Below are 56073 nucleotides of genomic sequence, written 5' to 3' on the forward strand. Positions count from 1 at the left end.
GTTTCGGTTGCCGAAGATGTCTTCTCTTGTGATCGGAAACGAAAATAAGGAGATATCCACGGCGGAGTTGGTTAAGTTCATTTTCCGGATCAGGACTTAAAAGCAGAAGTTATGGCTTGCTCCCCGATCTTTATTCCGTAACTTCCCCCCTGTTTTTTCATCCTCCCTATGCGTTCGGGGAGCGACATTTCTATTTTGCCTTTTCTGGCTTTCTTGTCGATTTTCATAACGTCGATTATTTTCCCGACGCTTACATCGCTAGGAGGTTCTGTAGGAAGCCCTGCCCTCTTAAAGAGGCCGGTGAGCCTTTGCTGCTCTTGCGCGCTCCAACCCGTTTTACCTAGAGCGATTTTTCCCTCAATTACCATTCCTGCCGAGATTGCCTCTCCATGGGAGATTGTATAGTCGGAGAGCTGCTCGATTGCGTGGCCTACGGTGTGTCCGAAATTCAGGATTTTCCGCAGGTTCTGTTCTTTTTCATCCTTTTCGACCACTTCTGCCTTGATCCTGCAGCTTTCCTCTATTACCTCAAGCAGTGCCGCGTCGTCAAACTCGTAGATCTTTTCGATGTTCTCTTCTAGGTAACAGAAAAGATTCTCGCTTTTTATTACGCCGTACTTTATTATCTCGGCCAGTCCTTCTGCGAGCTGATTCGGCCCGAGGGTTTTAAGGGTGTCTGTGTCAACGTACACGCGCCACGGCTGATAAAAGGCACCGATGAGGTTTTTCCCGTGAGGGGTGTCTACGGCGGTTTTTCCTCCAACCGAGCTATCAACGCAGGCGACCAGACTGGTGGGAACCTGAACGCAGGGAACCCCTCTCATGTAAGTGGCGGCCACGAATCCCGCAATGTCCCCCACTACTCCTCCGCCGAGTGCTATGACCGAAGAATCCCTGCCGAATCCCGATTCGAGCATCCTGTCTTCTATGAAGGACTTGATTTTCCTGGTCTTGCTCTGTTCCCCCGCCGGAAAAGCAATCATTCTGACTTCCGAGAGTGCCTCCTCAAGGTCTTGGAGAAGGTTCCCTCCGTAGAGCTCTGCCACGTTTGAATCGGTTACCAAGGCGTGGGAATGAGCTATTTTGGCCTCGGCTAGATCACTGGCAATCCGGCCCAGAAGATTCTGGCCGATCAGGATTTCATAGGAATTGTCTTCGTTCGAACTGACTGCGACTTTTATTCTTTTCAATTTTTACCCCGGCATTTTAAGCAGGGACCAGACTGGATGCGGAGAAAGCGCTTCAGCCCCCTTGAGCCCCGTGAGTTCTACAAGGAAAAGGTATCCCGCGACGCTCCCGCCCAGCTCTTCCACTAGGCGTCCGGTGCCTTGTGCAGTTCCCCCCGTGGCTAGAAGATCGTCAACGATTACTACCCTGCTTTGCCCGTTTATAGAGTCTTTGTGAATTTCCAAGACATCCTCTCCATATTCAAGGTCATATGAAACGCTTGCAGTTGTGCTTGGCAGCTTGCCCGGTTTTCTAACCAGGATCAGCCCTTTTCCAAGCTTATAGGATAGGGCGGAGGCGAAGATGAAACCCCGGCTCTCGGGTGCGACCAAAGAGGTTATCTCCTTGCCCGTGAGCATTTCCGCCATCATGTTCACAGACTTTTGAAAAGCTTCGGCGTTTTTTACGAGCGTGGTTATGTCATAAAAAAGTATCCCCTTGCTCGGAAAGTCAGGAACGCGTCTTATATGGTTTTCGATTTCTTCAAGTGACATTTTTCTTTCCATCTGGATGTCTGTGAGACTTTCATCCGGCTTTTTTCCCCTGAGACGATAACTCAAAGGCCGCTTGAACTGCTTCTTGGGGGGTTTTACACCTGATAATTCTCTTAGAGACATCCCAGGTGTCAAGCCCGATGACGGGAATTCCGGACTTAAGCGCGAACGATATTTCCGACAGGGTGCCGAAACTGCCTCCGACGGCGATTATCGAATGGCTCGACTTCGCCACTATCACGTTTCTTGCTTCTCCCATTCCCGTGACTATGGGTATGTCGATGAACCTGTTGGCCGAGGAAGCCTCCGGACCGGGTAGAATCCCGATTGTTGTGCCCCCGGCTGATTTCGCTCCCCGGCACGCGGCTTCCATAACTCCCCCCATCCCGCCGCAGAGCAGAAAACATTTTTTTCTGGCAATCAGAACTCCGACCTCTTCCGAAGCCCTTTTCTCTTCCTCGGTTGCGTTCGCGGCTCCGATTACTCCTATTATCGTTTCCATTTAAGTGTCAGTGCATTGCGTTTAACAAGCTTGTATAAAACGGTTAGAATCACAAGTCCCAAAGTATACCACGGGTTTGGCGATTTATATCAAAGGAAAAGCTTATGTATTACGTGAGAATCTGGCTGACGCTTGTTTTTTCGGTTTGCTTTTTACTTCCTTTCTCTGCTGAGGGAAGCCAGATGAATCTAAGGATTCCTCACGGTTTTGAATTCGGGATTTCAAGAGAAGACGCTCTTAATCTGGTTGAGTTTTCAGAACTCAAGATTGTATCCGACCGCAAATATTCAAATGATCTCTGGAGAGTCGTTCTGGGCGGTTCTGTCGCTGGGGTTACTCTTGATCCTCCGCCGGGCCATGAAACCCGACTTGAATTTTATAAAGACAAGCTAATGTCAAGCTCCATTTTATTCAGTTTTGAGGATGAGAACCGTTTTGCATCCGCAAAGAACGAACTCATAGATGACCTTAAAGGTGCTCTCGGCGACACTTTTAAGCGGGAGAAGATGTTCTCTTACGAGGTGCTGTCATGGGATATTTCGGACACGGTCATACTCGCGAGCCTTAACTCTCAGAAAAAAACGATAGAAATTGAATACGTTCATAAACCTATCCTGCAGAAAAAAACGGCAAAGGACCTGCACCGCAAACGCAGGGAAATTCCAGGAGACCCTGCCAAGGAGATGTTTATTGATGGCAACTTTTCAGCGCGGGAAAAGCGCTAGTCAGTGAAAAAGCGGTCTGTCCTTCAGGTTTTGTGGCGTGCCGCGAACTATTGACCGCTTATGGGAGCCCGAGAGCACGCTCGTGGTAGCGCGGTGCGAAAAAGCGAAGCGGTTTTTTCTTGTTTTTCCCTTTACGAGGGTCTTCCGTAAAGATTCAGCAGCGTCCCTATGTGAAAAGCCAACGCTACGTATATGCCGCACAGAAAAAGCTTCTGATAGCCGGCGAGGTACTTATCTACCAGGAATATAAGCGAGATTAGAAGCAAAAACCACCCTACCGTTTCCAAAATTAGATGAACAAGCCTCTGCACCGACACTTCAGGACTCCCGCTGGCTCTTGACCTGAAAGTCTCCGGCAACTGCATAAAAACTAGGGAGAAGAAAGTTCCCAGTATATATGTCCCGGCGAAGAATCCGAAGAGAACAAACAGCAAAAGCAGTAAAAGTTCCATGGCTTAGTGACCTCGGGGAAAATAATATCATATTACCGCGTTATGTATAAGCGGTCTTGTCCTTTCTCTCTGTCTTCGAATTACTGACTTCTGGGCGGTGTGCTCGCGGCAATTCCGGCGACGGTTTATGGGTCTTAGGTCGTGGAAAGTGTGATTCTGTGTAAATCTGGTTATTATTTCCGCCCAACTATAAGGACCCGCATCTCTTTCCAGCCCTGTCGAGATTTTTTCAGTATCCCCTTGTTAAAATTGGTGCGCCCTTGTTAACATTAATGGAAATGGATCGTACCATATCTTCTTTTTCTGACCACAGATGCTTTCCGTGTGAATTTCCCTGCGTGCCTAGGCACTTTGTTTTTTTTCTTTCAGGGCTTCTTTTTCTTCTTGCGTTTTTCTCCCTGCCCCAGGGAGTTATAGCCCAGGAATCGGAGAGAGACGAAACGGTATTTATTTCCGGAATCAAGATAAAGGGGCTAAAGGATATAAAAGTCGAGAAGATAAAGGATGCTATGATTACACCTTTTCCCTCGAGAAAATTCTGGAAAGATCCCCCCGAATTCAACGAGCAATTTCTTGAGGACGATATAAAAAGAATAGAACAGGTTCTAAGGGAACATGGCTATTACGGCTCGACCGTAACCCATACCCTGGATTTCCGGGATGGAGACCGAAAGGTTGATATAGAAATAACCGTGGACCAGGGAGACCCAGTAATAGTGAAGACTCTGAGCGTAATGGTTCTCGGGGACGAACCGGACGATTACGTCTCCGATGTCGCCAAGGTGATCCTTCTTGAGGAGGGGAAACCCTTTTCGCAGATAAACTACCAGAAATCAAAAGTTCTTATCACGGAACTGTTTTCCGAAGGGGGCTATCCTTTGGCGGATGTAAAATCCGAAGCGATTGTAAGCCTGAGGAGCAGAGAGGTTAATGTTGAATTTATCATTGATCCGGGTCGGGAATATTATTTCGGCGACGTGATATTCAAGGGGAATTCCAATATTGCCACCAGACTTCTTGAGCGTGAGATAGAGCATGAAAAAGGAGATCTGTTTTCCCTCTCGAGAACCCAGAAATCACGGGCGAATATTTTTGAAACGGGACTTTTTAATTCCGTCATAGTGGATACTGATTACGACGAGGAGAAACTTGAGGTTCAGACGACATACAGCGTCACGGAGAGGAAACTCGGAACGATAAAGTTCGGTGTGGGGTATGCTACGGAGGACAATCTGAGGGCGCAGCTGTCCTGGAACCAGAGGAATTTTCTCAACGGCGGAAAGACCCTCCAGGTTACTTCCAGTTATTCATCCCTGACGCGCGGTTTGATGGCTGAACTCGATAAGCCTCACCTGATCGGCAAAAATTCCAGCCTCGCTTTTCTGCTTGATGTGAGAAGAGATGATTTTCCGGGTTACGAAGGCTTGAGTTTCGATTTTAACAGCACCGCGTCCAAGGAATTTTTTGACCATCTTACGGTTTTCAGCTCCATAAACGTTGTATATGCGGATATAGAGTCTCAGGTGCTGAGAACACCGATTGAAAGTGCCCGTGACAGCGTGTTCATAACGCTTCTTGATCTGGGAGTTGAGTATGATCTGACTGACAGCCTCATAAATCCTACCAGGGGAATGCGGCTGTTTTTGTTCATGGAGAAGCCACTTCAGATTATCAGTTCCAACCGTACCGATTACCTGAAATTCCTTGCCGAGTTGAGGTATTACAAAAATGTTTCCGGAATAGTTCTGGGGAAAAGGCTTACGATTGGAAACATAAGCACGATCGGGGATACCGAAATGTTTGACGTGCCGATTTTCAAGAGGTTTTTCGCCGGGGGCAGCGCGAGCATGAGGGGTTACTCATTTCAGCATCTGAGTCCTCTTAATCCGGACCGGGATCCTCTTGGGGGCAACTCCATGGTCGTGGGCAACGCCGAAATCCGCTTCGGGCTTTTTAGTAGGCTCGGGGGGGTGATTTTCTTCGATTACGGAAATGTTTATTCGGATAGCTTCGGTTTCAGTGCTTTTGACCTAAAGTACGCGGCCGGCGCGGGATTGAGGTACAATACGATAATCGGGCCGATCAGAGCGGATTTCGGCTACCTTCTAAACCCCGACGGAGAGGAGAGGAACGAAAGGTTCAAGATTTTTATAAGCATAGGGCAGGCTTTTTAGCAATCTAACCGTGGAAGTCCTGAAAAAGTTTTCTCACGCCCCTTGCTGCCTGAGTTATTCTGTTCTCGTTTTCAACAAGTGCGAGCCTTACGAAGCCTTCTCCGTAGTTTCCGAAACCCACTCCCGGGGAAACGGCGACTTTTGATTTTTCTATGAGCAGTTTCGAGAATTCAAGCGACCCCATTTCTGCGAACTCCTCAGGTATCTGCGCCCATACGAACATCGTTGCCTTCGGTTTCGGGATTTCCCATCCGGCCCTTGCGAATGACTCGATCAATTTGTCTCTTCTTGACCTGTAGGTTTCCCTTATACTGTCTACATACTCCTGGGGTCCGTTAAGAGCCGTGATCGCGGCTATCTGTATCGGCTGGAATATTCCGTAGTCAAGATAGCTTTTTATCCTTTTGAGCGCCGAGACGATTTCCGGGTTCCCCACCATGAAACCGACCCGCCAGCCGGGCATGTTGTAGGTTTTGGAGAGGGAGTAGAACTCTACCGCGATGTCTTTGGCCCCCTTTACCTGCATTATGCTCGGGGCCTTGTACCCGTCGTAACACAGCTCCGAGTAGGCAAGGTCATGTATCACCGTAAGACCCGTTTCTCGCGCCAGGTCACAGACTTTCTCGAAGAAATCAAGATCCATGACTTGTGTGGTCGGATTGTTGGGGAAGGAAAGAATGAGCACCTTGGGTTTCGGCCACACTTGCTTTATCGCCTTTTCTATAGAGAGTATCAGGTCTTCTTTCTCCCCCATCGGACAACTGTGGGTGTCTCCCCTCGCTATTATTACAGAGTAGGTGTGTATGGGATAGGTGGGATCGGGAACTATCGCCATATCTCCCGGGGATAGTATTGAAAGCATCAGATGGGATATGCCTTCCTTTGAACCTATGGTAACGACGGCTTCTGAATCCGGATCAAGGTCAACGTCGTACTTTCTTTTGTACCAGTCGGTTATGGCCAGACGAAGCTTGGGCAGTCCGGCGGAAGTGGAGTACCTGTGGTTTCTGGGCTCCCTAACCGCTTCGCGGAGCTTCTCCACTATATGGTCTGGCGTGGCCTGATCGGGGTTTCCCATACCGAGGTCAATTATATCTTCCCCTCTGGCGCGCGCCTGGTGCTTGAGTTCGTTGACTACGCCGAGCACATAAGGGGGAAGTCGGTTTATGAGGGAGAAATTATATTGCGGCCGGTCCATAGGTGTCTGCCTGTTTTTTGCTGGCAGTATTTTATTATAACCGCTTATAATCTCAAGATTGCGGCTGGTGGAACGGGTATTTCCAGCATGTCAGTGTCTTCTAGAGAATCCGTTATGGTAAAATAAAATCTTATGATCTGGATCAGATTTGCTGTTTTGCTAGCGTTTTTTGCGGTCGGTTGCTCTTTTTCTTCAGGTCTCCCGAGGTGGGAAAGCCGGGATTTTCATCGGCCAAAGTCGACGGATACCATACAGTACGGCAAGGCTTCCTGGTATGGGGACAAGGAACATGGCAAGAGGTCCGCAAGTGGCGAGGTATTCAACAGAAATGCCTACACTGCGGCGCACAAGGAGCTTCCTTTTGGTACCGTCGTACGTGTTACCAATCGCGAGAATGGCAGGCAGGTAAAGGTCAGGATAAATGACAGGGGTCCTTACATAGGGGACAGGGTGATAGATCTCTCATACGCGGCCGCGAAGTCCATCGGACTTATCAGAAGTGGTGTTGCGGAGGTAAAAATAGAGGTATTGTCGACGCCCTCTGAAAGGTCAGAAAGTCTTTTCGTCTCTCTCTACACAGTCCAGGCCGGCTCTTTTCGAAGCAAGGCGGGGGCTAATGAACTCAAAAGAAAGCTCTCGCGTGTCACGGACGAGGAGGTGAGAGTGGAATCTTTTGCCTTTGAGGGGGATACTTATTACAGGGTGAGGGTGGGCAGATTCAAGAAAAGGAAAGACGCCGAGACGCTTCGCGTAGTTTTGAGAAAGCGGGGATACTCAGCCAGAATATATGTTGAGTGATTCCCCGCGGTTTCGAAAAAGAGATAGAGTCGAATGATGAAGAAGCTGAGAACAACTGATTTTCGCAAAATGAAAGAGAGTGGCGAGAAAATCGCCATGATAACGGCGTATGACGCTACAGTCGCCGCGATAGTGGATGCGGCGGGAGTTGACGTGGTCTTGGTCGGGGATTCTCTCGGCAACGTGGTTCAGGGTCTTGAAGATACGCTTTCCGTTACGCTTGATGAGATGATTTATCACACGAAAATTGTTTCAAGGGGTGTGGCGCGGGCACATTTGTGCTCGGATATGCCCTTTCTTTCCTATCAGAAATCCCCCGAAGATGCCATAGAGAGCGCCGGAAGGCTTTTAAAAGAAGGACAAGCGGAGTCAGTCAAGCTCGAGATTAACGAGGAGTACGTTGATACCGTGTATCGCATCCAGAAGGCCGGGATTCCCGTTGTTGCCCATATAGGGCTTTGTCCCCAGTCCGTTCACGTAATGGGTGGTTACAAAGTGCAGGGATGTCTTTCGGGTGAACGCGAGGAGCTTTTGAATCTTGCCAAGTCCTGTGAGCAGGCAGGCGCTTTCATGATAGTTATTGAAAGCGTTCTGTCGGCAGTGGCCGGAGACATCACCGAGAGTCTTGAGATACCGACTGTCGGAATAGGTTCTGGGGCGGATTGCGATGGACAGGTGCTTGTTGTAAACGACATGATAGGACTCACGCCGGAGCCGCTTCCCAAGTTCGTCAAAAAATACGCGGAGGTCGCGGAGACAATCTCCGATTCGACGAAGAAATACGTGGAAGACGTAAAAAAGGGAACGTTCCCCTCGCAGGAGCACTCTTATGGATAGCGCAGAGTCGCTTTCCGTGCTTAACCGCCCTTACGAGATGAAGGAGGTTTCCGATGCCTGCAAGAAAGCACGTAAAAAACTAGGCTTTGTTCCCACTATGGGAGCTCTGCACCAAGGGCATATCAGTCTCATTGAGAAGGCGGTGGAAAGAGCGGATGTGACGGTCGCAAGTATTTTCGTCAATCCCACGCAGTTCGGACCCGGTGAGGACTTCGACCGTTATGAAAGGGACTATGAAGGCGATATAAAGAAACTTGAGCATTGTGGCGTAGACTACCTGTTTTATCCGGATGTAAGCGATATTTACCCCGGCGGCTTTGAAACCACGGTTTCAGTGGGAAATCTCGGGAATTGTCTCTGTGGTCCTTTCAGGCCGGGGCATTTTGACGGGGTGGCAACGGTTGTACTTAAGCTTTTTAACGTTGTCCGCCCGGATTTTGCGGTGTTCGGAAGAAAGGATTACCAGCAGCTTAAGATCATCCAGAAAATGGTGCGGGATTTCGATATGGACATTGAAATAGTGGAAATGCCTATAATACGAGAACCGGATGGACTTGCGATGAGTTCAAGAAACGCTTATCTGAGTGCTGAACAGAGAATCAGGGCGGCTGCGGTAAACAAAGCCCTGCGCGAGGTCGGGGAGAAATTCAAAAGCGGTTGCGATGATTGCAGAATTCTGCTTAGCGAGGCGAATCGGGTATTGCGCATGGCACAAATTAATGATATTGATTATATTGAGATAAGAGACCCAGAAACCCTTGAGCTCCGGCACAGAGTTGTGGAAGGCGATCTGGTGGCCTTAGCCGTTAGGGTGGGCGATACTAGGCTTATCGATAATACTGTGCTTTAAGAGGTTGGTAATGCAAAGAGTACTCCTGAAATCCAAGATACACAGAGTTACGGTTACCGATGCCGAACTAGATTACGAGGGGAGTCTTACGCTTGATAGGAATCTCATGGACGCGGCGGATCTGTTTCCCTATGAAGAGGTTCACATTTTCAATTTGACCAATGGTCACCGTTTTTCGACTTACGTGATTGAAGGCCTAAGAGGTTCAAACACGGTCTGTGTAAACGGTGCGGCTGCACATCTTGCGAGGAAAGGCGACTGCCTTATAATAGCGGATTTTGCAATCTATGATGAAGAACAGAGCAAGACACACAGACCCAAGCTTATATACGTGGATGAGATGAACAATATAATCAGCATAAAATCCGGGATTAACGGTCTAAAACTTGCGACCGACGGGTAACTCTCCCGTATTCCGGGCAGAATCCACGTAAGACTTTGCCGATTGAGAGCGTGTTTGACATACCTAGCTCCTGTAGTTACATTAGGATTCCAGAGGGTGTTGGAGAAGTGAAGCGTTGTGCTTAGTGCTTTTCACTGAGCCTATGGTTTGCACTTCGCGATTCTACCGGCGTATGGCCGTCTATTTAAGAAATCTGATTTATGAAAGCTATAATACTCGCAGCGGGAAGGGGAACTAGGCTATATCCCTACACTCACGACAAGCCCAAATGTCTTCTTGATATTGGGAACATATCCATACTTGAGCACCAGATAAACCTTATAAGGGACTGCGGCATAAACGAAGTCGTTATTGTCGTGGGTTTCGGTTTCGAGAGAGTGGAGGATTTCCTGAGAAGCTACGACGGCTTGGGAATGAGGATCAACACTCTTTACAATCCTTTTTACCAGTCCACAAACAGTCTTGTGTCTCTGTGGATAGCCAGAAGCGAATTTGATGAAGATCTGGTGGTCATGAACGGAGACGACGTCTACGAGATAGGGGTTTTGGACAAGGCGCTTTCGGTAAGGGATGAGAAGATCTGTCTTCCCATAAAAAAGAGGCCTCGCTACGAGAGGGAAGACATGAAGGTGGTTGTCGACGACAGCAGGATCACAAAGATCAGCAAGGAAATATCAAACGGTGAAGCTTCGGCCGAGTCGGTCGGCATAAGAGTATTCAGGGATACGGGGGTTGAGCTGCTGAAAAGAGCGGTTGAAGAGGAAATGAGGAATCCCGGAGCTGAGGGGAAATGGTATATATCCTCGATACACAGGCTTATAAGCAAGGGATATAAGATCAAGCCCTTGGATATCGGCGAGCTTTACTGGATGGACGTTGACTGTCCAATGGATCTTTTCAGGGCGAGGAAGCAGGCTGACAATTTCTTGAAGAAGGAATACCGCGTGCCAAGTCTTCTGAGGGTTGTTGACTCCTCTGAATAATCTGCCATGAAAAACGCTATCGTACTTTGTTCTGGCACGGGAACAAATGGTGAGGATCTGTCCGAATTTCCGAGTGAATCGATAGCGCAAGTCCCCCAACTCAAAAGAATCATAATAAATTGCCAGCGTGTCGGGGTCGAGCAGTTTCATATCATTACCGACAACGCGGGTTTTCTGAAAAACCTTCTTATAGATGATCCGAGGATTACATCGGACATAAACTGGGTCTTGCCCGGAGAGTCCGTGTCGATAGATTCGGAGAGAGTACTTGTTCTAGAATCTTCCCTTGTTGTTACGAATGCAGCTTCTCTTGAGAAATTCGTTCGTGATTCGGTTGACTGTCGAGAAGACGAGATTTCCGTCCTGGTTAACAAGGGTGCTGATCCTGTTATCGGTATGGACAGGGAAACAGGTTACGTAAATAGGTATTTCGGAGGAGGGAGTGGTGTTTTAGGCGCTTTTTCCATAAATTCCACGGAAGTTACCACAGTTCTTTCGGCCACCGGGCTTGATACCTGGCTTGACGAAGAGGCTAAACGGCACCGCATGAGAATCTTCGGCGGCGACAGTGGATATTGGTACCGTCTTTCTGATACGGCAGAATCTCGAAAAGAAGCGGAAAGAATCATCTTTTCTCACGTAGGTAAAACGGCTACGGGATGGATAGCCAGAAATATAAACGGCAGGATGTCTCTTCCCCTGAGCAAGCTTCTGATAAGAACGTCTCTTACACCTAACGCGGTAAGCGTTCTGATTAACCTGATCGGGGTGCTCTGCGGCCCGTTTTATGCTCTTGGCCATCCGGTGCTCGGAGCTCTTTTCATGCAGGTGGCAACCGTTTTGGACAGATGTGACGGGGAAGTTGCGAGAATAAAGCTTATGGAGACCAAGAAGGGACAGTGGGTTGATACGATAAGTGACCAGTTCACCGTGCTTTCTTTTCTGATCGGAGTTCCTGTTGGGTATTACCTTCAGACCGGAAGCACCGTTGCGGTCGTGCTCGGAAGCTACAACGTCATCGTTTTCATCCTGTTTCTGATATGGTCGTTTTACTTTTTGATAAAGTACACGAATTCCGGCAGTCTGGTTGCCTACTTTGAAGTTGACAAGCACATTGATCCCGAGGAACTCTCCTTCCTGAGAAAGCTGATTGCCCGAATGCGTCCCTTGGGGAGGAGGAATTATTATTCGGCCATATTAGTCCTCATAGCGATAATCGGAGGAAACTCCCTCGTTCTTTTCGCTACATCTTTTACACTGACTCTCTTTTTGCTGCATCAGCTTGAAGATGTTGTAAGGATTTTCCGTCTTGGAAAACCCGAAGAGGTTTTTCATGAAGAAACGGAACAGAGTTAATCCAGAAGCAATACAGTCCGGTTCCCAACTGGGGTAAGAGCATGCTTTTTGCTCTGTTTCTGCGCTGTGATAATTATTTGGGATTTCTGTGGAATTTTATAAGACAGAAAGAGAGAAGAGACAGGACGCTCGCCCAAGAAATGAACATGAAGAGTGCAGAAGCAAAATCCATTATTTTTCCCTCCTACCGGCAATATAAACCATAGCTGACAGAAAGACAAACAACCCTACAATATAAAGCCTAGCGAACCAGATGTTCCAGCTGCTCGCTCCGATTATTGAAGGCAGGCTGGTGTATCCCCACCAGCATATGAGAATCAGAAGGAAAAACGGCGTCAGGTATTTCAGAATGTAGTAAAAAACACGTGGAGCTTTTATGAATCCGCCAGAATTTATCTCATTCCAGGCCTTCTCGGATCCGAATACCCACATGAACATCACTATTTCGATGAATCCGAATACGACAAGCATTATAGTGCCGGCCCAGAAATCCCATTCATCAAGAACCTGACTTATCAGTATCACGGGCAGTACGCTTACTATTATTATCAGCATGGTGTATACGACCGCCCTTTCTCTTGAGATGCTGAATTCATCCTGGAGGAAAGTTACTACTGGATAAGCTATAGCTACGGACGAAGTCATGCCGGCGAAAAACAGGAGAAAGAACCACAAAAATCCGAAAATTCTCCCCACTTCAACGCCTCCCAGGCTTCCCGAAATGCTGGCGAACACGGCGGGGAGGCTTACGAATCCCAAGCTGAAAGCGCCTGACTGCGCTACTGTGACCACGCTTGCTACTCCGAAAAACGCTACCGCCGCCGGAATGGCTATCGAGCCCCCAAGAACTATCTCCGCCGTTTCGTTGAGGGTTGCAGAAGTCAGACCGCTTAGCGTTACATCATCGTCGATCTTTATGTAAGACGCGTACGCCACTATCGCCCCGAAAGCCAGACTCAGCGTGAAAAAGATTTGCCCGGCCGCCGCTATCCATACCTTCGGGTTTTTAAGAGCTTCGAAGTCCGGATTCCAGAGAAAATTAAGGCCTTCGATCGCCGTTCCGTAATCAGTTTTAAGCGTCAGAGTTTTTACTACTAGTATTATCGCCAGAACAAACAGCAGGGGAAGGGCGTACTTGACGAATATCTCTATGCCTCCAGATATTCCTTTTAGCATGATGTAGAAGTTTGCGGCGATTGTGATTACAAAAGCTGTAATAGCCATTTTGGAAGGGGAAAGAAGGACTCCGTCTCCCGCACCGAGATAGTTGGCAAGAAAACTGCTGTAAGGCTTTACATACTCCGCAGCGTTTGAAACCGACCCAGGGTCAAGACTGGGATTACTTCCCAAGAGAAAGTGCAGGGCGTATCCCAAAGTCCAGGACTCGATGTAAACATAGTAGATTGTTACAACAAGGGGTATCCAGAGTCCTATAACGCCAAGGATTCTGGAAACGGGACTTTTCCAGAAGAGATTGAAGATCGCGGGAGTTGTTCCGTGCCCGCGGGACCCTCCGTACCTTCCCATTCCCCATTCCATCCACATGATGGGGATCCCTATCATGATAAATGCTATGAAATAGGGGATCATAAAAGCGCCGCCACCGTTTTCCGCGGCCTGCGTGGGAAATCTGAGGAAGTTGCCAAGACCTATGGCGTTGCCTGCCATGGCTAAAATCAGACCAGTCTTGGTTGCCCAAGCGTCCCTGCTGTTAGGGTTCTTTTTCATTTCGGAAGGGCTAGAATCAAAAAAGCTATATTATCACCAAGGCGGAGGATATGGCAAGATAAAAAGCTTTAAGTGTTGAAACTAGTAGTATTGACAAAACGAATAATGATTTTATCTTAATTCTCCCTAGAAAATCTGAACTTCAATCACGAGAGGAGTCAGCGTGCCCAGAGTAAAGAAGAAACAAACCGAAAAACCCCCTGCGAAAAAAAGTTCTTCTGCAGCGACCGCCACAAAGGCCAAGTCGAGGAGAACCAATCCCAAGAAGTATACCAAGAGGTTTCTTGCTCAGATGACGGCGATGCTCAAGGAGATGAGAGAGGAACTGCTTGAAGACGTGACCAGGTCAATGAGAGAGGAATCGGACCACCTGCGTTTCAACGTAGGAGATTTCTACGACCATGCATCAGAAGACAGGCAGAGAGAGCTTGCCCTTACGCTCTCAAACAGGGAACGCAGCAAGCTACATCAGATAGATGATGCTCTAAAGAGAATTGAAAACGGTGAATACGGCTTCTGCGAGGTTACCGGGGAAAAGATAGGGGAAGAGAGACTAATTGCCATGCCCTTTACGAAACTGAGCGTCGAGGCTCAGGAGGAAATCGAAAGGGGAGATTACTGATTTTCCCTTTTAAGCCTGCCGAGAGATTTAGTGTAGGGTTTTTTGAACAGACCGACTTCAGTTATTAGGCATTCAATATTGTCGGCTGGTGTAATATCAAACGCGGGATTGATCGCGTTTACTTCGGCGCTTATCCGTTTTCCGTCTATGTGTGTTACCTCTTCGGGGTTTCTTTGCTCGATTATAATATCCTCTCCGCTTGAACATTCGTTATCTATTGTTGAAGTGGGAGCTGCCACGTAGAAAGGGATCCCGTGATGCTTCGCCAGGATTGACAGGGAATATGTCCCTATCTTGTTTGCCGTATCTCCGTTTGAAGCTACTCTGTCGGCTCCGACCACGACCGAATCAACAACCCCCTTGCTCATCAGATGTCCGGCCATGCTGTCGGTTATCAAACGGACCGGAATGCCGTCCCGCTCAAGCTCCCAAGTGGTAAGTCTTGCTCCCTGAAGAACCGGTCTTGTCTCTGATGATATTACGCTTATGTTCTTGCCTTGGCGAAAGGCCGATCTTATTACCCCTAGAGCTGTTCCGTAACCTGCGGTGGCAAGTCCTCCGGCATTGCAGTGCGTCAGGACAACAGAGTTGTCTTTTATGAGTTCCGATCCGTTCTCCCCGATCTGCATGCATGTCCTGAGGTCTTCTTCCTGTATGTTAATTGCTTCAGTTATAAGAAGCTCCTTGATTTTTTCCACTTTCTGGCCCCTGCATTCTGAGATCAATCTGTTCATCCTGCCGATGGCCCAGAACAGATTTACGGCTGTCGGTCGCGTCAGGGCCAGATGCTCCGATATGGTTTTCATGCGCTCCGCGAATTCTTCGTAAGAAGAATCGTTGCTGACGCTCGTGGCCCCGAGAGCCATTCCCATGGCGGCTGCTATCCCTATAGCCGGAGCCCCCCTGATAACCAGATCTCTGATGCATTCTGCCACCTCTTCAAACTTTGCGCATTCAACATAGGCTTCCTCACCGGGAAGCTTTCTCTGGTCAATCATTAAAACCCTGTTGTTTCTCCACTCTATCGTTTTAAAGGAGTTCATTTCTTTGGCTTCCTCGTTCTCTTTAGACTGAAGAGAAGTCCTGCCCACCCACTCTCGACCTTCTCACTAACCATATCATACCCCGAGTTTCTGTATATCCCGGCTATCTCCTGTTTATCGCTTGCCTGTATTCCGGACACTATAAGGTACCCCATGGGGAAAAGCCTCTCTTTTAAACTGTTTTTCATTGAGATGAGGGTATCTCTGGAAGTGTTGGAAACAATCACGTCGAATTTCTTTAGCGTACAGTATGCAGAACCACACCAGACTTTTACCCTGTCGGAAGTTCCGTTTGCAGCGGAATTCGAGATGGTCTCTCTTGCGGCCTTGAAATCTATGTCTGCGCAAAACGAAACACCCGCCCCCAGTTTAATTGAGCAGATTCCCAGAATACCGCTTCCGCAGCCGACATCAAAAACGGAACATCCGGGGTGTTCCCCAATGATTTCATCCAGATAACTTATGCATATCCTAGTTGTTTCGTGGTGTCCGGTGCCAAAGGCGTTTCCTGGATTTATTTCAACTACCTCGGTTCCTTGCTCCGCCTGGTAGTGTTTTTCCCAAGGAGGTTTGATGACTATCCGGCGACTTGCCCTTACAGGTTTCAAGTAGGATTTCCATCCTTCCCAGTCTGCCTGTTTGATGTATCGAGTGGTGAACCGTACGGCCTCGGCGTTTTCGTCAAGCAGCGCCAAGAACTCTTTTACCGTCGTTATGACTCCCGCGATATCCGTTTTTTCCTCAAAATACGCATGAATTAGCAGTTTCCCGTGTTCTCCTTGCTCCTCGCTTACGGCTCCGGCCTCAAGACCCAAAAGCAGATCCGAAACAGATGCGGCCATCTCCTTGGGCAACTCGATCGTAAGTCTCTTCATTCTCGACATGGCAGATAATTAATTATATTCGGTGCGCCTAGTCAAATTTACAAAGAAAGCACGGGTATATATAATATTTGCCATGAAGGCAGAAACTAGGGAGACCGTAAGAACCATCCTGATTCAGAAGATGTCCGATATATTGGGCATTGCCTACAATACTGTTGATAGGATGAGCAAGGGATCCAACTCTTTCCCCGATCCCCTTGACAGGGCTCTGTCCGAGTCGAACAGAGTTCTTGAACTGAGGGAAAGGGACAGGGAGAGAAAGCTGCTTCGGAAAATACGCGACGCCCTTGCAAGGCTTGAAAACGGTTCCTATGGAATCTGCGAGGTGTGTGAAGAGGAGATCTCGGAGCAGAGACTGATCGCAAGGCCGGAGACTACTCTTTGCATAGAGTGCAAGGAAGAGCAGGAAGATATTGAAAAGAAGTTCGGCTAGCTGTTAATTCTCAAGAATCATAGTTCCGCTGAGCAGGTTTAGCATAGACTCCTTGGTTATTTTCCACCGCCCCAAGACCTTCGACAAGTTAATAACCTCTTTGGCTTTATACGTCATCGAATAGCCATCTATCTTCACGTCAATTGAAGACAGTATCATCACCCTTGCGTTTGTTCCGTTGATATATATGTATCTTTCGGGCTCACTGAATGATACCTTGTCAATGACGGATACGTGATCCCTGAATCTGTTCACAAGTTTCTGCTTGTCAATTACCTCTTCTCCAGAGGTTATCCTGTAATCTTCGTGTATGCACTCCGAATAAATTTCGGGGTCTTTTAGTTCGAAGGCACTGGTCCTCTTGTCAAGAAGCATATTTATCTTGTCTTCATCAGAAGACCCGCAGGACGCGAGAAAGATAACCGCGACCAGATATGCAAGCAGCTTGTATGTTCTGATCATGTCTGTTTTATCGTTTGGTCGAACCGACGCGCACAGTCGGAGAATTTATCGTGCCGTTGAGTTCATGAGCTGGATTGTTTGTCCCCAGCCACGGGGAAAGATTTTTCCAGTCACTAGGATGACTGCTCGGATAACTTTTCTTGAGTCTCTAAGAGAAGCTCTCTGGCTTTTTCTGTATATTCGGTGTCGGAGTAATTTTCCAGAACGTTTTTATATCTTTGCGCCGCGGCCTCGTAGTTTTTTTTCCTCTGGTAGAACTTCCCTATGTAGATTTCTCTTTCCGCGAGTAATTTTCTGGATTTCTCGATCTTTTCATGCGTTTGCTCAGCGTATGGGGAGTCGGGGTAGGTTTTATTGAGCAAAGTGAACCACTTTATCGCATTAAGCGGCTTCGAGTGATTTCTGTCCTTTCCCGATTTCATTTTATAGTAGGAGAGTCCGAGTCGATACATCGCGTAATCAAGTTCTTCGTGACCTGGATGGTTGGTTATGAAATTTTCGTATTCTTCGGCGGCTAGGGTGTATTCCTTTTTTTTGAAATAGACATCACCGCTTCTCAGTTCGGCTAGTGCGGCGTACTTTGTATAAGGGTAGCGGATCTGTATTTCTTTCAGTATGTCGAATACTTTGTCGTAATTTGTTCCGCCGAATATCCAGGGAAAACCACTTTCCTTGTTAAGTTCTTCGACCACTTCGTTGTTAAGTTGCTCCGCTGTTCCTTCGTAGATTGCTTTCTTTCCCCCGCAGGAAACCACAAGGAGCAAAGCAACGATAACTAGTAATCTTGCCGGGTTTTTCATGACTCAATATTGTTTGGGAAATTGTTTCTGTGTCAACACACCTTCAAGTGAGCATCTTCGGGAGCGTTTCTCACACTCAATAAAAAGAATTCCCTTGGTTTTCAAATAAAAGTTCTCCGCAGGTCAGGTGATTTTCTGTCCCGGTTCAAGGGCAACTACCGTCAGAGAATCCATGTCCTTGGTCAGCGTTTTCAATTCATCCGGGGTTCCCACGAGAAGCGGAAAGGTTTCGTAGTGCATAGGAACGACCCATTTCACGTTGAGCAGTCTGCATGCGTACGATGCTTCAAGCGGGGACATCGTGAAGAGATCTCCGATGGGAAGCATTGCCAGTTCCGGTTTGTATATTTCCGATATAAGTTTCATGTCACCGAAAATGTTGGTATCTCCGGCGTGGTATATTGCGTAATCATTTTCAAATTTTATTACGTAACCTACAGGTTCCCCGCCGTAAATAACCGTTCCGTCTTCCTCTTTAATGCTGCTGCTGTGCTGAGCGTGGGTCACTGTGAACCTTATCCCGTCTATAACAACGTTGCCTCCCTTGTTGCACGGCATGCAGTTCTCAACCCCCTTTGAGCTCAGCCAGTCGCAGATTTCCCAGTTAGCCACAACCTTGGAGTTGTATTTCCTGTAAAGGGGAATCACGTCGCTTATATGGTCAAAATGCCCGTGCGAGACTGTTATAATGTCAATGTGGCCGACTTCACGGAGTTGCTCCGGGCACGAGGGATTTCCTTGGATCCACGGATCAAGCATCACCGTTTTGCCACCGGGTGATTTTACCAAGAAAGTGGAATGTCCAAAGTAGGTTATTTCTATTCCGTTATTCAGTATTTCCATTACGCGCTCCCCTCATCAATGTTTTTTCGGGCTTATCTATCCGGTTATTAAACCCGAAAAGAACCTTTTGTGCAAAGTTGCAAACTGTTTGAAAATATCGGCTGTGAGTGTACATTAGACACCTGACTTTTTGTTTCTTCAGGTTCTTGCGGAGCGTGTGTTCTAAATGCTGGATCCCAAATTAATTGAGCGAAATATCGATCTTGTGGGCGAAAAACTCGCTACCAGAGGGTTTGACACCGATCTTTCGGAATTTGCCGTACTGAATTCCCGTAGAAAAGAGATAATACAGAAGGTCGAGGCCCTTGAACACCGGAGAAACGAGGGTTCAAAGAAGGTAGGCACTCTTAAGAGATCGGGGGATGAAGACGAGCTTTCGAGACTTCTTCCGGAACTCAAGGCCCTCTCCGAAGAGATAAAGGATCTCAATGAGAAGAAAACCGAGGCGGAGATGCTTCTCAGGGAATTTCTCCTGAACGTTCCCAACATGCCCGACTCCTCGGTTCCCGAAGGGCCCGACGACACGGCGAACGTTGAGATAAGAAAGTGGGGAGAACCCCGGGATTTTGACTTTGAGGTAAAAGATCACGTGTTGCTTGGGGACGAGCTTGACATACTGGACCTTCCGAGGGCTACGAAGATCGCGGGCGCGCGATTTGCGCTTTACAAGAATGCAGGCGCGCGGCTTGAGAGGGCACTTATAAATTTCATGCTAGATGTTCATACCAAGCAGCACGGGTACACAGAAGTTCTCACTCCCTTCGTAGCCAACACCGAGAGTCTTACGGGGACGGGAAATCTTCCCAAGTTCGAAGAAGATCTTTTCAAACTGAGCGATACGGATTATTACATGGTTCCCACTGCCGAGGTTCCGGTTACAAACATTCACCGCGACGAAATAATTCCCGCAGAGATGCTTCCGATTAAATACGTGGCCTACACTCCGTGCTTCAGGAAGGAAGCGGGTTCCTACGGAAAAGACGTGCACGGAATAATAAGGCAGCACCAGTTCAACAAGGTGGAACTTGTGCGTTTTGCTAACCCGGAGAACTCATACGAGGAGCTTGAGACGCTGACCGCCGATGCCGCTAAGATTCTCGAGCTTCTCGGTATTCCTTACAGGGTCGTTGTTCTTTGCACAGGGGACATGGGATTTTCTTCGGCCAAGACTTATGATCTTGAAGTGTGGGTGCCGAGCGAAGGCAGATACAGGGAAATATCATCCTGCAGCAATTTTGAGGCGTTTCAGGCAAGGCGGGCTAACATAAGGTACAGGAAATCAAAGGGATCCAAGCCGTCCTATCTTCATACCCTTAATGGTTCTGGTGTGGCCGTGGGCAGGGCTCTTCTGGCGATTCTTGAGAATTTTCAGACCGAAGAAGGAACCGTAGAAATTCCCGAGGTGCTGGTTCCCTACATGGATGGCATCAAGGTTATAAGCCGGTAATCCGTGCGGTTCTCAGATTTCCAATATTTCCTTTTCTTTCTTTTCAAGCAGGGCGTTTAACCTGCTTATCCTCTCGTCAGTGAGTTCCTGTATTTCGGAGAGGGCTTTTTTTGTTTCGTCTTCTGGAAGGTTGTCTGTCTTTCCGGCCTTCTTTATCAGGTTATTTGCATCTTTTCTTATCTGTCTTATGGAGACCCTGTGTTCTTCGGCAACTTTGCCCGTGTGTTTGACAAGTTCCTTCCTTCTTTCCTCGGTCAGGGGAGGTATAACAAGTCTGATAGTGTTCCCGTCAACCGACGGGTTTATTCCGAGTTCTGATTGCGCGATCGCTTTCTGTATTTCCTCGACCGCGCCCGGGTCCCATGCCTGTATGAGTATGGTTGAGCTATCGGGCACCGACACATTGGCGAGTTGGTTAATTGGAGTCTGGGCGCCGAAATAGGAAACTCTCATCGTATCGACAAGAGCCGCCGACGCTCTGCCGGTTCTTATTCTGGAGAGTTCCTGCTCGAAAACGCTTACAGTCTTGTCCATTCTGTCTTCGGCGTCAATACAAAGTTCTTCAACGGACAGCTCTTCACTCATTGTTCCGTACCGCTCCTTACAATAGTACCTACTTTCTCTCCGCGTATAACTTTCTCTATGCTGCCTTTTTCAAAAAGATCGAAAACCACTATGGGGATATTTCCCTCCATGCAAAGAGAGATTGAGGTCGCGTCCATTACTTTCAGCCCTTTCTTAAGGATTTCCATGTAAGTGAGTTCGGAGAACTTAGAAGCATCCTTGTTTTTAACCGGGTCCTCGTCATAAATGCCGTCGACTTTGGTTGCCTTCATTATGATATCCGCTCCCATCTGAAGAGCCCTCAGGGTTGCCGCCGTGTCGGTCGTGAAAAACGGATTGCCGGTACCTGAGGCGAATATGACTATCCTTCCCTTCTCAAGATGACGTATGGCCCTTCTTTTGATAAAGGGTTCGGCGACCTGCTTTATTTCAAGTGCGGTTTGTATGCGGGTCGGAAGACCCTTTCGCTCGAGAAAATCCTGCAGAGCAAGCGCGTTTATCACAGTCGCCAGCATCCCCATATAGTCGGCCGTGGAACGGTCCATGCCCTTTGAAGAGCTGGAAACACCCCTGAAGATGTTTCCTCCGCCTATGACTATGGCCGTTTCCACTCCAAGGGAGTAGATGCTTTTTATTTCTTCGGAGACGTATTCAATTACTTCGGAATTGATACCGAATTGGCCGGGACCCTGAAGAGCTTCTCCGCTGAGTTTGAGAAGGACTCTTTTATATTTCGGGATGATTTTTTCAGAGGATCCCATTGTCCGGTTTTTTCATTCGCCCAGTTGGTATCTTACGAACCTTTTTACAACTATGTTTTCGCCGATTTTTGCTATCAGATTGTTTACGAGGTCTACGATTTTTATTTTAGGATCTCTTATATATGGCTGCTCAAGAAGACATATTTCCTCGAAAAACTTGTTTATTCTTCCCGCAACCATTTTTTCTGCTATATTCTCGGGTTTTCCCGATTCCATAGCTTCCGCCTTGAGGATCCGCTTTTCATTTTCTATTTCTTCTTCTGAAACTTCTTCCTTTCTTACGTAGACCGGATTGTTTGCCGCTATCTGCATAGCGACTTCCCTGCAGAGATTCTGAAATTCATCGTTTCTGGCCACAAAATCCGTTTCACAGTTAACCTCGAGCATTACGCCGATCTTGCCGCCTGCGTGAACGTATGAGGAAATAATTCCCTGATCGGTTTTTCTGGTAGTTTTTTTAGATGCTTTCGCAACGCCTTTTATTCTCAGGATCTCAGTCGCTTTTTCGAAATTCCCCTCGGTTTCCACAAGCGCGTTCTTACAGTCAAGAAAAGGAGCACCCGTCTTTTCTCTCAAATCCTTTACCATTGCTGCTTTGATCTCAGCCATTTCTAGTCCTCTTTTTTATCTTCTGTATTCTCTGACATTTCCTTCTGCGCCTGGGCGTTTTCACTTTCGGAAGATTCCGAAATCGCTACCGAAACGAAATCTTCCCCCTCATCATCAGATTCGGCTTCCTTGAAAACGAACACTTTCCTTTCTACCACTACGCCCTCAAGACTGTCTTTTTCTACCTGTTCAACCTCCCCACTGACCAGTTTTTCCTGATATATGTGATTTCCCTCGATACAGGCATCCGCTATTTTTGAAGTGAACAGCTTTATCGCCCTTATGGCGTCATCATTGCTTGGAATCGGATAATCCGCGTTCGCGGGATCGCAGTTCGTATCAACGATCGCTATGACCGGTATCGACAGATTTCTCGCTTCTTTTATGGCTATATGTTCTTTTTTGGTGTCTACGACGAAAATAGCGTCGGGAACCTGCTTCATGCCCACTATTCCGCCCAGAAGTCCCTCTAGCTTTACTATCTCTCTTCTCAGGTTTTTCGCTTCTTTTTTCGGAAGCAGCTCCATCTGTCCATCTTCTTCAAGCCTTTTTAGTTCCAGCAGATAATCAACCCTTGAGCGTATCGTGTTGAAATTTGTAAGGGTTCCGCCCAGCCAACGCGTGTTTATGTAAGGCATGTTGCACCGGAGCGATTCTTCCTCGATTATTCCCCGGGCCTGTTTCTTGGTTCCCACCAACAAAACGGTTCCTCCGTCCGCCGCCGTGTCTTTCACGTAGTTAAACGCTCTGTTAAAGAGGGTGACGGTCTGCTGAAGGTCGATTATGTGAATGCCGTTTCTTGCTCCGAAGATAAAGGATTTCATTTTCGGATTCCAGTGGCTTTTCTGATGTCCGAAATGTACCCCCGCTTCGAGCAGGCTTTTCATGCTGAGTTTTTCGCTAACTGCGGCTTCTTCTGTCATTAAATATCCTCCGAATTCCTTTTGCAAATCAGGTTTTAATACCAGAAAAACGATTATTAATCAAGTTGTTGGGTATGATAATGTTCCATATCAACAATGCCGGAAGCTTGAAGAAGACAAGATGAAATACCTTGTAATAGCAAATCCCGAGGCGGGCACAAAAACGCTTGACACAACGCTTGAACAGGTCCGTAGCGCTTTTGAAGCAAGAGAAATTATCCATGAAGTGAGACTTACCCAATTCCCAGGGCACGCCGCGAAGATTGCCGCAGAAGGGCTCAGTGAAGGATTTACCCACATGATTTCTCTTGGAGGGGACGGTACGTCAAGCGAGATCGTAAGTTCAATCCGCGATACCGAAACTGTTTTCGGAATTATTCCAGGAGGCAGTGGAAACGATTTCCCGAAGGCCGCCGGCATTCCGCTTGATACGCAAGCGGCTGTAGACAATATTTTTTCGGGCCGGCCGAGAAAAGCCGATGTGGCCTTTGTTGACGAAAAATGTTTTATAAACGGTTTTGGGGTCGGGATGGACGGTGCCGTGGCGCACGATTTCGGGGAGCTTGGCCTCAGGCGTCTTGGTTCTTTCGGCTACATTGTTGGAGCGGTAATTGAGGCGTTCCGGTTTCAGGGGTTTGTCTCCAAAGTGGATGGGGAAGTTGGTACGGCGTCCGCGACAGGCAGAAAACTGCTTCTTTTCGGAGCCTCGAACGGTCCTTTTCAGGGTGGGAAATTCAATCTGGCCCCCGGGGCCGACATATTCGACGGGCATCTCGATATCCATATAATAAGTGACATGCATCCGATTGGAAGGCTTTTTAAGATACAGAAGGTGCTTGAGGGCCGTCACGAGGGACTTCGGGAGGTCAGCATTGTGAGAGTGAAGCAACTAAGGTTCGAAACCTTTACGGATCTTCCGGCGCACATGGACGGGGAGATATTCACTCTTCGTTCCGGAAAGCACTCTATACGGATTGGAGAGCAGAGAGTAAACATTATAGTTCCCGCGTAGTACGGACAGCCCGGGGGTTGTTTACGTGACACGCAAGAGTAGCGTTAATGAAGAAGGCAAGAAGCATTCTGGCGATAATTCTTTTTTCCTTGTTTACTGCATTCTGGGGCTGTGTAGGAATTGTGGTATCGCTTTTGGCCAACAGGCATCTTATAAAATGCTCAGTGCGGCCTTGGGGAAAAACGGTTCTCTGGGCCTGCGGAGTGCGGCTTGACGTAGAGGGGACTGAAAACCTCCCGGATGGCCCCTCCATGGTGATGTTCAACCACCAGAGTTCCCTCGACATACCTGTTTTCTCCGCGGTGCTGCCTTTCGAATGGAAGGCCGTTATGAAGAATGAGGTTGCCTCGATTCCTTTTGTCGGCTGGGTATGCACTCTGAGCGGACATTATTTTGTCGCTAGGGACGGTTCGGTCGGAGATACGAACAGAGTCCGGGAAATCGTAAGGAAAATAAGGAAGGGGCCTTCGGTGATTATAGCCCCCGAGGGCACGAGAAGCGAGGACGGAACTTTGCTTCCTTTTAAGCAGGGCGGTTTTCTTATGGCCTCGCTTTCAAGGGTGCCGGTCGTGCCGATGATCATATGGGGAGGCAAGGATGTAAGAAAAAAGGGTTCCTACGAACTTAATACCGACAGGAATATTGTAGTTAGAATCCTTCCCCCTATAGATACAGCAAGCTTTCCAAAGGGAAAAGAAGGTGGCGAAAAACTTGAGAGTGTTGTTCGGGAAGGGATGCTTCGCGAGATTGAAAAAATCCGTAGCAAGCGTTAAACTCTAGGTTGTCCGGACTGGTTGGAACTTTCGTTTGCTCTGTTTTGTTTGCCCCTGTACCTGTATTCTGATACGGGTTGTGTGAGGTTGTCTTTTTTATGAACGGTTATCAGGGAATTGCAGACTTGGATCTGCATACCATAGCGGCGCTTGCCGGAATGCCGAAGATAAAGAATCTGGTAAATCCCAAGAATCCGGCTGAGATGTCGGAGCGGGTCACGGTGACCTTCAAGCCGCTTCCGAAGAATTACCGGCAGACCGAGATAAGCGCGTACAGGGAAAGACTCAGAAACTCGCTACTCAGTAACGGGGTGAACGTTATTTCCTGGGAAGACGCAACAACCGAGGACAGCTCTTACGGAATGTTCTCGAAGCTTATGGGACTTAGGTCCGTTAAGCGGAAGGTGAATGCCGTAATAGACGTTAAAAAGAAGCTGTCTCCGATCAGATGGTTTCTGAGCAAGATAGCGGAGAATATCTACAGACTTGCCAGAAAAGACAGCCTTTCCGTCAGCAGCATACTCAAAATGAGTGGCTGGGCAGACGATTTCACGGTGGGCTATCTTCAGGATCCTTACAACACTCAAGTTATAACGATAATGTCTCTTGACCCTGAGTTTGAGAACGAGGATACGGCCTATGATGAAAAGATTTCCATAGGGCTGAAAAACCTGATAGCCAACATGTCGGAGATCGTGATAGGGGTTTCACACAGCAAGTTCGGGATAACGAACATGAATCTGTCCGATTCCATCTACGCCCACAATCAGCTTGATGATTTCGTGCTCTATTCGCTTATTCCGAAGATATACGCTCCGATAAAACCGCCCATCCTGACGCGTTTTGCCGTAAGCGAGTACGACCCGCAGGAATTTGAATACGCAAGGAAACTGTCTGCTCTTGGGGCTGATCTCAAAAGTACCGATCTTTTTCCCGCAGGATCAAAATTTGTGGACGCGATAAAGCGCCTATCGCACAGGGACGTGGCGAACAAGATACTTGACGGAAGAACCGGAGTTTCATACGGCTTCATAGCGCTTGCCGAACCTCCCGGATACGTTGGGGACAAATACATTGACGAGGATATGTGGAATTCCCTGCAGGAAATTCCAAATTACAACCCTGACGAGGTAAGGGCAGCTTCAAATGACAGGTGGTATGTTAAGACCATTCCTGGTGACAGGACCGTATATCAGCAGGTTCCAGACATATGGATTGTCACCTCAAGGTCAGGATGTGATAAGACAAACCTGAATCCGGATTCAGACATAGTCAGAATCGGCCTTGTAAAGGGGAAACTTCATCTTGAGATACCGAGAGGAGTCGATCTGGGAAGAAAGGACATAAGACCGTCTTTTGACACTTACGTAATACTCGCCCAGGCGCTTTCCTCCGCTCTTTACGCCCCTTCTCTTATCGAGAAGGAAATGTCGATTCTACATTTCCACGGCTATCCTGATCCATGCTGGTTTGGTGTGAGCGAACACCACGCCGGAGCCCAGAACCCCTCTCTTCCCTGCGGCACCGTGGAAGCTGCTCTTCTTAACTATTCTGCGGTTTACGAGACCGCGACCAAAAATGGCAGCGACATAAAGCTTCTATGTCTCGTTGAATCGGATCATGGAGTTAACGTTCTCGGGCCCGACAGAGAATATCTTGTGCAAAGGCTTCATGCGGGTTCAAGCGAGGGTCGTATCCTCCTTGGTGGGAAATATCTTCCCATGCTTAAGCAGCAAAGCGTCGCATCACAGTAGTTTTCAGCGCAAATGAATGAAATAAGTCCCGAACAAAGTTCGATAGGGTGGATAGGAACGGGGATCATGGGTGCGCCCATGTGCGGACATCTTGTTCGTGCCGGATACCGCGTTTTTGTTTTCAATAGAACTAGGGAAAAGGCTAGGGAACTGCTGAGTGAAGGTGCCATCTGGTGCGACTCTCCCGCCGAGGTTGTCCGCCAAGCCGACGTTATCTTTACCATTGTCGGTTATCCGGATGACGTAAGAGAAGTATATTTCGGTAGCGAGGGTCTTCTGATTGAGCCCGGGCCCGGTCGCGTCTTCGTCGATATGACCACGACCGAACCGACTCTTGCAAGAAAGATATACGAAAAGGCGTCTGGCTTCGGCAGCGCTTCCTTGGACGCCCCGGTCTCCGGGGGAGATGTGGGTGCCGTAAAGGGAGAACTTTCAATAATGGTCGGGGGAGACGAGGAAGTCTTTGGTTCGGTAAAGCCGCTTCTGGATCTTCTAGGAAAAAACATCGTGTACCAGGGGAAAGCGGGTTCCGGTCAGCACGCGAAGATGTGCAACCAGATCACGGTAGCGGGAGTAATGATAGGGATATGCGAGAACTTGATGTACTGTCAGAGGGCAGGGCTGGATCCTCATACAATGCTTCGCTCCGTAGGGAGTGGCGCGGCATCAAGCTGGCTTCTGAACAATCTTGGCCCTAGGATAATGGACGGGGATTTCGACCCGGGCTTTTTCGTCGAGCACTTCATAAAGGACATGGAGATTGCTCTTGGCGAATCGCAGCGTATGGGAATTGATCTTCCTGGGCTTGCCCTTGTTAAATCCCTTTATGAAAGGGCAAGTGCCCTTGGGCACGGAAGGCTTGGAACGCAGGCGCTTTTACTCGCGCTTGATGATCTCTGCGGAGATGAAAACCGCAACTGAAGGAGGTTTCAAATGAGTTCTGATAGCTTCAAGGCAATGGTTGTAAGCAGAACCGAAGATGGAGAATTTACGAGGAAAGTCGCAACCAGACAAATTGACAGCCTGCCCGACGGGGAAGTGCTGTTAAACGTAAAATATTCATCCCTGAACTATAAGGATGCGCTTTCTGCCATAGGAAACAGGGGTGTTACGAAAAATTACCCTCACACTCCAGGTGTTGACGCCGCTGGCGTGGTTGAAGATTCGAAGAGCGGGGAATTTGAGCCCGGAGATAAGGTAATAGTGCATGGCTACGATCTGGGAATGGATACCTCCGGGGGATTCGGACAATACGTGAGGGTTCCGGCCGAATGGGTAGTTAACCTGCCTGAGGGACTCGATCTCAAAGAGTCAATGATGTACGGAACCGCGGGTTTTACCGCGGCGCAATCCGTGCTGAGGATTGTTGAAGGCGGAGTAGGACCGGAGGACGGAAAGATTCTCGTAACCGGGGCGACGGGAGGGGTCGGCAGCATGGCCGTTGCTATTCTGGGAAAAGCCGGCTACAGCGTGACGGCTTCCACTGGAAAACCCGAACAGGGACGGTTTCTGGCGGACCTGGGAGCGGAGGAAGTCATCGGGAGAGAGGATTTGACCGATCCTTCGGGCAGATTGTTGCTTAAGGGACAGTGGGCCGGGGCGGTTGATACCGTGGGCGGAGAAATGCTTGCCACCGCTATTAAGTCCACGAGACAGAGAGGCGTTGTAACCACATGCGGCAACGTTGCTTCCCATGAGCTCAATATAAACGTTTATCCGTTTATATTGAGGGGGATTACGCTCGTGGGCATAGATTCGGCGAGCTGCCCGATGAAAAGAAGAAGACTCGTATGGGAAAAGATGTCAGGCGAGTGGAAGCTTGATATTCTTGAGCGGATGTGCAGGACTGTTTCCCTTGAGGATCTCGACCCCGAGATAGACGTTATACTGAAAGGCGGTCAGGTTGGGAGAGTTGTAGTTGATCTTTCCTGAAAAAAACATGTACTTTAAGCACAGAAATGTTTTCATGGTTAAAATTTTTAGGAGGATGACGATGAGCAGGATATTTCTTTTGTCTTTCATAGCTGTGGCGGTGTCGTGGAACGTGGCTTTTGCCGAAAAGCATTTTTCCGAGTCTCCTCCTGGTGCCAAGGTGTATATAATTTCCCCGAAAGACGGTCAGGTTGTCAGTAAGACCTTTACGGTGAGGTTCGGACTGGTAAATATGGGAGTTGCTCCGGCCGGAGTCAAGCTTCCAAATACTGGGCACCACCATCTGTTGATCGATCTTGATAATCTTCCTGACATGGAAAAACCTCTTGCTTTTAGTGAAAACGTAATGCACTTCGGAGGTGGGCAGACGGAAACAGAGATAACCCTTGCTCCCGGGAAACATACCCTGCGTTTGCTGCTAGGCAATTATTTGCACATACCACATAAACCTCCCGTGCTTTCAGAGAAAATAACTGTTACAGTGAAAGATCAGTGAAGCGCGTCTGGTTTATCTGTATAATCTGATTTTTGCCGGAGGGCTGGCAGAACGGCTATTGCACCGGTCTTGAAAACCGGCGTCCGAAAGGACTTGGGGGTTCGAATCCCTCGCCCTCCGCAACAATTTATGGAAACCATGTTTCTCTGTCTTCGTAGACAAGAAACCTAGTATCGCAAAACCCATCCTAGTATCCGGGTGTTTGCTGAGTGACAGTATGCTTGGAAAGTTTTTCGTGGTCTCTACCCCGATAGGAAATCTTGAAGACATAACTTTGCGGGCTGTGAACATTCTTAAAGATTGTGACGTTATAGCGTGCGAGGATACGAGAAATACAAAAAAACTTCTGGCCCGCTACGGGATTAAGACCTCGCTCACAAGTTATCATGAACATAACGAAGTTGAAAAGTCCCCCAAGCTGCTTGAAAAACTCAAAGAGGGTAAAAACGTGGCGCTTGTCTCGGATGCCGGAACTCCTTCGGTTTCCGACCCGGGTTGGAGGCTTGTGAATCTCTCAATTGAAAACAATATAGAGGTAATTCCCATACCCGGTCCTTCGGCTGTTCTCTCTGCGCTTGTTGTTTCGGGACTTCCCACAGACAGTTTTCTTTTTCTCGGGTTTTTTCCAAGAACCGCTAGCAAAAAGAAAGAGCTTCTAAAGGATATAAAGCACTACCCCTATACCTTAGTTTTCTATGAGTCTGCCAGAAGGCTCTCGGGCACCTTGAGCGTTCTGCTGGAAGTCCTTGGCGAGAGGAATATATGCGTCGCAAGAGAAATGACAAAACTCTATGAAGAGGCTATTCGGGGATCAGTTTCTGAAGTGATTTCCATTCTCTCGGATAGGGGGTCTATCAAAGGAGAAGTGACAGTTGTTCTGGAGGGCAGAAGGGAAGGGCAGAAGGAAATCTCAAAGGAAGAAATGCAAAAGACTCTGCGTGCGATGAAAGAGCGCGGGGTTGCTCTCAGCGACGCTGTCCGCACGGTCTGCGAATCCTCCGGGGAATCAAAAAACAGCGTATACAGAATGGCCCTGGCAATCTGGAGATAGCAAGCTACTTTTGTTTTGAGCGCTTATCAGCTATTGAGCCGCTTACCTTTACCTGTTTTTCCATTTTTGATTTTTTCCCCACGGCCTCGGCCTGAATATTCGACTTACATGACTCGCATATAAAGTCAGGAGATGGCTTGCCGCACACAGTGCACTTTTTCTCTTTAGTCATAACCCGTCCTCCTGTTTCGGGAAAAGAGTTCTATATTTCGATAATAACATGTTTTTCCGCCGACGTGTATGCCGAGCTGCGATTATCCAAGTGGGGAGACTTCTTTTTCGTACCATTTCGTGCTCTGCTCGTAGGCGTACGCGGCATTGAGCACCGTCTGCTCGTCAAACGGTTTTCCCATTATCTGAAGTCCTATCGGAAGCCTCTCGGAGCTGAATCCGCAGGGAATCGATATTCCCGGCAGTCCCGCTATATTGCAGGGGATGGTGAGTATGTCGGACAGATACATTTTCAGTGGGTCGTCTGTTTTCTCACCGATTCTGAAGGCGGTTTCAGGAGAAGTGGCGCTCGCTATGACGTCAACTTTTTCCCACGCATCCTCGAAATCCCTTATTATGAGGGTTCTTGCCTTCTGTGCTTTTAGGTAATAGGCATCGTAATAGCCCGTGGAAAGGGCGTAGGTTCCAAGCATTATCCTTCTTTTCACCTCATCTCCGAATCCTTCTGAGCGACTTCTGAAAAAAAGATCTCTGAGGGTCTCTGCTTCTTCGCAACGGTAGGTGTATCTTACCCCGTCGTATCTGGCGAGATTCGAGCTTGCCTCCGAGGGGGCTATTATATAGTAGGTTGAGACCGCGTACCGGGAGTGAGGAAGTGAAATCTCCACGATTTGTGCTCCTAGTGTCTCAAGTTCGGCAATAGCTTCTCGCACGGATTTTTCCACCTCGGGGTCCATGCCCGAAACGAAGTATTCCTTCGGTATGCCTACCCGGAGCCCCTTTATGTCTGTGCTGAGCGCGTCTGCGTAATTGGCAGCCGGGAGATTTACGGATGTTGAGTCCAGAGGGTCATGGCCCGCTATGGAAGAAAGAATTACGGCTGCGTCCTCCACCGTTTTCGTAAGCGGTCCCGCTTGGTCAAGGGAAGAGGCAAAAGCGATCATGCCGAAACGGCTTACCCTTCCATAAGTGGGCTTCATTCCTACTACTCCGCAAAGCGAACCGGGCTGCCTTATGGAGCCTCCGGTGTCCGTTCCTACTGACGCGACACACAGGTTTGCCGCCGTCGCGGCAGCGCTGCCCCCGCTTGATCCTCCTGGGACCCTTTCGGTATCCCAAGGGTTTTTTACCGGTCCGAAGTGGGATGTTTCGTTTGAAGATCCCATGGCGAATTCGTCCATGTTGTTCTTTCCGAGTATTACCGAACCGCTTGCCGTGAGTTTTTCGGCCACGGTGGAATTATAGGGGGAGACAAAATCCCGCAGCATCTTCGACCCGCAGGTAGTCCGCGAGTCTTTTGTCACGAAGATATCCTTAAGCGCTATGGGAACTCCATGGAGAGGGCCTAGGTAATTTCCTTTGGATATTTCTTTTTCGGCCTTTCGTGCAGTCTCGACGGCTGCTTCTTCCCAGACGGTTATGTATGAGTTTATTTTCCCGTCATGGGTGGATATGCGCTTTAGGAAAAGTTCAGTGAGTTCTACCGGGGAAGCTTCTCTTTTTTCTATCAGCGCCGCTGTCTCTTTTATGGTTCTTGGAAGGGACATCGGGCTAGCTCTGATCCTCTATGACTTTGGGAACCGTGAAAAAACCGTCCTCTTTACTTGGTGCGTTACTAAGGGCTTCTTCGGTTGTTATGGTCTGATTCACCCGGTCTTTTCGAAAAGGGATTGAGAGTTCGAGCACGTGCGATGTGGGTTCGACGTTTTCCGTGTCGAGTTCGGCAAGATCTTCTATGTGGACGAGGATATCTCCAAGCTGGCGTGTGAATTTCGAGAGCGTCTCTTCATCGAATTCTAGCCTTGCGAGTTCGGCTGTGGTTAGCACGTCCTTTTTTGATATCTTCATGTTTGAAATCCTTATGCGGGCCTTTCTCTCGGAGTCGTTTTTAACTGTTCGCGGGAGGCCTGCAGATAATGTCCTCCGCAAAGTCGACTATCTGCGATTCAAGCTTTACCCCGCTGAAAAAATTTATTTCCTGAACGCATGTAGGGCTCGTGGTGTTGACTTCGGTCAGATACCCTCCGACTATGTCGATTCCAACTAGGTAAAGCCGGTCCTCCATGAGTTTTTGTCGAAGACCGTCGCATATTTCCAGGTCTCTTTTCGTAAGCGTGGTTTTTTCGGGATGTCCTCCGGAGTGAAAATTGCTTCTGAATTCTCCCTTCGCGGCTACCCTCATCACGGCTCCTATGGGCTGGCCGTTTAGAATTATAACCCTTTTATCTCCTTCGGAGACCTCCCTTATAAATTTCTGGGCCATCACGTAGGTCTGCCCGAAATCCGTTATGCTCTCGAGTATCACGTTGAGGTTAGGGTCCTCGGTCCTTACGAGGAAAATTCCTTCCCCGCCGTAACCGTCAAGCGGTTTTACCACCATTTCGTTGCCTGTCTGGGAAAGAAACTCCCTGAGCTTTTTGATGTCTTTTGAAACCAGTGTCGGGGGTATATAATCGGCGAAATTGAGGCTGTACATTTTCTCGTTCGATTCCCTTATTCCGGCCGGATGGTTGATCACGCACGTTGCGGATTCGTCAACCCTGCTGAGTATGTAGGTTGAGTAGATGTAGTCCATGTTGAAAGGGGGGTCTTTCCTCATCCATACAACGTCGAAGTCGTCAAGCGGAGAAGTTTCCGTGGAACCCTTAGCGTAGTAATCGCTTTTCCTCTCAAGGCGAAGTTCTGTTGAATCCGCCCATGCCCTCGAGTCCTTGACGAAAAGATTTTGAATCTCGCAGTAGCGGATATCATGCCCTCTCGCTTGGCATTCGAGCATTATGACGAAGGTGGTGTCCTTATTTATGTTTATGGACTCGATCGGGTCCATTACGAAAAGCATTTTCGACATGCTGATACTCTATACAAAATAGTATTGGCGGACAACATCCCGGCGAGGAGAGAAGTGGCTCAGACGGCCTTGAAAAATCCAGTTATCCGAAAAATGACAACAGCTCTGCGGAAGTCTCTTGGGGTTTTTCCTCTGGGAGAAAATGGCCGCAGTCAAGCGGTTTCCCTGAAACGTTGAGCGCTTTTTTTCTCCATACTTCAAGCACATCGTAGGTTCTGTGAATGAACCCCTTTTTTCCCCAGAGAGCGAGAAGCGGACACGTTATTTTAGCGTCCGAGTCTTCTTCGTCGTGAGCAATATCTATGGAGGCCGCGGCCCTGTAGTCTTCGCAACTCGCGTGGACAGCGCGCGGGTCGCTGAAACAACGTACGTACTCTTTCACGGCCTCGGGATGGAACTTAGCTCCGGGGGCGCTCCAGCGTCTGAGTTTTTCAAGAAGATAGTATTCCGGGTCCGCCCCTATCATTTTCTCTGGGAGTCCGTCGGGCTGGATAAGGAAAAACCAGTGATAGTAACCCGTGGCAAAATGGCGGTCGGCGGTTTCAAACATGTGGTGGGTAGGAGCTATATCCATGACGCAGGCCTTCCGGACCTTCTCAGGGTGATCAAGGCACATGCGGTGAAGTACCCTTGCTCCCCTGTCGTGTCCAGCGACGTAGAATTCACGAAATCCTAAATCTTTCATCACGGAGACCATGTCCGCTGCCATGGCTCTTTTCGAATAATTTGAATGATCTTCTTTCCCGGTAGGCTTGGAGCTGTCTCCATAACCCCGAAGATCGGGACACACCACCAGAAAGTTCGAGGCGAGCATACCTGCTACCTCGTGCCACATGATGTGGGTCTGCGGGTAGCCATGGAGGAGAAGTAGAGGTTCTCCTTTTCCTCCACAAACAGTGTTTATCTCGATTCCATTAATCTGGATTCTGCGTTTTTTAAAATCCTCACCGAACATGTCTTCAGATATTTTAATTGAATCGAAGGGTTATTCACAGTAAACGGACAGGTAGTATCTGTTATGTGAAATAAGGGAAACTCCCACATATATTCTGGTGCTATGAGTTCTACGGGCGACTTGATAAAAGACCTTGACGTGCTTTATTCTGCGGAACCTCCGTCCATTAAGGAAGCTTTTCGTATTCAGAAAGAGCTTTCACAGAGGGTTGTACGAACCGCTAAGGCGAAGCGTATTAGCACGATTGCCGGCGCCGATATCGCTATCTGCGTTAGGGAGAAAAAGCTTGTCTGCGGAATAATTCTTTTTTCCTATCCCGAACTTGAAGAGATCGAGAGGGTGTGGACTGTGTCGGATGAGGTGTTCCCTTATGTCCCGGGGCTTCTTGGTTTCAGGGAAGCTCCTTGTGTCATAAAGACCTTCGGTAAGCTTCGAGAGCGCTGTGACATGATTATGATAGATGGACACGGCCTTGCTCATCCAAGAGGTTTTGGCCTTGCTTGTCACGTAGGGGTTCTGCTAGATATTCCGGCAGTTGGTGTCGCTAAAAAATGTCTTTACGGAACTTTTGTGGAACCGGGACTCAAAAAAGGTGAAAAGGCGTTAATAAGGGGGAAGAACCGCAATATCGTCGGCGTCGCTTTGAGAACTAGGGATAGAGTGAAGCCGGTTTTCGTATCTGTTGGGAACAGAACCGACCTTGATACGGCTGTTATGATTGCTCTTGAGTGCTCCCGGGGCCTTAGGATTCCCGAGCCTACCAGACTTGCCGATAAATACGTCGCTTCGCTAAAGAGACAAGCTCGTGGGTAAATATCTGTCTCAACACCTTCGACGTTTAGGAAGAGAAATTCTCCATCATCCTGATGAAGTTTCCGAAAAGATAGGAGGAGTCATGCGGTCCGGGCGAGGCTTCGGGGTGATACTGGACGCAGGATAGGGGATATTCCTTGTGCTCTAGTCCCTCGACGGTCTGATCGTTCAGATTTATATGGGAGATAGCGACGTTACTTTCAAGCGAATCGGGATCCACTGCGAAGCCGTGATTCTGCGAAGTTATTTCCACCTTTCCCGTTGCAAGATTTTTAACCGGCTGGTTTCCTCCGCGGTGCCCGAATTTAAGCTTGAAAGTTTTTCCTCCGAGCGCGAGACTCAGGATTTGATGTCCCAGACAGATTCCGAAAATAGGTTTTTTCCCGATGAGTTTTCTTACGTTTTTGGAAGCGTATTTGACCGCGGCCGGGTCCCCGGGCCCGTTTGAGAGAAAAATTCCGTCGGGGTCAAAAGCCAGTATGTCCTTAGGATCTGTTTTCGACGGAAAAACCATCGTATCGCATCCAAGATCGTAAAGCTCCCTGAGGATGTTCCTCTTTATTCCGAAGTCATAGACGGCGACCCTGAATCTTTTGGAGGGTTCGGGGTCACTGTTCCTGCCGTAGCGCCACTTTCCCGTCCCTTCCTTCCATGCGTAAGGCTGCGCACAGCTTACTTCCGTCACCAAGTCGCGCCCGACTATTCCCGGCGATGATTCGACTCTTTCGATCAGAGCTTCCGGGCTTGTTTCAGCCGTTGAGATAATTCCCTTGATCGCTCCTCCGATCCGTATGATCCTTGTAAGTTCCCTTGTGTCGATTCCCTGTATGCCGGGTATTCCATGTCTTGATAGGAAGTCGCCTAGGCTTTCCTTTGATCTCCAATTGCTTGGATGATCCCAGTATTCTTTCACGACAAAACCGCTTAGGTGGGGCTTTTCTGATTCGAAATCTTCGGGGTTGATTCCGTAGTTACCTATCTCAGGATAGGTCATTACAATAATCTGACCGTTGTAAGAAGGATCCGTGAGTATTTCCTGGTAACCCGTTAAGGAAGTATTGAAAACAACTTCACCGGCTGCCTCTCCATGGGCTCCGAAGCTTGTGCCTTCAAATACTTTGCCGCCTTCAAGTGCGAGGTAAGCTTTTTTCATTATTCCGGGGGTTAAAATATATACGCCTGTGGTAATGTCAAATGCTTTATTCCCACGGAAGCCGACACGACGGGTTGAGAAATACCCTAGGGATGAAACAGGTTTATTCCAATTAGCAGATTCTGTTGTATTATTTGTGGTCTGAAAAAGCTTTTACGGCGGAAATCTCGCTACGGACCAAAGCTCGGAGAATACAGATATGAACTGGGATCTAACTTCTTATTTCCCCGAATTTCAGGGGCCAGAGTATAAAGAATTCAAAGAAAATCTTTCCGCCGGCATAAAAAGTCTTGACGAGAAGGCCTCGGCTTCTGATCCTCTTTGCGGCGAAAACCTCGAGTTCTGGAAAGATGTTTTTCTGGAAACAGAAGGCTTTATAAGTAGATATTCCCATATACGTTCTTACGTAGGGTGTCTCAGCGCTTCGGATTCTAACCGGGAGGACTACCTGCGCGAGGAGGCGGCCATCTCGCTTCTCGGCTCCGATCTCGAGAAGCTTGAAGTTCAGTTGCAAAGAGCGCTTCGGGACGCCGACGAAGACCTGATTTCAGAATTTACTTTTCTTCCGGATATAGAGTCGGCTTCCTACTACGTAAGGCGCGTCTGGCGAAATTCCCGGTTCACCATGTCTGCTCCCAAGGAAATTCTGGCCTCGGAACTGGGAGTCGACGGGATAAGCGCCTGGGGCCGGATCTACGATACCGTCTCTTCCAAGATGACGTTTGAGATGGTCTATCCAGACGGGACAAAGAAAAGGCTTCCCATGTCCCAGAGAAGGTCGCTCATGGAGAGTCCTCATAGGGAGATACGCAAAGCCGCTTTTTCCGGCGGCAACGCGGCCTGGGAAAGTCTTGAAGACGTGGCTGCCGCGGCCATAAACGCCATATCGGGAACCAGGCATACGCTTTACAGGCACAGGGAGATTGATCATTTTCTTAACGTGGCGCTTTTTGACGCCGCAGTCTCGAAACAGACTCTGGATTCAATGATGGAGGCTATTCGGGACACAGTCGAGCTTCCAAGAAGCATACTGAGACTCAAGGCCGAGACAATGGGGCTTGACGGGGTATCGTGGTACGATCTGGGGGCTCCTATCGATCTGGGGAAGACCGGCGGGGTTGAGTGGAGCGGGGCGAAATCAATGGTTTCTGATTCCTTTTCCGCGGCTTATCCGCGCCTTGGCGATTTTTTTGACCACGTATGCCGGAGTGAATGGATAGACTGGGAAGTAAGGGATGGGAAAAGGCCAGGGGGTTTCTGCACGGGTTCTCTTCTCACCGGAGAGTCAAGGATATTCATGACCTACAACGCCGGTGTGGGCGACATACTTACCCTAGCTCACGAGGCGGGTCACGCATTTCATTCTCACGTAATGAGAGACCTTCGTTCCTACGCTCAGTTCTACCCCATGACGCTTGCCGAAACCGCCTCGACTTTCGGGGAAATGCTGCTTGCAGAAGGACTGCTGCGCGATCCTTCGACGAGCGTTGAGGACAAGGTGCTTGTGAGGGACACGGAAGTAAATCACGGGGCCATATATCTACTCGACATCCCGGTCAGGTATGAGTTTGAAAGAAAGCTCTACGAGCGGCGTGCCGCGGGGGAACTGACCGTAAGCGAGCTAAAAGAACTTATGACCGAGACTCAGAAGGAAATTTTCGGGGACGTGCTCTTGGAATGCGATCCGTTTTTCTGGGCCTCGAAACTTCATTTCTACATAACGGGAGTCAGTTTCTATAATTTCCCCTACACCTTCGGCTACCTTTTGAGCAGGGCTCTTTTCGAAAAATTCAGGCAGTACGGAGAGGAATTTATTCCCGTCTACGAAGAGTTTCTCAGGCTCACGGGCTCGGATGACGCCGAGGGAGCCGTTAAGAGGTCCATTGGGGATGATATAACGAGCAAAGATTTCTGGAAAGAGGCGATCCTCACCCTTTCGCGGCCGCTTGAGGAGCTAAAAGGGCTTCTGCCCTCGGTCACTACATAAGGTTTCCAATGACTCTTTCCACGGGAGACATTGATTTAATCAGTATGTCGACCACTATGCCGAGCATTATTAGAAGCATGTAGATGATTGAAGCCGAGAATGCCTTTCCATAGCCGCGGTTGGCGAAAACGCTTCTTACTACCAGATAATTGAAATATATTCCCGCCATTGCCGCGAAAGCCGCAAAATAGACCGTGTTTGTTCCCGTAAGCCAGAGTATGAAAGTCAGGGGTATGAGGGAGAGGGAGTAGATAAGTATCAGCATGTTCGTGTACTTTGTGCCCAGGGCCACTGGAAGAACGTTTATTCCGGCTCTTTCGTAATCCTTTCTGTATTTCTGTGCGAGCACCCAGAAGTGGGGAGGTTGCCAGAGCATCATGAATATGAATACGATTATCGCGTCAAGTTGCGGGACGGGTTTTATCGCGGTGTAACCTATGAGCACTGGGAGGGCGCCCGGTATTCCCCCGAGGACGGTACCGAAAGGGGAGGTCCTTTTGAGAAAAAGGGTGTAGATTAGCGTATAGCTAAGAATCGCCAGGAGAATAAGAGCCGCGTTTACGTAGTTAAAGTAGGAAATCGATACGGTAAGGGCCACGACCATCATAAGTATCGAGATTGCCCATGCATTCCGGTCTCCGAGGGTTCTCAGAGCTTCCACCCTTTTGTTAAGGCGGGTCATCTGCCTGTCGATTTTCTTGTCGAGCAGGTTGTTCAGAATCGCCGCTCCCCCGGCGCTGAGAAGAAGCGAGGCGACACACAGAAAAACCACCTGCCCGGAAGGGAAGGCGCGATTGGCTATCACCATCCCGGCAAGGCCCGTGAACGCCACGCTCATGATTATTCCGGGCTTTGAGAGAATAACGGCGGAAACCGCCATGGTTCCCACAGATTTTTTCTCCGTTTCCTCCATATCTAGAAAGCTCCTTTGGTGACACTGTTTTTACTTATATACCTGAACCAGGTTAGGAGGCAGAGAGAAAGTATGAGAAGACCGATTGCGAGATGAACGGCGGTGACGTAAAAGACAAGCTTTGAGGTTACGACCAGAATTCCGAGTCCGATCTGCAGAAAAAGCAGGGCAACGGCCCATGACATGTTTTTTCGGGCTTCCTTAAGTCTTTCGGATTTTCTTGAGATAAACATTACGCCGATAAATAACACCGTAAGAAGGTAGGCGACTGTCCTGTGCGAGAAATGTGCCAGCACCTTGCCCGAAAGTTCAGGTGGAATCCAGTAGCCTAGGCAAGTGGGAAAATCAGGGCACGCGAGCCCCGCCTCCAGATGTCTTACGTATGCCCCCAGAGAGGCCTGGATGAATACAAGCACAAAAAGCGCGAAAAAAAGTCCGGCTGGACCCGAAAAATGGAAATCAGGTTTCCGCCTGACGCCGTCAAAGTACACCATGTAGAGGGTAATCGAAAATATTATTATGGCGTTTGTGAAATGAATCGTCGTCAGATTCACGGGAAGCTTGGCGAGAACTACGATTCCCCCGAGCACTATCTGAAACAGAAGAAGCAGAACTACCAGCAGCGGAAGTATTCTGTAATTTTTTTTGTACGCGCGGAACCTTCTGTAACACAGGATGAAAAGTACTATGGACGTTATGCCGCCTATTACTCGGTGGGAAAACTCGACGTATATGTCCCACCTGAAAGGCGGAATAATCTCCCCGTGGCAGAGCGGCCAGTCGGGACAGGCGAGTCCGGCCTTGAGTCCCGATACCGCGTTTCCCCAGATAAGAAGTATGAACAGAAGGGCTAGAGCGGTCTTTGCAAGCATGCCTGTTTTTTATTGCTACTTTATTACCGGCACCCTTGTAAAGGTTTCCATTATGGTGAAACCGATGAGGAGAAAAAGCAGAAAAAGAGGATAAAGAGCGTATATCCACGTGAGCTTGTCTTCGAATTTAAGATGCATGAAATAAAGGGCGACGATTGATGCCTTTATTGAAGCTATAAACATGGCGACGACGATGTTGAGGTCGCCGAAATCGAACTTTGCGACGTATACCGTAACCGCCGTTAGGACAAACAGTGCGAGACATACTGCGGCGTATACCCGCAGACCAGTATGATGTTCCTCAGTGTGGTTGTGTGTGCTCATTTTCTTTCTCCGTTTACCCGATTAAGTACAATAGCGGAAACAGGTATATCCAGATCAGGTCGACTAGGTGCCAATAAAGCCCTCCGACCTCAACCGGGGTATATCTGTTTCCTTCTTTAAATCTTCCCTGCCAGGCCATTATTATCAGGGCGAAAATTATTCCCATTCCGATAAACACGTGAAGCATGTGAAGCCCGGTCATCATGAAGTAAAGGGCGTAAAATATGTTCGTATCGGGGAATATATGATGGTGGAACTTCGCGGTGTACTCAAAATACTTGTTTACCCCGAAGATCGCTCCGCATACGAAGGTTACAGAAAGCAGTATTATCAGCCACTTCCTGTTTCTTTTCTGCGAGGCCGACACCGCCAGAGCCATCGTGAAACTGCTGAATATGAGCACAATGGTGTTCACGGCGCCCAGAGTCACGTCCAGTTTTTTGTGCGAGTCGTAAAAGAGATCCGGGTACTTTGCCCTGAAAAGCGCGTATGCAGCGAAGAGTCCCCCGAAAAGGAGAATTTCCGTTCCGAGGAAAAGCCACATCCCGAATTTCGCCGCGTTGTGTGTTACGGTCTCCCCGAGTCCGTGTCCGTGCGCGTGGCTTTCGGCGTGTTCTACTGTGCTGCTCATTTTTTGCGTTAGCCTCCGATCTATTTTTTCCCGTAAGCGTAAGTCCAGTCAGTTACAGTCGGTATTTCGACAAAGTTCTCATGAGATGGGGGAGAAGGAACCTGCCACTCAAGAGAGAGAGACCCGTAAGGGTTTGACGATTCCGGCAGTTGTCCTTTTTTCCAGAACGGCAAGAGCAGGTTCACGGTCATTATTATAATTCCGAGCCCGAGTATCCACGATCCGTAGGTCGAAAGGGAATGATAGGATATGTACTCGGCGGGGTAGGTCGCGTATCTTCTGGGCATTCCCTGAAAACCCATGAAGAACTGCGGGAAAAACGTTACGTTGAATCCTACGAAAATCAGGAACCATGCGATTTTCGCGATCAGTTCGTTAAATACCTTTCCGAACCATTTCTGGTACCAGAAGTGAAGGGCCCCGAAAAATCCCATCACCGTCCCTCCTATCATCACGTAGTGCATGTGAGCTACTATGAAGTACGTGTCGTGCAGGTGCACGTCGACGGCTAGGGCTCCCAGATAGACTCCGGTCAGCCCGCCGACCGTGAAAAGCACTATGAAGGACAGCGCGTATAACATGGATGAATGAAAGTCTATTGATCCCTTGTACAGAGTTGCGGTCCAGTTAAACACCTTTACGGCCGTGGGGATGGCGACAAGCATGGTCAGAAATGAGAAAATCGCCGCCGCCGTTTCCGATATGCCGCTTACGAACATGTGATGCAGCCAGACGAAAAAGCTTATTATGGCTATCGCGAAGCTTGAGTACGCGATAGCCTTGTATCCGAAAATGGGTTTCCTTGCGAAAACTGGAATTATCTCCGAGATGATTCCGAAGGCCGGGATAACCATTATATAGACAGCTGGATGGGAGTAGAACCAGAAAAAGTTCTGGAAAAGTATTGGGTCCCCTCCCTTGGCCGGATCGAAAAAGCCTATGTCAAATACCCTCTCCGCTATAAGCAGAAGAAGCGTGATTCCCACAACCGGTGTCGCTAGCAGCTGCAGTATGGCGGTCGCGTAGGATGCCCATATGAAAAGCGGGAGCCTGGACCAGGTCATTCCAGGTGCCCGCAGCTTGTGTATGGTCACTATGAAGTTCATTCCGGTGAGAATCGATGAGAACCCGAGCACAAAGACCCCGAGAGTTATTAGTATTACCTTGGTGCCCGTCTGAATGCTGTAGGGAGTGTAGAACGTCCAGCCCGTGTCAGCCGGCTGCAGAAGCGCGCCGAGCAGTATTGCGGTTCCGACAAGATATATCCAGAAACTCAGCAGGTTGATTCTTGGAAACGCCACGTCTCTTGCCCCGATCATAAGCGGTATCAGGAAATTACCAAAGCTTGCTGCTATCCCTGGAACAATGAAAAAGAAAACCATCAAGGAACCATGGAGCGTGAACGCTACGTTGTACTCCGTCGGGGTTCTGAAAAAGTCAAGCTCGGGAGTCATAAGCTCGTATCTCATCCCAAGAGCCGCCAGACCGGCAACCATGAAGAAAAACGAGATCGTGACGAGATAGAGGATCCCGATACGCTTGTGATCCGTTGTCAAAATCCACGACTTTAGACCTTTCTGGGCTAAAAACGGTATATGCTGGGTTTGTGTCATGGCTCCGTTTGCCATCTTTTTCTCCTTGATATTTCTACTTCAACGTTTTTATATACTCGATAAGAGCGGTTACTTCTTCCTCAGACAGTATACCCTTGAATGAAGGCATCGTTGGTGCGTAGCCTTTTACCATCTTTGCCTGAGGTTCGTAAATTGACTCCCTTAGATAATTTTCGTCCACAAGGACCGAGGAACCATCCTCAAGATCCTCTGTTTTCCCGTAAAGGTTCTTGAAAGTAGGCCCTATAACCTCTTTGCCGTCGATGCTGTGGCAGGCGAGACACCCTCTCTGGGAATACAGGTCCTTTCCTCTCTCCGCCGGGGATACGCTGATTGCCGCCACGGCGGCTCCGTCTTCAAGTTCGTCTCCTTTTTCCCATCTTGTGAATGCTTCCGGACTCAGGACGGTTACTTTGGCAAGCATTTGCGAGTGACCGGAACCGCAGTATTCGGCGCACAGAAGGTCAAAGGTTCCGACCTTGGTCGGGGTGAACCAGAGCTGCTGGTAACTGCCCGGGAGAATATCCTGTTTAACGCGGAACTGCGGAACGAAAAAGCTGTGAATGACATCATCTGACCTCATTATGAGCCTGACCGGCTTGTTCTGCTGTACGAACAGTTCGTTAAGCGATTTCTTGCCGGTGAAATACTCAAATTCCCAAAGCCACTGTTTTGCCACGACGTTAACTTCGATTGCTTCTGGGGGAGGGTTGCGAAGTTCCTTGAAAGCTATCCATCCCCACGCGAAGATGACCATGAGCAGTATGGTCGGGATTATCGTCCAGATGGTTTCGATGACCGGGTTGTGAGTTATGTAGGCGGTTTCCTGGTCCTCGCTTTTTCTCCTGTACTTGATTGAAAAACCTACGAGTACCGCCGAGATCAGTATGAAGAAAAATAACGATACAATCGTTACGAACAGGGTTATGTTATCAACGCTTGCGGCGAGATTAGAAGCCGATTCCGGTATCCAGGTGGACATTTATGATTTACAACCTCCGCAAATAGTTAATGGATTTTCTTCTCTCTTCTCCACATCAAGCAGAGAAACGTTACGAGAACCGCGAGAGTTACCATCCCTCCCGCCTTGACTACGTTGAGGGCCGCGAGTGCGTATCTTTTTCCGACCGGGTCAAACTGATAACAGAACATAAGTACCTTGTTAAGCAGCTCCGAGGAACCTATCTTTCCTTCCGAAGCTTCTATTAGCGATAACTTGAAGTTACGGGGATCATACTGAACTCCGTAGAGGTATCGCGAAATTACCCCCTCCGGCGTGAGTATCACTATTCCCGAAGGATGAGCGAACTCTTCTCCATCTTTTTTGAAGCGGAATCCCACTGAGTCGGTGAGCCTCAGTATGTTTTCCTCCGTCGCCGTGAAAAAGTGCCAGTCTCCGGCCTCCTGCGCCCCGTCTGCAAGTGCTTTTCTGTATCTTGCAGCCTTTGCGCCTATAACCTCGGGGGATTCCTCGGGATCAAAACTCATGGTCACTACTGTGTAATCCTTGCCAGGTCTGAAGGAATCCATCTGGTTTATGACTTCCAGGACTCCGTCTGTCCCAAGAAGGCAGAGCCTTGGGCATGTGAAGTAGGCAAGACTCAGAACCACTGGTTTTTCCTGTCCGAAAAAAGAGGAAATGCTCACTGTCTTTCCGTTTTCTCCGTGAAATTCCGTGTCAAGATCGATGGAGGATGCAAGTTTCTCGTCAAAACCTATTTCCTCTACGTCATTTACGTTCGAAAGTGCGTGAATGTCTGATGTGAATGGAATCGGAAGAGCACTTGAGATACACATAACAGTGAGAAAAATGAAGAACCTCCACATGAAAGGAGCTGTTTTTTGGTTGTTTTTTATAAAATGAAATATGTTTGAGGACGTAGGATAGAACAGTTTTTTCCCTTTCTCTCGTCTCAAATCGGCGTAGATTGTATCTGATGTTAACTCTCTGTCAAGAATCTGATTTCATTACGGCTTGTCTGGATTTCAGACCCTGTTTATTTCTTTCTAAGACAAAGAACTATGCCGATTCCGATAAAGGCCGTCAGGGTTGACGAACCTCCGTAACTGATGAAAAAAAGAGGAGTCCCGATGATGGGCATAAGTCCCGTGACCATAGCTATGTTTATCACGGCGTGCCAGAAAAGCATCGCCGCGACTCCGAGGCATGCGATCGTCGCAAAGCGGTCTTCTGAGGATGTTGCAATGTTGAGAATGAAAAGGATTATCGAGAAATACAAAAGAAGGATAAACACAGAACCCCGGAATCCCCACTCCTCGGCAATTACCGAGAATGCGAAATCTGTATGATGCGCGGGAAGAAAATTCAAGTTGGACTGCGAACCGAGAGAAAAACCTTTTCCGAAACCCATGCCGGAGCCTATCGCAATCTGGGACTGGATCGAGTTGTAGCTTATTCCGAAAGGGTCAGAGGACGTATCCAGGAAGGAATATATCCTTTCCTTCTGGTAGTCCTCGACCAGAAGATGCCAGAGCGGCACAACGGATACCAATGCTATGATTATTATTCTCAGCAGGGCTCTTCTGCTGATTCCCAGAAGAAGAATAATGCTTGAACCTGTAAGAAGTATGGTGATCGCGGTTCCCATGTCCGGCTGAGCGATGACCGCCGCGGTAGGGAGAAACAGAAAAGCTATAGGTTTAGCGAGATCCGTCAGGCCGTAATTTTCCTTTGCGGCCACCTGGTTTGCGTAGTAATTGGCGAGCACCATTATTATCCCGATTTTAATGAATTCGGAGGGCTGAATGGAGATCGGGCCTATCTGGAACCAACTTCTTGATCCCGACACCGTTTTCCCGAATACGAAAATCAGCGCCAGCAGCCCAAGGAAAAGCAGGTAAAAGGTAAGCGAGTGCCTTTCAAGCGTTAGAGGTTTTAGCCGGCTTATGATTGCCATGGCCACCAGCCCGGCCAGAACCCATATGAGTTGTTTCTTGAATGCGCCCAGACCGTCTAGTTGAGAGATGCTGTATAGATTGACCAGTCCCGCCGCGCACAACAGGAGAATCAGCCCCAATATCCAGGAGGATCTACTCAGATTTGGCAATTCGGTTCTCATTTCGTTCCTTCTTAAGTTTGAAATAGGTTTCAATGATCTTTCTTGCTATCGGGGCCGCTGCCACACTTCCGCTGCCCCCGTTTTCGACCAAAACGGTTACTGATATCTCCGCCGAGTCTGATGGTGCGTAAGAGGTGAACCAGGCATGGTCCATGAACCGTTTTTCAGTTGATTCAACTTGCGCCGAAACGACCTGTGCCGTCCCGGTTTTGCCTGAGATAGGTGATATTTTTGATCTTGCGTAAAATCCCGTGCCCCGTTGGGCGTGTACGGCGTCGTATAGCGCTTTTTTCAGAAAAGCCACTGACTTTTTGTCAAGTTTTTGTACCGTTCCGGTTATCCGCGGAGGTGTTTTTTTGTCTGTTTTTCTTATTTTCGGTTTGACTATGGTGCCTCCGTTTGCTATTGCGGTAGTCATCATATTTATCTGAAGAGGAGTGGTTGTTACGTATCCCTGACCTATGGCCAGCATTGCAGTTTCGCCCGGATACCATGGTTCTTTTAAGTGTTTTCTTTTCCATGCCTTGGACGGACTCACTCCGTGTTTTTCGGGAAGCTCTATTCCGGTTTCCTCTCCCAATCCGAACCTTTTCAGGTACGGGTAGAGCCCGTCTACTCCAAGCTTCATGGAAAGTTCATAGAAGTATACGTCGCATGATTCAACAATCGCCGAGAGAAGATTCATATGGCCGTGACCTTCCTCGCGCCAGCAGTTAAAGCGTTTTCCGCTTATTAAGCGATAGCCCGGGCAATATACGGACGACTCGGGGTCCACCGTTTTTTCCTCCAGCAATGCGAAGGCCGTGATTATTTTGAGTACTGACCCAGGTGGATAGGTTCCCTCGGTTGAGCGGTTAAGAAGGGAGAAGGATTCTTTTTTCTTTCTTTTTTTGCGTTTCTCTCCCGAAATCCCTTTTGAGATATGCTCAGGGCGATAAGACGGACGACTTACCATTACCAGGATTTCCCCGTTTTTTACGTCCATTGCGACTATTGCTCCTTTCTCCTTCCCCAAGGCGTCGTTAGCGACTTTTTGCAATTGCGCGTCGATTGTGAGGTGCAAATCTTTTCCCTCGACCATTTCCTTGTTCTTCCGGGACGGCAACAATGCGGAGAGAGAATCGGAGATTACCTTTCCGTGTGCGTTGACCATGAGGTATTTAAGACCGTTTGTTCCTCTCAGTTCGTCGTCAAAGACTTTTTCCACGCCCGTTTTTCCGACTTGGGTTCCCGCCTTGATCCGACGGTCAGCTTTTACTTCATGCGGATCGGCGATCCCTGTGTATCCAAGGAGCACGGCGGCGGCTTCTCCGTGCGGATAGAATCTCTTGTGCCCCAATTCAAGGAATATGCCTTCTAACGCTTCTTTGTTCTTCTCAACTAGAAGGAGCTCTTCCCTGCTTATGTCCTTGGCGATTGTAACGGGGTAGAAACTTCTCATGCCCGCTATTTTTCGAAGTTTCTTAAGAAGCTCTTTCTCTGGAATGTTTATTATCCCCGAGAGCTTTTCCGCGAGACTCTCGACATCGGTTATTTCTTTCGGAAAGACACGTATGTTAAAAGACGGTTTGTTGTAGAGAATTTTCTCCCCGTTTCTGTCAAAAATGCGCCCCCTGGGAGCGGGGAGTTCAAGTACTCTCAGGATGTTTCTCTCCGAAAAACTCCTGTATTCCTCACCCTTATATATCTGGAGGTAAAACAGTCTTGCCGAGAAGACAACGAAAAACAGCACGCATAAAGAAAATGCTATAGCGAGTCTACGCTTTAGTAGTTCCATCCAATTTTCTCAGAAGCATTATCATCGGAACACCGACTACTGTGTTAATGATAGCCTGATAGAGAGCTAGCTCAAGACTGAGAAACGCTGCCTGTCCACTATCTTGCTTGAACAGAAGCAATACTAGGAACAGCAGGTGCATAAGCAGGGTTCCCGTAAAAAACGCCAGAGACAGAAGAAATGGATGGTTGCGGTCGTAATTGATATTGTGCAGGCCCACCCGCAGCAGGAGAAACACGGCGAATCTTGTGATTGTATGAAGTCCCCAGGTTCCGGCCGAAAAAATATCCATTAGAAACCCGTTTAGCGTGGCAAGCGTGAACGGATAGGGTATTTCAGTTCTGACTGCCAGGCAGATTATGATTATCAGGTTAAGATCAGGGGTGAACTTGCCCAGAGAAGTTGTGGGAACGACTGATGTTTGGATGATGATTAATAGGAAGGATAAAAACAGGTAGAGAAAAAAAGAGAAGTTTATCCTCATTAATATTCCAACTGGGTCCAGTTGGCGGAGAGCTAGTTAAGATGTATGAGCACCTCTTCAACCCTGCTCACATCGATTTCCGGTTTTATTATGGCCCTTTGAAGCCCTCTGTCCGACTCAACTTTTGTTACGGTTCCTATAACAATATTTTTCGGGAAAACATTGTCTTTTCCGGATGATATTACCTTGTCTCCGGCTATAACATCATCCTCTTGTTCAAGGTACTTCATAACGTAATGGTTTCCCGCTCCAGTCACTATGCCCCGTGCGCGACTCCTCTGCACGATCGCGTCAGCGACGCTTGAGGGATTTGTCATCAGCATTACCATAGAGGTTTTTTCATTCACCGAGTGTATGGTTCCGATAGCCCTAACGTTGGTCAGCACCGGAGCTCCCTTCTTTATTCCAGAAGACGACCCTTTGTCTATTATAAGGAATCCGGGGCCTACGACTGAGGGGCTACCCCCTATGACCCTTGCTCCCAGCATCTTCCCCTTGTGAGAGTTTTTATAATTAAGGAGGCTTCTCAATCTTTCGTTCTCAAGCCTTATTTCCGTTAGCATCAGGTTCTGGGTTTCCATTTCCTGAAGCTGTGCTTTGAGGCGGGAATTTTCAACGCTTGTATCGACAAGGTCAATATAATGGTCCCAGTAGTATCTTACTCCATCCTTTATATGGTTTGCGAAAGCACCGGAACTGTGGTTAACGCTGAGCATTAACTTGGTAGTGTAGCTGGTCTCCCTCTTTGTCAGATCAAAAACAACGGGTAGAAGATGGATTGACGCAATTATGAGGATAAAGGATAGAAATAGCTGATTCTTGGTAAAAAACTTCCTCATTAAGCTCCCTTCCGGTCGGGAATACTTAACCTTGATCTCTGGCAACGGGCAAAACCGTTGTCCACGCTATAACAAAAGCTGTTGCAAGGAGTTACGAAACACAAAAACCTTTTGGGCGAACACTTTAACACAAAACAGTCCAAGTTTCAAACAAAACTTAAAGTCACGGGTTAAAAAACGACTGGGATTCCTTGGAATTCCCCCGCCGTTCATATTATATAGCGACGGAATTGAGAAGTTCTATATCTTCAAGAGCTTTCCCGGAACCCATAACCACGCAATCAAGAGGCTGTTCAGCCCTTCTTATTTTGATACCGGTTTTTTGCTCTATACGATTGCGCAGTCCTTTGAGCAGCGAACCGCCTCCGGCAAGCATTATTCCCGAGTCAAAAACATCGGCGGACAGCTCCGGCGGAGTTCTCTCCAGAGTTTGCATGATTGCGTCAACTATCTGGTTTATAGTATCTTCCACGGCCTCTTCAATTTCCTGCATGTCAATGGATAACATTGAGGGAACTCCGGAAATATTGTTTCTTCCGGTCACCTTCATTTGCGTCTTTCTGGTACTGTTTATTTCCGGTCTTATTTCCGGTAATGAGGAGAATTTTTTCTTAACTTCTTCTGCCGTCCTGTATCCAATGATTATGTTGTGATTTCTTTTCATCCACTGCTGTATGGCCTCATCCATCTTGTCTCCGCCAATTTTGATCGATCTGCTTACAACTATCCCGGACAGGGCGATAATGGCTATTCCAGTGGTACCGCCTCCTATGTCAACCACCATGTTTCCAGAAGGTCTGTGTACTTCTATCCCGGCACCTATGGCGGCGCACATTGTTTCCTCGATTAGATATACTTTCCTCGCTCCTGCAGCCTCGGCCGATTCTCTTACGGCCTTTTTCTCTACTTCGGTAATCTCAAGAGGAACCGATATTACTACTCTCGGGCGCACTAAGTTTCTTTTATTGCCGTTTGATTTCTTTATGAAGTACTCGATCATTCTCTGGGCGGCATCAAAGTCGGCAATAACCCCGTCGCGAAGCGGCCTTATGGCCCTGATTGACCCTGGAGTTCTTCCGACCATCTCCCTGGCCTGCTGGCCTACCGCAATGAGTTTTGATCTTTGTCCCGGAATATCCTGAACGGCTACCACAGAGGGTTCGTTGGACACTACCCCCTCGCCTTTGAGGTATACGAGGGTGTTTGCAGTTCCAAGGTCAATAGCGAGATCATTTGAAAAATATTCCAGAAACCTGTCCAGTATCATTTTTGGTAATTACCCCTTCTTTTTCAGTTAAAACAGAACTAAACCCGAAAACACTCACCGCGCGCATCTGCAAGGCAGACGAGGCGACGACAAAACATCAATTCATCTTTCAACTATAGCATTTTTTTTAAGCTATTCAAAGCGGCTATGAAAAGGTTTTTCCCTTATTTTTACCGCGTTCGGAGTTTTATCGTCGTGTTGTTCTGCGCCGACGGTTATTTCTCCCTGAAAATCACGAAATTCCCTTCTTATATAGCCGATAGCTATATTCTTTCCGAGGGTGGGAGAGTAAGTAGAGGAGGTTATTCTCCCCACTTTTTTTCCCTTGACCCAGAGCGTATCTCCTGGCGACGCGCAGTCATCTTGCTCGGACGCAAAATAAGCCAGATGCCAGTTTACTCTTCCTCTCCACTTTATTCTTGCTATTACTTCCTGTCCCACATAGCATCCTTTTTCGAAATCAAGGGCGTTCCATATGCCGGCTTCAATCGGTATGGTGGAGATATCCATGTCCTTTCCGTAAACGGGAATACCGGCTTCGATCCTGAGGATCTCAAGAGCCTGCTGCCCTGAAAGTCCCGGGACCTCCGGGTTTTCCAGAAGGAGGTTCCAGATTTCCTCAGCGCTGCAGTTTTTAAAAAGGACATCAAAACCGGTTTCTCCAGTTCTGTTGAGTTTCATAACTGTTGTCTTTCCGAGGGACAGGTGATCGTATTCGTTCATCTGTCCTGTGTTAACGCCGAGGCGTTTGGTGATGAATTCCCCGCAACCGGGACCGCAAATGTGCAGAGTGCAGTAATCTTCGGTAACGTCAACCACCTCGGCTTTGTAAGAAAGCCTGAATTTGCGGAGAAGCTGCGCTATTTCCCCGCCCATGCCGGGTTCCATGTCAATGTAGACCGAGTCTTCGCTTTTAAAGACTCTCATATCCGAGATCATTTTTCCCTTCGGGGTGAGTATTGCCGCGTAGATGCCGCTCCCAGGGAGTTTTTCCTTTACGTCGTTTGTAAGCATTCCCTGCAGGAATTTTACGTGGTCCGCTCCTGAGATCTTAAGCTTTCCTCTGCTTGAGATATCTATAATGCCCACCGAATTTCTTACGGTTTTCGCTTCTTCCGCCGGGTCACCATAGTGTTTCGGGAGAAAAAATCCGCCCGTCTCGGCGAATACTGCTCCCCGGGCCGCGTGTCTATCGTAAAGCGGAGTTTTCTTTGCGGATTCCATTTGCGTCTGCGCTTCCGCGGGCGGGGTTTTGGCCGTCGCCCCCGTTTATCTTATCCCTTGAAAAACCACTGCCTAAATGTAGTATAAAGTCCTTGTTCCAAAAAGAAATTGCAGGGGTGCGAAGTGAGTGAACTGAGAGAAAGTTACAAGGTGGTCATAATGGGTTCCGGCCCGGCCGGTCTTACCGCGGCGCTTTACGCGGCGCGGGCGAATCTTGAGCCGCTTGTGTTTGAAGGTCCGGAAGCCGGCGGGCAGCTCACCACAACCACGGATGTTGAGAATTTCCCGGGGTTTCCGAACGGAATCATGGGTCCTCAGCTCATGGATCTTATGAGGGAACAGTCGGAACGTTTCGGGGCGCAGTGCGTGCAAAAGGCCGTAATCTCGGTTGATTTCTCTGAAAGGCCGTTTCGCGTATCAACGGAAGATGAGCAGATACTGGCCTCCACGTTTATTATTTCTTCCGGTGCTACGGCTAGGATGCTCGGTCTACCTTCCGAACGCGAACTTGTGGGTTACGGGGTTTCCACGTGCGCCACATGCGACGGGTTTTTCTTCAGGGACAAGGAACTTGTGGTGGTGGGGGGAGGTGACAGCGCCATGGAGGAATCCATATTTCTTACCAAGTTCGCTACCAAAGTCACGGTGATTCACAGGCGCGATAAGCTCAGGGCATCGGTGATAATGCAGCAGCGGGCCAGGGAAAACGAAAAGATAGATTTTATCTGGAACGGTGTTGTTGAAGATGTGCTGGGTTCAAGAGAGGACGGGGTAACGGGAGTTCAGATAAAGGATGTCGTAACTGGGGAGAGTTACGTTAAGGAATGTCAGGGAATGTTCGTAGCGATCGGGCATACTCCTAACAGCGAGATTTTCAGGGGACAGCTTGAAATGGACGATAACGGTTACCTGATTACTAGAGACGGTACCTCTGAAACAAACGTTGCGGGTGTTTTCGCCGCCGGGGATATACAGGATACGAGGTACAAGCAGGCTATAACGGCGGCGGGAAGCGGGTGCATGGCGGCTATGGATGCGGAAAAATTCATAGAAGAGCATGGACTTTAGTCCTACCGTGTTCTGATCTTGGACAAAAAGTTTTTATTCGGTTATACAGATTGCCTGCTTTTTTACGGTTTTTGCGGGCGGTTAGCTCAGCGGGAGAGCACCTGCCTTACAAGCAGGGGGTCACAGGTTCGAATCCTGTACCGCCCACCATCTGATTTAAACGGGGCCGTAGTTCAGCCTGGTTAGAACGCTGGCCTGTCAAGCCAGAGGTCGCGGGTTCAAATCCCGTCGGTCCCGCCACCCCGATTAGTAAAGTCGCAATGAATCCCGTTAAAGTCTTGGGGAGTTTTCAGCTTTTTTATGTATAGTTCTCGTATCGGGGTCCACCGCGGGAAATTCGTATCTTGGATATTCAAAAACAGATTGAACGGTTCAAAAAAGGTTACCCGTTCCGCAGGCTTGCTCGTCCCGCTACAGTCGGCGATGGCATAAGAAAGCTGGGAGATGATGAGTCCCGGGAGTTTCAACAGAGATACGAAGACTCTCTTTCCGAAACGAGCGTGTGCAAATTTGTTCCTGCATCTGGAGCGGCCTCAAGAATGTTTCGGGACCTCGGCATGCTTCGGGACGGTTTTTCCCCGGATGAAGCGGCCTTGGATTCCGAAGGGGAAAAGATACTTGAGAAATTTCTCTCGAACTTAACAAAATTTCCTTTCGCGGGCCTGCTTGAAGAAAAGTTGAAAAAAGAGCTTGAGAATGTTGTCTCTTCGGGGAACCTGGAATTCATTCTCAACACCCTCCTGGGAAGTGACGGTCTGGGTTACGCGGACATTCCCAAAGGACTTGTGCCTTTCCACAGTTATGGAGAGGAGCGGAGAACGGCTTTTTCCGAACATTTCAAAGAAGCTCTAGGGTATATAATCTCGCGCGACACGGTCTCGATGCATTTCACTATTTCCCCTGCCTTTGCGGAGCGGTTCGTTCAGGAGGAAAAGGAAGCAGTTTCTCTTTTATCCTCCGAAAGGGTTTCATTTGACGTGACATACTCGGTTCAGGATCCCCAAACGGATACAATCGCGGTCACGATGGACAATGTTCCCGTCTCGGACGCCGATGGATCCCTGCTTCGAAGACCCGCTGGGCACGGAGCGCTACTTAAAAACCTGAATAAACTTTCCTGTGACTGTATTTTCGTAAAAAACATAGATAATGTTGCGAAAGAGGAACTTCTTCCCGATACCGTTAAGTGGAAAAAGACCCTCGGTGGAGTTCTTCTCTCTATCCAGAAAAGAGTTTTCCGCTACACAGAAGCTCTTTCTTCCTCTTGGACCTCGGAGGCACTTGAGCAAGAAATTATTTCCTTTTGCCGGGAAGAACTTTTCATGGACCTCTCCCGGGAACTTTCAGGACTGTCTGGAGCCGGCAGGAGGGAGTTTCTGTTTCGGATGCTTCACAGGCCTATCAGGGTATGCGGCGTCGTAAAGAACGTGGGTGAACCGGGCGGTGGTCCGTTCTGGGTGGAAGGAGGAGGGGGGGAATCCCTTCAGATAGTTGAAAGCGCGGAGGTTGACCGGGACTCTTCTTCCCAGCGGCATATCTGGGAGAGTTCAACCCATTTTAATCCCGTGGATATTGTCTGCGGAGTGAAGGATTTTAAGGGGAAGAAATTCAATCTGACCGGCTTTGTCGACCCCGAAGCCGGAATTATCACCGAAAAGACCTTTGGCACAAAGAAGATAAAGGCGCTTGAGCTCCCCGGGCTCTGGAACGGCTCCATGTCCGGCTGGATAACCGTTTTCGTTGAAGTTCCTTCCACCACGTTCAATCCCGTGAAAACCGTCTGGGATCTTCTAAAGGAGCCCCATCAGGTAAAGTAACACCCGGAAGTTTTTCCGTGGAAATCGGTTCTCAAAATGCCTAGAGAAAATCTTTACTGTCTTGTTCTTGCCGGGGGACGGGGAACCAGGCTCTGGCCTCTCTCAAGAGAGTCCATGCCCAAGCAGTTCCTCAGGATAAGCGGAGATGACTCGCTTCTGCTTGGGACGCTTAAACGCGCCGCCCGTCTTGTCGCCCCGGAGAACATACAAGTTGTGCTTGAGGAAAAACAGCTTTCGCTGATCGAACAGAGTCTTCAGTCCACGGATTTTCCGGAAAAAATAAAGGTTATTACGGAGCCCGTGGGCAGAAACACCGCCCCCGCGATTCTGCTCGGGACTCTTGGGATTGCTTCTCAGGACGAAGACGCGGTGATAATGGTCTTCCCCTCAGATCATATGGTTGAGGACGACGAGAATTTCCGCGATCATGTGCGAAGAGCGGTCTCGCTTGCCGAAGATGACTACATAGTGTCTTTTGGGATCACTCCCTCAGCACCCGAGACCGGATACGGCTACATTGAGGGTGGGGAACCGCTTGGTGACGGCGGGCGTAGAATAAAAAGATTTGTTGAAAAACCCGATGCCGAGGTCGCGAGAGAATACTTGCTTTCAGGAAACTTCTTCTGGAACAGCGGAATGTTTGTTTTCCGGGCCCGGACTATGGTTGAAGAATATTCAACCCTCTGCCCCGAGATTTACGCGCCAATTCACGAAACTTTCCACCAAGAAGTCGGCAGGGATACTTACTCCGGGCTTCCTCCCGTTCCTGTTGACCGTGCAATAATGGAGAGAACTTCGCGCGGAGCCGTGGTACCGTCTTCTTTCTCTTGGAGCGACATGGGGTCATGGAGGCTTTTTTACGAGTTTTTCCCGAAAGATTCAGAGGGCAACGTGCTTGATGGGGATGTAATCCTCAGGGACACGGAGAATTCTCTTGTAAGAAGCGGCTCAAGGCTTGTCTGCGTAAACGGTCTTCGAGACGTTGCGGTAATTGAAACCCAGGACGCCGTTTTTGTCTCCGACCTTGGACGCTCAAATGAAGCGGGCGCGTTCGCGGAGAAATTAAAGGGGGAGGGCAGAGAAGAGTCAATCTATCCAATGGTAGTTCACTATCCTTGGGGCAGCAGAGAAGAAATTCAAAAAGGGGAACTCTCTAAAGTAACGAAAACGACTGTTTTTCCCGGTAAGTCGGCAAGGATGGAGAATGCCTCTCCCCAACCCCTCTGTCTGCTGGTTCTCGAAGGACAGGCTCTGATAATTGGTGATGAGGGCAATAATGAACTTGGCCCCGGGCAAACAGTTTTTCTTGAGAACGGGGCGAACTGTTCTGTTGAAAACAGGGCGGATAGTGTTCTAATCATTCTTGAGATTTTTTCCGTTGAGAGTTAAAAAAAGCAAAAAAAGCGTAGTTTTGACTCTGTTTTCCGTTGAGTTATCATTTTTTCACCAAGCGGGGAGAGGTGGCCGAGTGGTCGAAGGCGCTCGATTGCTAATCGAGTAAGGGGTGAAAGCCCCTTCGTGGGTTCGAATCCCACTCTCTCCGCCATTTCCTGTTTCCATTATCAAACGATTGGTAATGCGATTTATCAGTTTAGTTGCTATCCGCACCCCAGTAATTTTTACTTGACAGCAAATCTGGTTTTTTTAGAATTATAAATAAATTTAGATAAGTCTAAAATATTTTTTTGACTATCTTAATTTCAAGCGGTCTTCATGAAGACAGAGAGGAATAAAGATGCTTTCGCAATTATGTGTGTTCTGTACAGCTGTTTTACTGGCGGGAGTTTTGTCACAGCCATTAAGAGCCGAAGAACCGCATTCGCCTAAAACTCATGAACACACTGAGTGCGTTTATAACATAGGTTCTTTACTTACTTTGTCGGATGCCATTCAAAATGCTCTGGATTATTCACCACGCATTAAATCGGCTGTTGCAGAAGTGGAAGCTGCGAAAGGTGCGGAGAACCAAGCGGGATATTTCCCGAATCCGGAAATCGTGTTTGAGGCGGGAAATCTTGCCGGCAGTGGTGAATTCGGTGGCACGGATTCGGCTGAGTTTACCTACAGCTTAACGCAGACCGTTGAGATTGGTGGTAAACGT

Annotated in this window: 58 protein-coding genes and 4 tRNA genes (2 of these 62 running past the window's edge); 28 read left to right on the forward strand and 34 right to left on the reverse strand. The window is 48.5% G+C overall.

Going from position 1 to position 56073, the window contains the following annotated elements; translation table 11 throughout:
• The 4 genes in view from trmB to F4X55_01730 are tightly spaced (at most 31 nt apart) and all read right to left on the reverse strand, a layout consistent with a single transcriptional unit that may run on beyond the window.
• Positions 1-81 carry the beginning of a tRNA (guanosine(46)-N7)-methyltransferase TrmB gene (gene trmB, locus F4X55_01715; protein ID MYC39727.1) on the reverse strand. 528 nt of this gene lie to the left of the window's left edge, so only the first 81 of its 609 coding nucleotides appear in the window; it begins with the start codon at positions 79-81; the stop codon falls past the left edge of the window.
• A gap of 8 nt (positions 82-89) precedes the next feature.
• A complete protein-coding gene (gene aroB / locus F4X55_01720; protein ID MYC39728.1) occupies positions 90-1190 on the reverse strand; it encodes a 3-dehydroquinate synthase in 1101 nt (366 codons plus the stop codon).
• 3 nt (positions 1191-1193) lie between these two features.
• A complete protein-coding gene (locus tag F4X55_01725; GenBank protein ID MYC39729.1) occupies positions 1194-1721 on the reverse strand; it encodes an adenine phosphoribosyltransferase in 528 nt (175 codons plus the stop codon).
• Between the two features lie 31 nt (positions 1722-1752).
• Positions 1753-2223 (reverse strand): TIGR00725 family protein, encoded by a 471-nt coding sequence (locus F4X55_01730; GenBank protein MYC39730.1) that lies wholly within the window; start codon positions 2221-2223, stop codon positions 1753-1755.
• Between the two features lie 104 nt (positions 2224-2327).
• Here F4X55_01730 and F4X55_01735 point away from each other — a divergent pair, with 104 nt between their 5' ends.
• Positions 2328-2948 (forward strand): hypothetical protein, encoded by a 621-nt coding sequence (locus F4X55_01735; GenBank protein ID MYC39731.1) that lies wholly within the window; start codon positions 2328-2330, stop codon positions 2946-2948.
• Between the two features lie 131 nt (positions 2949-3079).
• Here F4X55_01735 and F4X55_01740 read toward each other — a convergent pair whose 3' ends face one another.
• On the reverse strand, positions 3080-3400 hold the full coding sequence (locus tag F4X55_01740) for a hypothetical protein (protein ID MYC39732.1): 321 nt from the start codon (positions 3398-3400) through the stop codon (positions 3080-3082).
• Between the two features lie 272 nt (positions 3401-3672).
• Here F4X55_01740 and F4X55_01745 point away from each other — a divergent pair, with 272 nt between their 5' ends.
• Complete coding sequence (locus F4X55_01745) at positions 3673-5574, forward strand: BamA/TamA family outer membrane protein (protein ID MYC39733.1); 1902 nt, start codon at positions 3673-3675, stop codon at positions 5572-5574.
• Positions 5575-5578: 4 nt separating this feature from the next.
• Here F4X55_01745 and F4X55_01750 read toward each other — a convergent pair whose 3' ends face one another.
• Positions 5579-6772, reverse strand: a complete 1194-nt coding sequence (locus F4X55_01750) for an aminotransferase class I/II-fold pyridoxal phosphate-dependent enzyme (protein MYC39734.1) — start codon at positions 6770-6772, stop codon at positions 5579-5581.
• A 132-nt stretch (positions 6773-6904) separates the two neighbouring features.
• On the opposite strand from F4X55_01750, the gene F4X55_01755 reads away from it, so the two are divergent.
• From F4X55_01755 to F4X55_01780, 6 genes are all read left to right on the forward strand, one after another.
• On the forward strand, positions 6905-7570 hold the full coding sequence (locus tag F4X55_01755; GenBank protein ID MYC39735.1) for a septal ring lytic transglycosylase RlpA family protein: 666 nt from the start codon (positions 6905-6907) through the stop codon (positions 7568-7570).
• Positions 7571-7603: 33 nt separating this feature from the next.
• The gene (gene panB / locus F4X55_01760; GenBank protein ID MYC39736.1) at positions 7604-8407 is read left to right on the forward strand and encodes a 3-methyl-2-oxobutanoate hydroxymethyltransferase; all 804 of its coding nucleotides are present in this window, start codon (positions 7604-7606) and stop codon (positions 8405-8407) included.
• Complete coding sequence (locus F4X55_01765; GenBank protein ID MYC39737.1) at positions 8400-9257, forward strand: pantoate--beta-alanine ligase; 858 nt, start codon at positions 8400-8402, stop codon at positions 9255-9257. Before panB ends, F4X55_01765 begins: the two co-directional genes overlap by 8 nt.
• A gap of 10 nt (positions 9258-9267) precedes the next feature.
• On the forward strand, positions 9268-9660 hold the full coding sequence (locus F4X55_01770; GenBank protein MYC39738.1) for an aspartate 1-decarboxylase: 393 nt from the start codon (positions 9268-9270) through the stop codon (positions 9658-9660).
• Positions 9661-9860: 200 nt separating this feature from the next.
• Positions 9861-10643, forward strand: a complete 783-nt coding sequence (locus F4X55_01775; GenBank protein ID MYC39739.1) for a phosphocholine cytidylyltransferase family protein — start codon at positions 9861-9863, stop codon at positions 10641-10643.
• Positions 10644-10649: 6 nt separating this feature from the next.
• Entirely contained in the window at positions 10650-11999 is a 1350-nt protein-coding gene (locus F4X55_01780) for a CDP-alcohol phosphatidyltransferase family protein (GenBank protein ID MYC39740.1), read from the forward strand.
• Positions 12000-12170: 171 nt separating this feature from the next.
• Here the strand turns inward: F4X55_01780 and F4X55_01785 are convergent, their stop codons facing one another.
• Complete coding sequence (locus F4X55_01785) at positions 12171-13727, reverse strand: sodium:calcium symporter (protein MYC39741.1); 1557 nt, start codon at positions 13725-13727, stop codon at positions 12171-12173.
• Positions 13728-14019: 292 nt separating this feature from the next.
• Between F4X55_01785 and F4X55_01790 the strand changes: the two genes are divergently transcribed.
• Positions 14020-14349: a TraR/DksA family transcriptional regulator gene (locus F4X55_01790; protein ID MYC39742.1), complete on the forward strand. Its 330-nt coding sequence runs from the start codon at positions 14020-14022 to the stop codon at positions 14347-14349.
• Here F4X55_01790 and mtnA read toward each other — a convergent pair.
• Together mtnA and F4X55_01800 are read right to left on the reverse strand one after the other, a co-directional pair.
• Positions 14343-15392, reverse strand: a complete 1050-nt coding sequence (gene mtnA / locus F4X55_01795; protein ID MYC39743.1) for an S-methyl-5-thioribose-1-phosphate isomerase — start codon at positions 15390-15392, stop codon at positions 14343-14345. The genes F4X55_01790 and mtnA overlap by 7 nt on opposite strands.
• Positions 15389-16276: a 50S ribosomal protein L11 methyltransferase gene (locus tag F4X55_01800; GenBank protein ID MYC39744.1), complete on the reverse strand. Its 888-nt coding sequence runs from the start codon at positions 16274-16276 to the stop codon at positions 15389-15391. Before F4X55_01800 ends, mtnA begins: the two co-directional genes overlap by 4 nt.
• 73 nt (positions 16277-16349) lie before the next feature.
• On the opposite strand from F4X55_01800, the gene dksA reads away from it, so the two are divergent.
• Positions 16350-16709: an RNA polymerase-binding protein DksA gene (gene dksA, locus F4X55_01805; protein ID MYC39745.1), complete on the forward strand. Its 360-nt coding sequence runs from the start codon at positions 16350-16352 to the stop codon at positions 16707-16709.
• 3 nt (positions 16710-16712) lie between these two features.
• Here the strand turns inward: dksA and F4X55_01810 are convergent, their stop codons facing one another.
• The 3 genes from F4X55_01810 to F4X55_01820 form a co-directional block, all read right to left on the reverse strand.
• Positions 16713-17171, reverse strand: a complete 459-nt coding sequence (locus F4X55_01810) for a nuclear transport factor 2 family protein (protein MYC39746.1) — start codon at positions 17169-17171, stop codon at positions 16713-16715.
• A 113-nt stretch (positions 17172-17284) separates the two neighbouring features.
• The gene (gene bamD, locus F4X55_01815; GenBank protein ID MYC39747.1) at positions 17285-17971 is read right to left on the reverse strand and encodes an outer membrane protein assembly factor BamD; all 687 of its coding nucleotides are present in this window, start codon (positions 17969-17971) and stop codon (positions 17285-17287) included.
• Between the two features lie 123 nt (positions 17972-18094).
• Entirely contained in the window at positions 18095-18814 is a 720-nt protein-coding gene (locus F4X55_01820) for a metal-dependent hydrolase (protein ID MYC39748.1), read from the reverse strand.
• Positions 18815-18980: 166 nt separating this feature from the next.
• Here F4X55_01820 and serS point away from each other — a divergent pair, with 166 nt between their 5' ends.
• Positions 18981-20261 (forward strand): serine--tRNA ligase, encoded by a 1281-nt coding sequence (serS, locus tag F4X55_01825; protein ID MYC39749.1) that lies wholly within the window; start codon positions 18981-18983, stop codon positions 20259-20261.
• Between the two features lie 12 nt (positions 20262-20273).
• Here the strand turns inward: serS and F4X55_01830 are convergent, their stop codons facing one another.
• Genes F4X55_01830 through rpsB form a run of 4 tightly spaced genes read right to left on the reverse strand, consistent with a single transcriptional unit; the run spans position 20274 to position 23118 of the window.
• Positions 20274-20846, reverse strand: coding sequence for a ribosome recycling factor (locus tag F4X55_01830; protein ID MYC39750.1), 573 nt, complete (start codon positions 20844-20846; stop codon positions 20274-20276).
• On the reverse strand, positions 20843-21586 hold the full coding sequence (locus tag F4X55_01835; GenBank protein MYC39751.1) for a UMP kinase: 744 nt from the start codon (positions 21584-21586) through the stop codon (positions 20843-20845). The genes F4X55_01830 and F4X55_01835 overlap by 4 nt, the downstream gene beginning before the upstream one ends.
• Before the next feature lie 12 nt (positions 21587-21598).
• Entirely contained in the window at positions 21599-22195 is a 597-nt protein-coding gene (tsf, locus tag F4X55_01840) for a translation elongation factor Ts (protein MYC39752.1), read from the reverse strand.
• A 2-nt stretch (positions 22196-22197) separates the two neighbouring features.
• Positions 22198-23118: a 30S ribosomal protein S2 gene (rpsB, locus tag F4X55_01845; GenBank protein MYC39753.1), complete on the reverse strand. Its 921-nt coding sequence runs from the start codon at positions 23116-23118 to the stop codon at positions 22198-22200.
• Between rpsB and F4X55_01850 the strand changes: the two genes are divergently transcribed.
• From F4X55_01850 to rsmI, 8 genes are all read left to right on the forward strand, one after another.
• Positions 23081-24130, forward strand: a complete 1050-nt coding sequence (locus F4X55_01850; protein MYC39754.1) for a diacylglycerol kinase family lipid kinase — start codon at positions 23081-23083, stop codon at positions 24128-24130. The two genes, rpsB and F4X55_01850, sit on opposite strands and share 38 nt — an antisense overlap.
• A gap of 47 nt (positions 24131-24177) precedes the next feature.
• The gene (locus tag F4X55_01855; protein ID MYC39755.1) at positions 24178-24903 is read left to right on the forward strand and encodes a 1-acyl-sn-glycerol-3-phosphate acyltransferase; all 726 of its coding nucleotides are present in this window, start codon (positions 24178-24180) and stop codon (positions 24901-24903) included.
• Positions 24904-25001: 98 nt separating this feature from the next.
• Positions 25002-26657 carry a non-ribosomal peptide synthase gene (locus F4X55_01860; GenBank protein ID MYC39756.1) on the forward strand — a complete coding sequence of 552 codons (1656 nt, stop codon included), beginning with the start codon at positions 25002-25004 and terminating at the stop codon, positions 26655-26657.
• A gap of 12 nt (positions 26658-26669) precedes the next feature.
• A complete protein-coding gene (locus tag F4X55_01865) occupies positions 26670-27578 on the forward strand; it encodes an NAD(P)-dependent oxidoreductase (protein ID MYC39757.1) in 909 nt (302 codons plus the stop codon).
• 12 nt (positions 27579-27590) lie between these two features.
• Positions 27591-28589 (forward strand): YhdH/YhfP family quinone oxidoreductase, encoded by a 999-nt coding sequence (locus tag F4X55_01870; protein MYC39758.1) that lies wholly within the window; start codon positions 27591-27593, stop codon positions 28587-28589.
• Between the two features lie 61 nt (positions 28590-28650).
• A complete protein-coding gene (locus F4X55_01875; GenBank protein ID MYC39759.1) occupies positions 28651-29085 on the forward strand; it encodes a DUF4399 domain-containing protein in 435 nt (144 codons plus the stop codon).
• 37 nt (positions 29086-29122) lie between these two features.
• A tRNA-Ser gene (locus F4X55_01880) sits at positions 29123-29205 on the forward strand.
• Positions 29206-29302: 97 nt separating this feature from the next.
• Positions 29303-30136 (forward strand): 16S rRNA (cytidine(1402)-2'-O)-methyltransferase, encoded by an 834-nt coding sequence (gene rsmI / locus F4X55_01885; protein ID MYC39760.1) that lies wholly within the window; start codon positions 29303-29305, stop codon positions 30134-30136.
• A gap of 254 nt (positions 30137-30390) precedes the next feature.
• Here the strand turns inward: rsmI and gatA are convergent, their stop codons facing one another.
• The 4 genes from gatA to F4X55_01905 all read right to left on the reverse strand — a co-directional run bounded on the left by gatA (position 30391) and on the right by F4X55_01905 (position 34110).
• Complete coding sequence (gene gatA, locus F4X55_01890) at positions 30391-31854, reverse strand: Asp-tRNA(Asn)/Glu-tRNA(Gln) amidotransferase subunit GatA (GenBank protein MYC39761.1); 1464 nt, start codon at positions 31852-31854, stop codon at positions 30391-30393.
• Positions 31855-31858: 4 nt separating this feature from the next.
• Positions 31859-32155, reverse strand: a complete 297-nt coding sequence (gatC, locus tag F4X55_01895) for an Asp-tRNA(Asn)/Glu-tRNA(Gln) amidotransferase subunit GatC (protein ID MYC39762.1) — start codon at positions 32153-32155, stop codon at positions 31859-31861.
• A gap of 40 nt (positions 32156-32195) precedes the next feature.
• Positions 32196-33155 carry a glutathione synthase gene (gene gshB, locus F4X55_01900; GenBank protein MYC39763.1) on the reverse strand — a complete coding sequence of 320 codons (960 nt, stop codon included), beginning with the start codon at positions 33153-33155 and terminating at the stop codon, positions 32196-32198.
• An 82-nt stretch (positions 33156-33237) separates the two neighbouring features.
• A complete protein-coding gene (locus F4X55_01905; GenBank protein MYC39764.1) occupies positions 33238-34110 on the reverse strand; it encodes an alpha/beta hydrolase in 873 nt (290 codons plus the stop codon).
• Positions 34111-34212: 102 nt separating this feature from the next.
• On the opposite strand from F4X55_01905, the gene F4X55_01910 reads away from it, so the two are divergent.
• Positions 34213-34923, forward strand: a complete 711-nt coding sequence (locus F4X55_01910; protein MYC39765.1) for an endonuclease V — start codon at positions 34213-34215, stop codon at positions 34921-34923.
• Positions 34924-34948: 25 nt separating this feature from the next.
• Here F4X55_01910 and carA read toward each other — a convergent pair whose 3' ends face one another.
• Positions 34949-36076 (reverse strand): glutamine-hydrolyzing carbamoyl-phosphate synthase small subunit, encoded by a 1128-nt coding sequence (gene carA, locus F4X55_01915; protein MYC39766.1) that lies wholly within the window; start codon positions 36074-36076, stop codon positions 34949-34951.
• Between the two features lie 199 nt (positions 36077-36275).
• Between carA and F4X55_01920 the strand changes: the two genes are divergently transcribed.
• Positions 36276-38063 (forward strand): M3 family oligoendopeptidase, encoded by a 1788-nt coding sequence (locus F4X55_01920; protein MYC39767.1) that lies wholly within the window; start codon positions 36276-36278, stop codon positions 38061-38063.
• On the opposite strand, the gene cyoE is transcribed toward F4X55_01920, so the two are convergent.
• The 13 genes from cyoE to F4X55_01985 form a co-directional block, all read right to left on the reverse strand.
• Positions 38056-38976, reverse strand: coding sequence for a protoheme IX farnesyltransferase (gene cyoE, locus F4X55_01925; protein MYC39768.1), 921 nt, complete (start codon positions 38974-38976; stop codon positions 38056-38058). The genes F4X55_01920 and cyoE overlap by 8 nt on opposite strands.
• 2 nt (positions 38977-38978) lie before the next feature.
• Positions 38979-39848 carry a heme A synthase gene (locus tag F4X55_01930; GenBank protein ID MYC39769.1) on the reverse strand — a complete coding sequence of 290 codons (870 nt, stop codon included), beginning with the start codon at positions 39846-39848 and terminating at the stop codon, positions 38979-38981.
• 15 nt (positions 39849-39863) lie between these two features.
• Positions 39864-40172 carry a hypothetical protein gene (locus F4X55_01935; protein MYC39770.1) on the reverse strand — a complete coding sequence of 103 codons (309 nt, stop codon included), beginning with the start codon at positions 40170-40172 and terminating at the stop codon, positions 39864-39866.
• A gap of 13 nt (positions 40173-40185) precedes the next feature.
• Positions 40186-40803 carry a cytochrome c oxidase subunit 3 family protein gene (locus tag F4X55_01940; GenBank protein MYC39771.1) on the reverse strand — a complete coding sequence of 206 codons (618 nt, stop codon included), beginning with the start codon at positions 40801-40803 and terminating at the stop codon, positions 40186-40188.
• 20 nt (positions 40804-40823) lie between these two features.
• Positions 40824-42431: a cytochrome c oxidase subunit I gene (locus F4X55_01945; protein MYC39772.1), complete on the reverse strand. Its 1608-nt coding sequence runs from the start codon at positions 42429-42431 to the stop codon at positions 40824-40826.
• 19 nt (positions 42432-42450) lie between these two features.
• On the reverse strand, positions 42451-43398 hold the full coding sequence (coxB, locus tag F4X55_01950) for a cytochrome c oxidase subunit II (protein ID MYC39773.1): 948 nt from the start codon (positions 43396-43398) through the stop codon (positions 42451-42453).
• Positions 43399-43424: 26 nt separating this feature from the next.
• On the reverse strand, positions 43425-44243 hold the full coding sequence (locus F4X55_01955; protein ID MYC39774.1) for an SCO family protein: 819 nt from the start codon (positions 44241-44243) through the stop codon (positions 43425-43427).
• Between the two features lie 170 nt (positions 44244-44413).
• Entirely contained in the window at positions 44414-45496 is a 1083-nt protein-coding gene (gene rodA / locus F4X55_01960) for a rod shape-determining protein RodA (protein MYC39775.1), read from the reverse strand.
• Positions 45468-47273, reverse strand: coding sequence for a penicillin-binding protein 2 (gene mrdA / locus F4X55_01965; GenBank protein MYC39776.1), 1806 nt, complete (start codon positions 47271-47273; stop codon positions 45468-45470). The genes rodA and mrdA overlap by 29 nt, the downstream gene beginning before the upstream one ends.
• The gene (mreD, locus tag F4X55_01970; GenBank protein ID MYC39777.1) at positions 47254-47757 is read right to left on the reverse strand and encodes a rod shape-determining protein MreD; all 504 of its coding nucleotides are present in this window, start codon (positions 47755-47757) and stop codon (positions 47254-47256) included. The genes mrdA and mreD overlap by 20 nt, the downstream gene beginning before the upstream one ends.
• A 32-nt stretch (positions 47758-47789) precedes the next feature.
• Positions 47790-48596 carry a rod shape-determining protein MreC gene (gene mreC, locus F4X55_01975; GenBank protein MYC39778.1) on the reverse strand — a complete coding sequence of 269 codons (807 nt, stop codon included), beginning with the start codon at positions 48594-48596 and terminating at the stop codon, positions 47790-47792.
• Positions 48597-48810: 214 nt separating this feature from the next.
• Positions 48811-49863, reverse strand: coding sequence for a rod shape-determining protein (locus tag F4X55_01980; protein MYC39779.1), 1053 nt, complete (start codon positions 49861-49863; stop codon positions 48811-48813).
• A 132-nt stretch (positions 49864-49995) separates the two neighbouring features.
• Positions 49996-51087, reverse strand: a complete 1092-nt coding sequence (locus F4X55_01985; protein ID MYC39780.1) for an aminomethyl transferase family protein — start codon at positions 51085-51087, stop codon at positions 49996-49998.
• A 159-nt stretch (positions 51088-51246) separates the two neighbouring features.
• Between F4X55_01985 and trxB the strand changes: the two genes are divergently transcribed.
• The 7 genes from trxB to F4X55_02020 all read left to right on the forward strand — a co-directional run.
• Positions 51247-52155, forward strand: a complete 909-nt coding sequence (gene trxB / locus F4X55_01990) for a thioredoxin-disulfide reductase (protein ID MYC39781.1) — start codon at positions 51247-51249, stop codon at positions 52153-52155.
• Positions 52156-52230: 75 nt separating this feature from the next.
• Positions 52231-52305: transfer RNA gene (locus F4X55_01995), tRNA-Val, on the forward strand.
• Positions 52306-52317: 12 nt separating this feature from the next.
• Positions 52318-52395: transfer RNA gene (locus F4X55_02000), tRNA-Asp, on the forward strand.
• Positions 52396-52490: 95 nt separating this feature from the next.
• A complete protein-coding gene (locus F4X55_02005; protein MYC39782.1) occupies positions 52491-53972 on the forward strand; it encodes a DUF4301 family protein in 1482 nt (493 codons plus the stop codon).
• A gap of 36 nt (positions 53973-54008) precedes the next feature.
• Positions 54009-55361, forward strand: coding sequence for a mannose-1-phosphate guanylyltransferase/mannose-6-phosphate isomerase (locus F4X55_02010; GenBank protein MYC39783.1), 1353 nt, complete (start codon positions 54009-54011; stop codon positions 55359-55361).
• Between the two features lie 65 nt (positions 55362-55426).
• Positions 55427-55518, forward strand: a tRNA-Ser gene (locus tag F4X55_02015).
• A 189-nt stretch (positions 55519-55707) separates the two neighbouring features.
• Positions 55708-56073, forward strand: the 5' end (the start) of a protein-coding gene (locus F4X55_02020; GenBank protein MYC39784.1) for a TolC family protein. The gene runs 930 nt beyond the window's last position; the window shows 366 of its 1296 coding nt (coding positions 1-366); it begins with the start codon at positions 55708-55710; the stop codon falls past the right edge of the window.

Source organism: Candidatus Dadabacteria bacterium (genome assembly GCA_009840385.1).
GTDB lineage: Bacteria > Desulfobacterota_D > UBA1144 > Nemesobacterales > Nemesobacteraceae > Nemesobacter > Nemesobacter australis.

Excerpts from the sequence above, each read along its gene's own strand:
- F4X55_01725 (MYC39729.1), bottom strand. The coding sequence starts at position 1,721 with ATGTCACTTGAAGAAATCGAAAACCATATAAGACGCGTTCCTGACTTT.
- F4X55_01730 (MYC39730.1), bottom strand. The coding sequence starts at position 2,223 with ATGGAAACGATAATAGGAGTAATCGGAGCCGCGAACGCAACCGAGGAA.
- F4X55_01735 (MYC39731.1), top strand. The coding sequence starts at position 2,328 with ATGTATTACGTGAGAATCTGGCTGACGCTTGTTTTTTCGGTTTGCTTT.
- F4X55_01740 (MYC39732.1), bottom strand. The coding sequence starts at position 3,400 with ATGGAACTTTTACTGCTTTTGCTGTTTGTTCTCTTCGGATTCTTCGCC.
- F4X55_01745 (MYC39733.1), top strand. The coding sequence starts at position 3,673 with ATGGAAATGGATCGTACCATATCTTCTTTTTCTGACCACAGATGCTTT.
- F4X55_01750 (MYC39734.1), bottom strand. The coding sequence starts at position 6,772 with ATGGACCGGCCGCAATATAATTTCTCCCTCATAAACCGACTTCCCCCT.
- F4X55_01755 (MYC39735.1), top strand. The coding sequence starts at position 6,905 with ATGATCTGGATCAGATTTGCTGTTTTGCTAGCGTTTTTTGCGGTCGGT.
- panB (MYC39736.1), top strand. The coding sequence starts at position 7,604 with ATGATGAAGAAGCTGAGAACAACTGATTTTCGCAAAATGAAAGAGAGT.
- F4X55_01765 (MYC39737.1), top strand. The coding sequence starts at position 8,400 with ATGGATAGCGCAGAGTCGCTTTCCGTGCTTAACCGCCCTTACGAGATG.
- F4X55_01770 (MYC39738.1), top strand. The coding sequence starts at position 9,268 with ATGCAAAGAGTACTCCTGAAATCCAAGATACACAGAGTTACGGTTACC.
- F4X55_01775 (MYC39739.1), top strand. The coding sequence starts at position 9,861 with ATGAAAGCTATAATACTCGCAGCGGGAAGGGGAACTAGGCTATATCCC.
- F4X55_01780 (MYC39740.1), top strand. The coding sequence starts at position 10,650 with ATGAAAAACGCTATCGTACTTTGTTCTGGCACGGGAACAAATGGTGAG.
- F4X55_01785 (MYC39741.1), bottom strand. The coding sequence starts at position 13,727 with ATGAAAAAGAACCCTAACAGCAGGGACGCTTGGGCAACCAAGACTGGT.
- F4X55_01790 (MYC39742.1), top strand. The coding sequence starts at position 14,020 with ATGACGGCGATGCTCAAGGAGATGAGAGAGGAACTGCTTGAAGACGTG.
- mtnA (MYC39743.1), bottom strand. The coding sequence starts at position 15,392 with ATGAACTCCTTTAAAACGATAGAGTGGAGAAACAACAGGGTTTTAATG.
- F4X55_01800 (MYC39744.1), bottom strand. The coding sequence starts at position 16,276 with ATGTCGAGAATGAAGAGACTTACGATCGAGTTGCCCAAGGAGATGGCC.
- dksA (MYC39745.1), top strand. The coding sequence starts at position 16,350 with ATGAAGGCAGAAACTAGGGAGACCGTAAGAACCATCCTGATTCAGAAG.
- F4X55_01810 (MYC39746.1), bottom strand. The coding sequence starts at position 17,171 with ATGATCAGAACATACAAGCTGCTTGCATATCTGGTCGCGGTTATCTTT.
- bamD (MYC39747.1), bottom strand. The coding sequence starts at position 17,971 with ATGAAAAACCCGGCAAGATTACTAGTTATCGTTGCTTTGCTCCTTGTG.
- F4X55_01820 (MYC39748.1), bottom strand. The coding sequence starts at position 18,814 with ATGGAAATACTGAATAACGGAATAGAAATAACCTACTTTGGACATTCC.
- serS (MYC39749.1), top strand. The coding sequence starts at position 18,981 with ATGCTGGATCCCAAATTAATTGAGCGAAATATCGATCTTGTGGGCGAA.
- F4X55_01830 (MYC39750.1), bottom strand. The coding sequence starts at position 20,846 with ATGAGTGAAGAGCTGTCCGTTGAAGAACTTTGTATTGACGCCGAAGAC.
- F4X55_01835 (MYC39751.1), bottom strand. The coding sequence starts at position 21,586 with ATGGGATCCTCTGAAAAAATCATCCCGAAATATAAAAGAGTCCTTCTC.
- tsf (MYC39752.1), bottom strand. The coding sequence starts at position 22,195 with ATGGCTGAGATCAAAGCAGCAATGGTAAAGGATTTGAGAGAAAAGACG.
- F4X55_01850 (MYC39754.1), top strand. The coding sequence starts at position 23,081 with ATGCTGAGTTTTTCGCTAACTGCGGCTTCTTCTGTCATTAAATATCCT.
- rpsB (MYC39753.1), bottom strand. The coding sequence starts at position 23,118 with ATGACAGAAGAAGCCGCAGTTAGCGAAAAACTCAGCATGAAAAGCCTG.
- F4X55_01855 (MYC39755.1), top strand. The coding sequence starts at position 24,178 with ATGAAGAAGGCAAGAAGCATTCTGGCGATAATTCTTTTTTCCTTGTTT.
- F4X55_01860 (MYC39756.1), top strand. The coding sequence starts at position 25,002 with ATGAACGGTTATCAGGGAATTGCAGACTTGGATCTGCATACCATAGCG.
- F4X55_01865 (MYC39757.1), top strand. The coding sequence starts at position 26,670 with ATGAATGAAATAAGTCCCGAACAAAGTTCGATAGGGTGGATAGGAACG.
- F4X55_01870 (MYC39758.1), top strand. The coding sequence starts at position 27,591 with ATGAGTTCTGATAGCTTCAAGGCAATGGTTGTAAGCAGAACCGAAGAT.
- F4X55_01875 (MYC39759.1), top strand. The coding sequence starts at position 28,651 with ATGAGCAGGATATTTCTTTTGTCTTTCATAGCTGTGGCGGTGTCGTGG.
- rsmI (MYC39760.1), top strand. The coding sequence starts at position 29,303 with ATGCTTGGAAAGTTTTTCGTGGTCTCTACCCCGATAGGAAATCTTGAA.
- gatA (MYC39761.1), bottom strand. The coding sequence starts at position 31,854 with ATGTCCCTTCCAAGAACCATAAAAGAGACAGCGGCGCTGATAGAAAAA.
- gatC (MYC39762.1), bottom strand. The coding sequence starts at position 32,155 with ATGAAGATATCAAAAAAGGACGTGCTAACCACAGCCGAACTCGCAAGG.
- gshB (MYC39763.1), bottom strand. The coding sequence starts at position 33,155 with ATGTCGAAAATGCTTTTCGTAATGGACCCGATCGAGTCCATAAACATA.
- F4X55_01905 (MYC39764.1), bottom strand. The coding sequence starts at position 34,110 with ATGTTCGGTGAGGATTTTAAAAAACGCAGAATCCAGATTAATGGAATC.
- F4X55_01910 (MYC39765.1), top strand. The coding sequence starts at position 34,213 with ATGAGTTCTACGGGCGACTTGATAAAAGACCTTGACGTGCTTTATTCT.
- carA (MYC39766.1), bottom strand. The coding sequence starts at position 36,076 with ATGAAAAAAGCTTACCTCGCACTTGAAGGCGGCAAAGTATTTGAAGGC.
- F4X55_01920 (MYC39767.1), top strand. The coding sequence starts at position 36,276 with ATGAACTGGGATCTAACTTCTTATTTCCCCGAATTTCAGGGGCCAGAG.
- cyoE (MYC39768.1), bottom strand. The coding sequence starts at position 38,976 with ATGGAGGAAACGGAGAAAAAATCTGTGGGAACCATGGCGGTTTCCGCC.
- F4X55_01930 (MYC39769.1), bottom strand. The coding sequence starts at position 39,848 with ATGCTTGCAAAGACCGCTCTAGCCCTTCTGTTCATACTTCTTATCTGG.
- F4X55_01935 (MYC39770.1), bottom strand. The coding sequence starts at position 40,172 with ATGAGCACACACAACCACACTGAGGAACATCATACTGGTCTGCGGGTA.
- F4X55_01940 (MYC39771.1), bottom strand. The coding sequence starts at position 40,803 with ATGAGCAGCACAGTAGAACACGCCGAAAGCCACGCGCACGGACACGGA.
- F4X55_01945 (MYC39772.1), bottom strand. The coding sequence starts at position 42,431 with ATGGCAAACGGAGCCATGACACAAACCCAGCATATACCGTTTTTAGCC.
- coxB (MYC39773.1), bottom strand. The coding sequence starts at position 43,398 with ATGTCCACCTGGATACCGGAATCGGCTTCTAATCTCGCCGCAAGCGTT.
- F4X55_01955 (MYC39774.1), bottom strand. The coding sequence starts at position 44,243 with ATGTGGAGGTTCTTCATTTTTCTCACTGTTATGTGTATCTCAAGTGCT.
- rodA (MYC39775.1), bottom strand. The coding sequence starts at position 45,496 with ATGAGAACCGAATTGCCAAATCTGAGTAGATCCTCCTGGATATTGGGG.
- mrdA (MYC39776.1), bottom strand. The coding sequence starts at position 47,273 with ATGGAACTACTAAAGCGTAGACTCGCTATAGCATTTTCTTTATGCGTG.
- mreD (MYC39777.1), bottom strand. The coding sequence starts at position 47,757 with ATGAGGATAAACTTCTCTTTTTTTCTCTACCTGTTTTTATCCTTCCTA.
- mreC (MYC39778.1), bottom strand. The coding sequence starts at position 48,596 with ATGAGGAAGTTTTTTACCAAGAATCAGCTATTTCTATCCTTTATCCTC.
- F4X55_01980 (MYC39779.1), bottom strand. The coding sequence starts at position 49,863 with ATGATACTGGACAGGTTTCTGGAATATTTTTCAAATGATCTCGCTATT.
- F4X55_01985 (MYC39780.1), bottom strand. The coding sequence starts at position 51,087 with ATGGAATCCGCAAAGAAAACTCCGCTTTACGATAGACACGCGGCCCGG.
- trxB (MYC39781.1), top strand. The coding sequence starts at position 51,247 with ATGGGTTCCGGCCCGGCCGGTCTTACCGCGGCGCTTTACGCGGCGCGG.
- F4X55_02010 (MYC39783.1), top strand. The coding sequence starts at position 54,009 with ATGCCTAGAGAAAATCTTTACTGTCTTGTTCTTGCCGGGGGACGGGGA.